Annotated in this window: 49 protein-coding genes and 2 pseudogenes (1 of these 51 running past the window's edge); 22 read left to right on the top strand and 29 right to left on the bottom strand. The window is 40.4% G+C overall.

The genetic code is table 11. The annotated features are described in order from the left end of the window. From relA to recO, 3 genes are all read right to left on the bottom strand, one after another. On the bottom strand, window positions 1–694 hold the beginning of the coding sequence (gene relA, locus A3EO_RS0105740; protein WP_018346370.1) for a GTP diphosphokinase. The gene continues 1,532 nt to the left of window position 1, outside the view; 694 of the gene's 2,226 nt are visible here — the first part of the coding sequence; its start codon is at window positions 692–694; the stop codon falls past the left edge of the window. A 161-nt stretch (window positions 695–855) separates the two neighbouring features. Next, on the bottom strand, window positions 856–2,163 hold the full coding sequence (rlmD, locus tag A3EO_RS0105735) for a 23S rRNA (uracil(1939)-C(5))-methyltransferase RlmD (protein WP_018346369.1): 1,308 nt from the start codon (window positions 2,161–2,163) through the stop codon (window positions 856–858). Between the two features lie 3 nt (window positions 2,164–2,166). Continuing rightward, window positions 2,167–2,898, bottom strand: coding sequence for a DNA repair protein RecO (gene recO, locus A3EO_RS0105730; RefSeq protein WP_018346368.1), 732 nt, complete (start codon window positions 2,896–2,898; stop codon window positions 2,167–2,169). Window positions 2,899–3,075: 177 nt separating this feature from the next. On the opposite strand from recO, the gene A3EO_RS0105725 reads away from it, so the two are divergent. Together A3EO_RS0105725 and A3EO_RS0105720 are read left to right on the top strand one after the other, a co-directional pair. Further along, window positions 3,076–4,119 (top strand): YeeE/YedE family protein, encoded by a 1,044-nt coding sequence (locus A3EO_RS0105725; RefSeq protein ID WP_018346367.1) that lies wholly within the window; start codon window positions 3,076–3,078, stop codon window positions 4,117–4,119. A gap of 38 nt (window positions 4,120–4,157) precedes the next feature. Next, on the top strand, window positions 4,158–4,379 hold the full coding sequence (locus A3EO_RS0105720; protein ID WP_018346366.1) for a sulfurtransferase TusA family protein: 222 nt from the start codon (window positions 4,158–4,160) through the stop codon (window positions 4,377–4,379). 63 nt (window positions 4,380–4,442) lie between these two features. Here the strand turns inward: A3EO_RS0105720 and A3EO_RS0105715 are convergent, their stop codons facing one another. After that, window positions 4,443–5,510 carry a Gfo/Idh/MocA family protein gene (locus tag A3EO_RS0105715; RefSeq protein ID WP_018346365.1) on the bottom strand — a complete coding sequence of 356 codons (1,068 nt, stop codon included), beginning with the start codon at window positions 5,508–5,510 and terminating at the stop codon, window positions 4,443–4,445. Further along, entirely contained in the window at window positions 5,497–6,213 is a 717-nt protein-coding gene (locus tag A3EO_RS0105710) for a FadR/GntR family transcriptional regulator (RefSeq protein WP_018346364.1), read from the bottom strand. Before A3EO_RS0105710 ends, A3EO_RS0105715 begins: the two co-directional genes overlap by 14 nt. A 156-nt stretch (window positions 6,214–6,369) precedes the next feature. Between A3EO_RS0105710 and A3EO_RS13900 the strand changes: the two are divergent. The 5 genes and pseudogenes from A3EO_RS13900 to A3EO_RS0105685 all read left to right on the top strand — a co-directional run bounded on the left by A3EO_RS13900 (window position 6,370) and on the right by A3EO_RS0105685 (window position 11,771). Next, window positions 6,370–7,470, top strand: a pseudogene (locus A3EO_RS13900) (ABC transporter ATP-binding protein). Between the two features lie 27 nt (window positions 7,471–7,497). Then, window positions 7,498–8,847 (top strand): ABC transporter substrate-binding protein, encoded by a 1,350-nt coding sequence (locus A3EO_RS0105700; protein ID WP_018346363.1) that lies wholly within the window; start codon window positions 7,498–7,500, stop codon window positions 8,845–8,847. Between the two features lie 73 nt (window positions 8,848–8,920). After that, window positions 8,921–9,799 (top strand): carbohydrate ABC transporter permease, encoded by an 879-nt coding sequence (locus A3EO_RS0105695; protein ID WP_018346362.1) that lies wholly within the window; start codon window positions 8,921–8,923, stop codon window positions 9,797–9,799. A 1-nt stretch (window position 9,800) separates the two neighbouring features. After that, window positions 9,801–10,634 carry a carbohydrate ABC transporter permease gene (locus A3EO_RS0105690; RefSeq protein WP_018346361.1) on the top strand — a complete coding sequence of 278 codons (834 nt, stop codon included), beginning with the start codon at window positions 9,801–9,803 and terminating at the stop codon, window positions 10,632–10,634. Between the two features lie 30 nt (window positions 10,635–10,664). Continuing rightward, window positions 10,665–11,771: a Gfo/Idh/MocA family protein gene (locus A3EO_RS0105685; RefSeq protein WP_018346360.1), complete on the top strand. Its 1,107-nt coding sequence runs from the start codon at window positions 10,665–10,667 to the stop codon at window positions 11,769–11,771. Window positions 11,772–11,850: 79 nt separating this feature from the next. On the opposite strand, the gene dctA is transcribed toward A3EO_RS0105685, so the two are convergent. The 5 genes from dctA to A3EO_RS0105660 all read right to left on the bottom strand — a co-directional run bounded on the left by dctA (window position 11,851) and on the right by A3EO_RS0105660 (window position 16,981). After that, entirely contained in the window at window positions 11,851–13,113 is a 1,263-nt protein-coding gene (gene dctA / locus A3EO_RS0105680; RefSeq protein WP_018346359.1) for a C4-dicarboxylate transporter DctA, read from the bottom strand. A gap of 107 nt (window positions 13,114–13,220) precedes the next feature. Beyond that, complete coding sequence (locus A3EO_RS0105675; protein WP_018346358.1) at window positions 13,221–14,135, bottom strand: amidohydrolase family protein; 915 nt, start codon at window positions 14,133–14,135, stop codon at window positions 13,221–13,223. A 10-nt stretch (window positions 14,136–14,145) separates the two neighbouring features. Continuing rightward, window positions 14,146–14,841: a 4-carboxy-4-hydroxy-2-oxoadipate aldolase/oxaloacetate decarboxylase gene (gene ligK, locus A3EO_RS0105670; RefSeq protein ID WP_018346357.1), complete on the bottom strand. Its 696-nt coding sequence runs from the start codon at window positions 14,839–14,841 to the stop codon at window positions 14,146–14,148. 3 nt (window positions 14,842–14,844) lie between these two features. Beyond that, window positions 14,845–15,876, bottom strand: coding sequence for an amidohydrolase family protein (locus tag A3EO_RS0105665; protein ID WP_018346356.1), 1,032 nt, complete (start codon window positions 15,874–15,876; stop codon window positions 14,845–14,847). 1 nt (window position 15,877) lies between these two features. After that, window positions 15,878–16,981: a 4-oxalomesaconate tautomerase gene (locus A3EO_RS0105660; RefSeq protein ID WP_018346355.1), complete on the bottom strand. Its 1,104-nt coding sequence runs from the start codon at window positions 16,979–16,981 to the stop codon at window positions 15,878–15,880. A 116-nt stretch (window positions 16,982–17,097) separates the two neighbouring features. Here A3EO_RS0105660 and A3EO_RS0105655 point away from each other — a divergent pair, with 116 nt between their 5' ends. After that, window positions 17,098–18,009, top strand: coding sequence for a LysR family transcriptional regulator (locus tag A3EO_RS0105655; RefSeq protein WP_018346354.1), 912 nt, complete (start codon window positions 17,098–17,100; stop codon window positions 18,007–18,009). Here the strand turns inward: A3EO_RS0105655 and A3EO_RS0105650 are convergent. The 11 genes and pseudogenes from A3EO_RS0105650 to rhlB form a co-directional block, all read right to left on the bottom strand. Further along, the gene (locus tag A3EO_RS0105650; RefSeq protein ID WP_018346353.1) at window positions 18,006–19,535 is read right to left on the bottom strand and encodes a YifB family Mg chelatase-like AAA ATPase; all 1,530 of its coding nucleotides are present in this window, start codon (window positions 19,533–19,535) and stop codon (window positions 18,006–18,008) included. The genes A3EO_RS0105655 and A3EO_RS0105650 overlap by 4 nt on opposite strands. Before the next feature lie 144 nt (window positions 19,536–19,679). Then, on the bottom strand, window positions 19,680–20,642 hold the full coding sequence (gene lipA, locus A3EO_RS0105640) for a lipoyl synthase (RefSeq protein WP_013746141.1): 963 nt from the start codon (window positions 20,640–20,642) through the stop codon (window positions 19,680–19,682). 9 nt (window positions 20,643–20,651) lie between these two features. Next, window positions 20,652–21,362 (bottom strand): lipoyl(octanoyl) transferase LipB, encoded by a 711-nt coding sequence (gene lipB / locus A3EO_RS0105635; RefSeq protein WP_018346351.1) that lies wholly within the window; start codon window positions 21,360–21,362, stop codon window positions 20,652–20,654. Between the two features lie 13 nt (window positions 21,363–21,375). Beyond that, window positions 21,376–21,651, bottom strand: a complete 276-nt coding sequence (gene ybeD / locus A3EO_RS0105630) for a DUF493 family protein YbeD (protein ID WP_026211015.1) — start codon at window positions 21,649–21,651, stop codon at window positions 21,376–21,378. Between the two features lie 216 nt (window positions 21,652–21,867). Continuing rightward, the gene (locus A3EO_RS0105625) at window positions 21,868–23,052 is read right to left on the bottom strand and encodes a serine hydrolase (RefSeq protein WP_018346350.1); all 1,185 of its coding nucleotides are present in this window, start codon (window positions 23,050–23,052) and stop codon (window positions 21,868–21,870) included. Window positions 23,053–23,074: 22 nt separating this feature from the next. Further along, a complete protein-coding gene (locus A3EO_RS0105620; RefSeq protein WP_018346349.1) occupies window positions 23,075–23,911 on the bottom strand; it encodes a septal ring lytic transglycosylase RlpA family protein in 837 nt (278 codons plus the stop codon). A 43-nt stretch (window positions 23,912–23,954) separates the two neighbouring features. Then, entirely contained in the window at window positions 23,955–25,067 is a 1,113-nt protein-coding gene (gene rodA, locus A3EO_RS0105615; protein ID WP_013746146.1) for a rod shape-determining protein RodA, read from the bottom strand. Further along, entirely contained in the window at window positions 25,064–26,974 is a 1,911-nt protein-coding gene (mrdA, locus tag A3EO_RS0105610; protein WP_018346348.1) for a penicillin-binding protein 2, read from the bottom strand. The genes rodA and mrdA overlap by 4 nt, the downstream gene beginning before the upstream one ends. A gap of 5 nt (window positions 26,975–26,979) precedes the next feature. Then, window positions 26,980–27,450 carry a 23S rRNA (pseudouridine(1915)-N(3))-methyltransferase RlmH gene (gene rlmH, locus A3EO_RS0105605; protein ID WP_018346347.1) on the bottom strand — a complete coding sequence of 157 codons (471 nt, stop codon included), beginning with the start codon at window positions 27,448–27,450 and terminating at the stop codon, window positions 26,980–26,982. A 2-nt stretch (window positions 27,451–27,452) separates the two neighbouring features. Next, a complete protein-coding gene (gene rsfS, locus A3EO_RS0105600) occupies window positions 27,453–27,755 on the bottom strand; it encodes a ribosome silencing factor (RefSeq protein ID WP_018346346.1) in 303 nt (100 codons plus the stop codon). A gap of 90 nt (window positions 27,756–27,845) precedes the next feature. Then, window positions 27,846–29,015, bottom strand: a pseudogene (gene rhlB, locus A3EO_RS0105595) (ATP-dependent RNA helicase RhlB); the annotation flags it as partial. A 165-nt stretch (window positions 29,016–29,180) separates the two neighbouring features. Between rhlB and rho the strand changes: the two are divergent. Then, a complete protein-coding gene (rho, locus tag A3EO_RS0105590; protein WP_013746151.1) occupies window positions 29,181–30,443 on the top strand; it encodes a transcription termination factor Rho in 1,263 nt (420 codons plus the stop codon). A 121-nt stretch (window positions 30,444–30,564) separates the two neighbouring features. After that, window positions 30,565–32,220 carry an LTA synthase family protein gene (locus tag A3EO_RS0105585; protein WP_026211012.1) on the top strand — a complete coding sequence of 552 codons (1,656 nt, stop codon included), beginning with the start codon at window positions 30,565–30,567 and terminating at the stop codon, window positions 32,218–32,220. 10 nt (window positions 32,221–32,230) lie between these two features. Here the strand turns inward: A3EO_RS0105585 and hcr are convergent, their stop codons facing one another. The 5 genes from hcr to A3EO_RS0105560 all read right to left on the bottom strand — a co-directional run bounded on the left by hcr (window position 32,231) and on the right by A3EO_RS0105560 (window position 38,934). After that, on the bottom strand, window positions 32,231–33,250 hold the full coding sequence (gene hcr / locus A3EO_RS0105580) for an NADH oxidoreductase (protein ID WP_018346343.1): 1,020 nt from the start codon (window positions 33,248–33,250) through the stop codon (window positions 32,231–32,233). Window positions 33,251–33,315: 65 nt separating this feature from the next. Then, window positions 33,316–34,968, bottom strand: a complete 1,653-nt coding sequence (hcp, locus tag A3EO_RS0105575; protein ID WP_018346342.1) for a hydroxylamine reductase — start codon at window positions 34,966–34,968, stop codon at window positions 33,316–33,318. Between the two features lie 300 nt (window positions 34,969–35,268). Continuing rightward, a complete protein-coding gene (proA, locus tag A3EO_RS0105570) occupies window positions 35,269–36,528 on the bottom strand; it encodes a glutamate-5-semialdehyde dehydrogenase (protein WP_018346341.1) in 1,260 nt (419 codons plus the stop codon). A gap of 9 nt (window positions 36,529–36,537) precedes the next feature. After that, window positions 36,538–37,632 carry a glutamate 5-kinase gene (gene proB, locus A3EO_RS0105565; RefSeq protein WP_018346340.1) on the bottom strand — a complete coding sequence of 365 codons (1,095 nt, stop codon included), beginning with the start codon at window positions 37,630–37,632 and terminating at the stop codon, window positions 36,538–36,540. 105 nt (window positions 37,633–37,737) lie between these two features. Beyond that, window positions 37,738–38,934 carry a sugar transporter gene (locus A3EO_RS0105560; RefSeq protein WP_018346339.1) on the bottom strand — a complete coding sequence of 399 codons (1,197 nt, stop codon included), beginning with the start codon at window positions 38,932–38,934 and terminating at the stop codon, window positions 37,738–37,740. A gap of 201 nt (window positions 38,935–39,135) precedes the next feature. Here A3EO_RS0105560 and A3EO_RS0105555 point away from each other — a divergent pair, with 201 nt between their 5' ends. From A3EO_RS0105555 to A3EO_RS0105505, 11 genes are all read left to right on the top strand, one after another. Next, on the top strand, window positions 39,136–39,912 hold the full coding sequence (locus A3EO_RS0105555; RefSeq protein WP_018346338.1) for a threonine/serine exporter family protein: 777 nt from the start codon (window positions 39,136–39,138) through the stop codon (window positions 39,910–39,912). A gap of 2 nt (window positions 39,913–39,914) precedes the next feature. Next, entirely contained in the window at window positions 39,915–40,382 is a 468-nt protein-coding gene (locus A3EO_RS0105550; protein WP_013746159.1) for a threonine/serine exporter family protein, read from the top strand. 142 nt (window positions 40,383–40,524) lie between these two features. Continuing rightward, complete coding sequence (gene secE, locus A3EO_RS0105545; RefSeq protein WP_013746160.1) at window positions 40,525–40,944, top strand: preprotein translocase subunit SecE; 420 nt, start codon at window positions 40,525–40,527, stop codon at window positions 40,942–40,944. A gap of 2 nt (window positions 40,945–40,946) precedes the next feature. Continuing rightward, a complete protein-coding gene (gene nusG / locus A3EO_RS0105540; RefSeq protein WP_013746161.1) occupies window positions 40,947–41,498 on the top strand; it encodes a transcription termination/antitermination protein NusG in 552 nt (183 codons plus the stop codon). Window positions 41,499–41,608: 110 nt separating this feature from the next. Next, on the top strand, window positions 41,609–42,037 hold the full coding sequence (rplK, locus tag A3EO_RS0105535) for a 50S ribosomal protein L11 (RefSeq protein WP_018346337.1): 429 nt from the start codon (window positions 41,609–41,611) through the stop codon (window positions 42,035–42,037). A gap of 3 nt (window positions 42,038–42,040) precedes the next feature. Further along, on the top strand, window positions 42,041–42,730 hold the full coding sequence (rplA, locus tag A3EO_RS0105530) for a 50S ribosomal protein L1 (RefSeq protein WP_018346336.1): 690 nt from the start codon (window positions 42,041–42,043) through the stop codon (window positions 42,728–42,730). 258 nt (window positions 42,731–42,988) lie between these two features. Continuing rightward, on the top strand, window positions 42,989–43,486 hold the full coding sequence (gene rplJ / locus A3EO_RS0105525) for a 50S ribosomal protein L10 (protein WP_013746164.1): 498 nt from the start codon (window positions 42,989–42,991) through the stop codon (window positions 43,484–43,486). 52 nt (window positions 43,487–43,538) lie between these two features. Continuing rightward, entirely contained in the window at window positions 43,539–43,910 is a 372-nt protein-coding gene (gene rplL / locus A3EO_RS0105520; protein WP_013746165.1) for a 50S ribosomal protein L7/L12, read from the top strand. Between the two features lie 249 nt (window positions 43,911–44,159). After that, the gene (rpoB, locus tag A3EO_RS0105515; RefSeq protein ID WP_013746166.1) at window positions 44,160–48,197 is read left to right on the top strand and encodes a DNA-directed RNA polymerase subunit beta; all 4,038 of its coding nucleotides are present in this window, start codon (window positions 44,160–44,162) and stop codon (window positions 48,195–48,197) included. A gap of 73 nt (window positions 48,198–48,270) precedes the next feature. Further along, the gene (gene rpoC / locus A3EO_RS0105510; RefSeq protein ID WP_018346335.1) at window positions 48,271–52,497 is read left to right on the top strand and encodes a DNA-directed RNA polymerase subunit beta'; all 4,227 of its coding nucleotides are present in this window, start codon (window positions 48,271–48,273) and stop codon (window positions 52,495–52,497) included. Between the two features lie 197 nt (window positions 52,498–52,694). After that, the gene (locus tag A3EO_RS0105505; RefSeq protein WP_018346334.1) at window positions 52,695–53,528 is read left to right on the top strand and encodes a PIN domain-containing protein; all 834 of its coding nucleotides are present in this window, start codon (window positions 52,695–52,697) and stop codon (window positions 53,526–53,528) included. A 32-nt stretch (window positions 53,529–53,560) separates the two neighbouring features. On the opposite strand, the gene glpX is transcribed toward A3EO_RS0105505, so the two are convergent. Beyond that, window positions 53,561–54,577, bottom strand: coding sequence for a class II fructose-bisphosphatase (gene glpX, locus A3EO_RS0105500; RefSeq protein ID WP_018346333.1), 1,017 nt, complete (start codon window positions 54,575–54,577; stop codon window positions 53,561–53,563). Window positions 54,578–54,808: 231 nt separating this feature from the next. Here glpX and zapB point away from each other — a divergent pair, with 231 nt between their 5' ends. Further along, window positions 54,809–55,048: a cell division protein ZapB gene (gene zapB, locus A3EO_RS0105495; protein ID WP_013746170.1), complete on the top strand. Its 240-nt coding sequence runs from the start codon at window positions 54,809–54,811 to the stop codon at window positions 55,046–55,048. Window positions 55,049–55,227: 179 nt separating this feature from the next. Here zapB and A3EO_RS0105490 read toward each other — a convergent pair whose 3' ends face one another. Both A3EO_RS0105490 and A3EO_RS13125 read right to left on the bottom strand, forming a co-directional pair. Continuing rightward, window positions 55,228–57,489: an autotransporter domain-containing protein gene (locus A3EO_RS0105490; protein WP_154647142.1), complete on the bottom strand. Its 2,262-nt coding sequence runs from the start codon at window positions 57,487–57,489 to the stop codon at window positions 55,228–55,230. After that, a partial coding sequence (locus A3EO_RS13125; RefSeq protein WP_018345855.1) for an IS1595 family transposase occupies window positions 57,419–57,671 on the bottom strand: 253 nt, incomplete at its 5' end. The genes A3EO_RS13125 and A3EO_RS0105490, both read right to left, overlap by 71 nt.

Raw genomic sequence — 57,671 nt, 5'->3', positions numbered from 1 at the left:
GTACGAAATCTTGAATATATTGCTCACGATCTAAACGGCGTTCATGTAGTTGATTAGCAATATGGCGATATTGATCCGGATGCAAATAACGGAAGCAGTAATCTTCCAATTCCCATTTCAACTGCCCGATACCCAAACGATTCGCCAATGGCGCATAAATATTGGCGCACTCTTTCGCCGCCAACACTTTATCTTCTTCACTGACGCGGCTGTCAGCGGTGCGCAAAAAGGTAATGCGTTCGGCAAGTTTAATCACGACACAGCGGAAATCTTCCACCATCGCTAACAGCATTCGCCGAATATTATCGATTTGCACGCTATCTGAACCACGATTAGTATTGAGTTGACGAATATTGTCCATTTCAAAAACACCGTGAACTAATTTCTTGATGGTTATGCCGAAATGTTCTTGTAAATCATCGAGGGAAAGAATTTTGTTCTCAAGAAACGGGAAGAACAGTGCTGCCAACAAGGAGTTGTCATCCATATTCAATTCCGAAAGGATAGATACCATTTCGACACTGTTGGAAAGAATGTCCTGCGCGTGGTCATTATCCGCAATTTTAGGATGAAGATATTGCCACGCTTGCATCAATAAACCTCTGGTACGATCCGCTAAAGTAAGCGAATTTAACCAATCTTCAAAAACAAAATGACGTAAATTTGTTAAATGTGTTTCTCTTACTGCGACCATCTTCTTCTTCCTGTTTTATTGAAAACACTATTGCATTAATCATACCGCCCCAATGATGTGAATATCAAACTGATCGGACAAACTTTTCGCCCTCAAGCAGACACTTTTATTATCAAATGGAGTAGTTCTATTTGAGTCTATTTTGCGAGAAAAGTTTAAATTTATTTTGAAAACAGCGTGATAGATTCTAAATGTCCGGTTTGAGGAAACATATCAATCATTGCGCTTTTCTCTAAATGGTAACCGTTTTCCACCAATATTTTTGCATCACGCACCAAAGTTGCCGGATTGCAGGAAACATAAAGTATTTTCTCTGCCTGCAGTTCAATAAGGTGATTTAACACGAAAGCCGCACCGCTACGAGGCGGATCAAGCAAGATTTTATTAAATTTTTCTTGTGCCCAAATTTGATTGGCAAAGGGTACGCTTAAATCAGCTTGGTGAAATAACGCATTGGTAATCCCATTCTGTTGTGCGTTGTAACGCGCTTTTTCCACCATCTGTGCCACGCCCTCAATACCGACAACGCGTTTACTCTGTTGTGCCAACGGCAAAGTGAAATTTCCCATACCACAAAAGAGATCCAATATCTGATCATCTGCTTGCGGATCAAGCCAATGCAACGCAGTTTGTACCATTCTTTCATTAATTTGTTGATTCACCTGAATAAAATCACGAATATCAAAAAAGAGTTTTAATGCGCCGATATGGTAATAAGGTCGTGCTTCTGTCCACGCTGAAACCTGTTGTTCTTGCTCACTCACGAACAGCATTAGCTGATATTGTTGCCCAAATAATTGTAGCTTTTCGGCATCTACAGCGTTTAATGCACCTAAATGACGTAAAAACAGTGCAATGCCATTGTCGGCGGCAACCAATTCGATATGCCCCAATTTTCTCGGTTGTTGCCATTGTTGCAGCAGTTGTGTAAGCGCTGGCAACAGTGCCGATAATGCCGACACCAGCACCGGACATTGGTTGATTTCAACCAGCTGATTACTCTGTTTTTGCCGAAAGCCGAGCTTAATTTGCTTGGTAGTCGCGACATATTGCACGCTCAATCTGGCGCGGCGGCGATAATGCCACTGTTCACCGCTTATCATTGCTTCAATTTTTACTTCAGGAGCAATTTTTTGTAACTGTCGCATTAATGCCTGTTCTTTGGCTCGGCGTTGCATTTCAATCGGAATATGCTGCATTTGACAACCGCCGCACTGCTGATAATACGGGCAGCGAGGCTCAAGGCGTTGTGCCGATGTTGTCAGACGCTTGGTCGCCTTGCCGACACCATATTGGCGCTTTTCTTCTTGTATCGTGAACTGCACTTTTTCGCCCGGCAGCGCATCTGCAATAAACCAAGTTTTGCCCTCAATTTTGGCAATGCCCAACCCTTGATAATCCAAAGATTCAATTAACGCCGTTTTGTTTTTTGCAGATGTTTTTGTTGTAGCTTGATAAAAGAGAACCATAATTTATTCGTTAGGGTATAAAATATTTAAATGTTGTTGAAATAATTCCCGACTTTTCAAAGGTTTACCGCCTAAAAACGGTTTTAATGCAATGCGAGTAAAGCGTTTAGCCGCTTGTAAGGTCTCTTTTTCGTTAAAACTTAAATTAGCAAACGCCTGCAGATCTCGTCCGTAAAAAGTGAAATTATTTTTGATTAATGAAGCGATAAAGCCTTTTTCTTCCCGATATTGATAAGTCATTTCAGCGGCAACCGGCTCACCGCTGCCGGCACAATGTTCAAAATCTATGCCGTAGCCAAGTGCTTTTAACAACATAAATTCAAACCGGCGTAATGTTGCTTCCACTTGATCACCATTTGCCACCAATCCGGTCAGACAACGCAAATATTCGTGGAACAGCTCCGGATAAGCGGTTTCCTGTTCCAGAGTTCTCACCAGCAATTCATTGACATAAAAACCGCTGTATAACGCGACTGTCTGCATCGGTAAGGTAACGGAAATTGCTTCCGCTTTGGTCAATATTTTTAACGTTCCTCGACCGCTCCAACGCAACAGCAACGGCGTAAACGGTTGTAATAAGCTCTTTAACGGAGAACGTTTTGCACGTGCGCCTTTTGCTAAGAGCGTGATACAACCATAATGTTCAGTAAACAGATCCACCAGCAAACTGGTTTCGCTATATGCCCGGCGATGTAATACAAAGCCACGTTGCCAATTATCGATGATACACCTCATAGAGAAGAAAAAACGATATTTATTTTAACAGAAAACATTGTGTATTAAGTTGAGAAAGAACTTTTTTATAACAAATTTCTATATAAATGATTAATTTGTTATTAGACGTCCGGCAATCTATATGGATAAATATAACGCACAACAAATCATCTTCAGTGTTAGTAATAAGGAAAAAATATGTTAAGTGGATTAATTATCGGAGTTTTGCTCGGCTTTGTGCTGCAACGAGGTCGATTTTGTGTAACAGGCGCATTTCGGGATTTATATGTGAGTAAAAATAGTCGTATGTTTACTGCATTTTTAATTGCTATTGCGATTCAGTCTATCGGCTTATATACCTTGCAGGCATTTGGAATGTTCACTGTACCACAAGGTTCGTTAGCGTTAAATGCTGTCATTATCGGTGGTTTTCTTTTCGGTGTCGGGATTGTTTATGCCGGCGGATGTGCGACCGGAACGTGGTATCGTGCCGGTGAAGGCTTATTTGGCAGTTGGGTGGCGTTATTGACCTATGCTTTATCAGCGGCAGCAACAAAATATGGTTTATTGAAAGGTGTTAATCAGGAGCTAAAACAGAATCCATTTCCTGATCACACCATTGACCAAACTTTAGGCATTTCAGCGTGGTGGTTGGTGTTGGTTTTGGTGGCAGTAACGGTGTGGTTGACTTATAAACAGTTGCGTAAGCCGAAAGTGAAAGTGGCGACTTTGCCGGCAAAACGTTCCGGTCTTGCCCATCTATTATTTGAAAAACGTTGGCATCCTTTCTTTACTGCGGTTTTAGTTGGTGTGATTGCGTTATTGGCGTGGCCGCTCAGTACTGCGACCGGTCGCCATCACGGTTTGGGCATTACCTCACCGACAGCCGGCTTAGTGCAATTTCTCACCACCGGCGATAGCCAGTACATTAATTGGGCAACTTTTTTAGTGCTTGGTATTTTGCTCGGCTCTTTTATTGCGGCAAAAGGTGCCAATGAATTTAAATTCCGTATTCCGGATCAAACCACGATTATTCGCAGTGCTTTTGGAGGAGTGTTAATGGGATTTGGAGCCAGTTTAGCAGGAGGTTGCTCAATTGGAAACGGTTTAGTCGAAACGGCAATTTTTTCTTGGCAGGGCTGGATTTCATTAATTGCAATGATATTAGGTACTTGGTTTGCTGCTTATTTCACCATTATTCGTCCAAGAAAAAATAAGGTATTAAAACCACAATTAGCTTAATTACAACTTAATGACAAATAGAAAAGAGGAAATTTATTATGCGTGTTGAATTGGAAACTTCAGGTTTAGTTTGCCCATTCCCATTGGAAGAAGCAAAAGAGGCGATTGCCAAATTAAATAAAGATGATGAATTGGTTATCACCTTTGATTGCACTCAAGCGACCGAATCGATCCCACAATGGGCTGCCGAATCAGGTTATCAGGTTATAGAATTTGAGCAACTCGGTGAAGCTTCTTGGCGAATCGTAGTGCAGAAATAAAAATATATGAAAACCAGCACACCCATTAAGGATGTTTTCTTAATGGGTGTTTTAGTAATAAATTCAATATCTTACATTAATTAATTTTTTATCTTGCATAGATTGGGTTGCAGCTGAAGCAATGCAAATTGCTCTTGCCGGGAGTTCACAAAGAATGCTGTTTTTATGCTGTTGTAAATGTTCAAAAATACTTTGGGCTTCTAATTCTACAGCACGAGTCAGCCAATAAGGACAATGTTCGTTAGGTTGGCCATATTTTTGGATGCCTTTGCTGCTTTCTCTTAAAGAAAGATCCGCTTCGAATTCATTATACATATTAAACTGTTGGCGTTTGCCGTTAGCAAAAGTGAGGGTCACGGTAGAAGTGAAGAAATTAATCATCATTGAACCGAGTTCGCCGTGAATCGCAATATCCCATTTAGGCAAGCGATACGCTGTTCCCATTTCTAAAGATCCGAAAACGCCATTTTTAAATTGTAGCAATAATTGAATAATATCGTGATGGTCAGGCGTTTCTAAATGTGCTCGATTAGTAGATTGTGCAAAAACAGCTTCAACTTCACCAATTAACCAAGCAAGTAAATCTAATTCATGTATTTCATGAAAGAGTTTTCCTCCAGTTAGTTGAATATCATTTTTCCACCAATCTTTTTGAAAAATAGGATTTATCCAGCGTTGGCGATTTGCTCGTACTACCGTTATTTTTCCCAATGTTTGTTGTGTTAATAATTGTTTTGCTTGTTGTAAGCCTGGTAATACACGCAAACAGTGTCCAACAAAAAGCGGTACATTATTTTCTTTTGCCATTTGTATCAGTTGATGGGCATCTTGTTCATTAATCGTGAAAGGTGTTTCAATAAATACGGCACAACCTTTTTGAATGGCAATTTCTGCAAGTTGGCGATGGCTATAATTGTAGGTGGCGATAAGCACGAGGTTGACTTTCTGTTGAGTAAGTAATGTATTTAAATCGGCATAGGCTTGTGTTTTGTATTGTTCGGCGATGTTTTGTGCTAGGTTTATCTGTAAATCGGTTACACCAACCAATTTTGCGGGTAATTTATTAAATACAGAAGCAAGTTGTTGACCGAAGAAGCCACAACCAACAAGAGCAACATTAATATTGTCCATTTTCTTTTTCCTTTTGTTGTAAGCGTTGACGTAGAGTACGAAAATAAAGTAGTACGGCGTGTTGGAAACGATTAATATCGCGTGCCTCTACAGCATCTACCCATTCACGATAGTGCAACGCTACCTCTTGAGCTGAGAGAGTTATAGTTGGCAAGTTTTCCTCTTGTAAATTGAATATTTGCCAGAAAGCGTCTAGATATTGTGACAAAAGTGGATTATTTATTGCTTGATAGGTCTGTAGTTGAATTTTATATTCTAGTTCGCTAGAGAATAGGTTTTGTCTGGCCAATTGTTGTAATTCTAAGCTTAACTGTTGCAGTTGATCGACTTCGGTGTCACTAATATTGGCAATAGCAAGCGGAGCAAAACCATATTGCAGGATTTCTCGAATATCTAAGATATCTAATAAATATTTAATATTATTTTGCAGTTGTAATTGTGTATGAAAAGCAAGGCTTTGAATCATTGGTGTGAGTGAAGATTCGCTGATAAAAGTCCCTACACCGTGCCGAATATCTAAAATATGTAAGGCTTCTAAGGATTTAACAGCTTCTCTTAAACTGGAGCGACTGACGTTTAAATATTCCATTAACTCATTTTCAGTAGGCATTAGATCGCCTGCTTTTAAGCCTTTATTAAGAATTAATTGTTTAATATCTTCTTGTAATGCCAGATTTTTTACTTTTTTTTCTGATTTTTTCATTTTTGTGATCTTTATCGCAGAAAATTTATGCAATTTAAGACATCATATCTCTAAATATTAGAGATATGATGTCTTATCTCTATATTGTTTAAATAGTAGCTTATTTTTAACTTTTTGTCAGTTAAATATTAAGTTAAAAACGAAGAAGGATACGTTATGGCAACACTTTCTTTATCACATATTTATAAACGTTATCGTAATGGCTTTGAAGCAGTGAAAGATTTTAATCTGGAAGTGGCGGATAAAGAGTTCATTGCGTTAGTTGGACCTTCAGGTTGTGGTAAATCAACAACATTAAGAATGATTGCCGGGTTGGAGGATATTTCCGAAGGTGATTTTTCTATTGACGATCGTCGTGTGAATGATGTTGAGCCGAAAGATCGCGACATCGCAATGGTGTTTCAATCTTATGCACTTTATCCGCATATGACGGTTTACGAAAATATGGCGTTTGCTTTGAAATTACGTAACGTTGATAAAGCGGAAATTGACCGCAAAGTGCGTGAGGCGGCAAAAATTTTAGGCTTGGAGGAATTACTCGATCGTAAACCGAAAGCCTTATCCGGCGGGCAGCGGCAACGTGTTGCTTTGGGCAGAACGATCGTGCGTTCACCGAAGGTCTTTTTGATGGACGAACCCCTTTAAAATTTAGATGCCAAGTTGCGCAGTAATATGCGTGCAGAAATTATCCGTATCCATAAAAAACTGAATGCGACCACGATTTATGTGACTCACGATCAAACCGAAGCAATGACAATGGCAGATCGTATCGTCGTGATGAGCGCAGGAATTGTACAGCAAATCGGTACACCAAAAGAGATTTATGATAATCCTGCAAATTTGTTTGTTGCCGGATTTATCGGCGCACCGACAATGAACTTTTTAAAAGGTCGGTTGGAGAATCATTCTTTCGTTACTTCGGATCATTATCAGCTAGCTATTCCTGATGAAATCTGGCAACAACTCGTGGCATTAGGTCAAGAGGGGAAAGAGGTCGTTTTAGGTATTCGTCCGGAGAATGTTTCTAATGAGCCGTTATTACTCGGCTCTTATCAGAATGCGAGAGTTTCAGCACCGGTATATGTCGCAGAATTGTTAGGTGCAGAATATATCGTACATACCAGTTTGGGCAATCAACCGATAAAAGCGATTGTTCATTCGCGGCAAAAAATTGAAATGGAGCAGCAAATCACACTTGCGTTTGATATGAAGCGAGCACATTTCTTTGATCCAACCACAGAGCAAGCCTTGTTGTAATCGCTCTTAACATATATGAGGTGAGTTATGAAATTAAAAAAATTATTAACTGTTGCAGCATCTGTGGTGTTCGCCACATTAGTGCTTAATGGCTGTAAAGATGAAAAATCACAAACTGCCAATACAAACGTGAGTACAGAGCCATCGGAATTAGCCGGTGATATTACGATGTGGCACTCTTTTACACAAGGACCGCGCTTAGAAATTATCCAGCAAGCTGCGAATGAATTTATGCAAAAAAATCCAAAGGTCAAAATTAAAATTGAAACCTTTTCCTGGAACGACTTTTATACCAAGTGGACAACCGGATTGGCTTCAGGCAATGTGCCGGATTTGAGTACCGCATTACCGAATCAAGTGGTTGAGATGATTAATGTTGAGGCATTATCTCCAATTAATGATTTGATTGATGATTTAGGTAGAGATAGATTTTCCGCAGCTGCAATCAATGAAGGGACTGTAGGAGAGAATAATTACTCGCTTCCTTTGTATTCTCACGCACAAGTGATGTGGATTAGGAAAGATTTATTAGAGAAAAACGGATTGTCTGTGCCAAAAACGTGGGATGAGTTGTATCAGGCAGCTAAGGCATTAACAAAAGATGGAGTATATGGTCTATCTGTACCAATGGGTACCAATGATTTTATCGCAACTCGCTTTTTGAATTTATACGTGAAAAGCCGTGGCAGTAGTTTGCTTACTAAAGATCTAAAAGTGGATCTCACCAGTGAAATTCCACAAGATGGTATTAAATACTGGGTGAAAATGTATAAAGAAACTTCACCGAAAGATTCTATTAATTACAATGTATTACAACAAGCCACTCTGTATTACCAAGGAAAAACCGCATTTGACTTTAATTCCGGTTTCCAGATTGGCGGTGTTCAAGCGAATACACCACAGTTATTAGATTTTGTTGATGCTTACCCAGTACCAAAAATGAATGTGAATGATCCTGATTATGGTTTGGAAACAGCGAATATTCCTTTAGTGGTTTGGAAACATTCAAAACATCCTGAAATTAGTAAAGCCTTTATTAAAACACTTTATGATAAAGATCGTTATATCAAATTCCTTGCTTCAGTTCCGGTAGGAATGTTGCCGGCGCTTAAAGATATTGCGAATGAACCGGCTTATAAAGATAACCCAATGGTGAAGAAATTTGCTCACGCAGAAAAAGTGATTTCCGATGCAGTACAAACCGGCACCGCAATTGGATATGAATATGGACCAACCGTACAAGGCGGTTTATTGACAAATCAGCACATTATTGAAGCAATGTTCCAAGATATTGTGGTTAATGGTACAGATCCGATGGTAGCCGCTAAAAAAGCAGAAGATCAGCTAAATACTTTATTTGAAACGGTTGCTCAATAAATTCTAGGGTGGTTATCGCCGCCCATTATCCTCAAAGTAGATACAGATTCTCAATAATTGGGAAGGGGGCTTTATGTATCAAAAAAACTATACAAGGTGGATTTTTGTCCTGCCTGCGATGATAGTGGTATCGGTATTATTCATCTATCCATTCTTATCAAGCATTTTTTACAGCTTTACCAATAAGAATTTGATTATGCCGAACTGGAAATTTGTCGGGTTTGATAATTATGTGGCGGTCATTAACGATCCGAGTTTTTGGTTGGCATTTTCTAATTCGATCTTATGGACAATATTTTCTTTGGTTGGGCAAGTATTAGTGGGATTTGCGTTAGCAATGGCATTACATCGTATTCGTCATTTGCAATGGTTATACAAAATCTTATTAATTATTCCGTGGGCATTCCCAACTATTGTGATTGCTTTTTCGTGGCAATGGATTTTAAACGGCGTATATGGCTATTTGCCGAATATGATTGTGAAACTCGGCTTAATGGATATTGCGCCGCACTTCCTTTCTGATAGTACTTGGGCATTTATTAGCCTTGTGTTTATTAATGTTTGGTTCGGTGCGCCATTAATTATGGTTAATGTGCTTTCTGCCTTACAGACTGTGCCACAAGAACAATATGAGGCAGCCAAAATTGATGGCGCAAATGCGTGGCAAGTGTTCCGTCACATTACTTTACCGCATATTAAAGTGGTGATTGGATTGCTGGTAGTTTTACGCACGGTTTGGGTATTTAACAATTTCGATATTATCTACCTCATCACAGGGGGCGGTCCAGCAAACTCAACAATGACTTTACCTATCTTTGCCTACAATATGGGCTGGGGAACCAAAATGCTCGGTCGTTCTTCAGCGGTAACAGTGCTGCTATTTATCTTCCTATTACTTGTTTGCTTTATCTATTTCAAAGTGATTAGCCGTTGGGAAAAAGAGGGGGAATGAAATGAAAACGAAAAAATCGATTTTAGGTGATATTGTTGCACATCTGTTTTTATTAATCGCAACAGTGGTTGCAGTGTTTCCTCTAGTCTGGATTATCATTTCTTCTATCAAAGGTAAAGGCGAATTAACCAGTGAACCCACCCGTTTTTGGCCAAAAGTGTTTACCTTGGACTATTTTGAACACGTGATTAACGACTTACATTTTATCGTTAATATTCAAAATAGTTTGGTTATTGCTTTGATTACAACATTAATTGCTATCATCATTTCAGCAATGGCGGCTTATGGCATTGTTCGATTTTTCCCGAAATTGGGGGCAATAATGTCAAAATTATTGGTTACCACCTATATTTTCCCACCAATTCTGTTAGCCATTCCTTATTCCATCGCCATGGCGAAAGTGGGGCTGACCAACACAATGACGGGGCTTATCGTGGTGTATCTCTCATTTAGTGTGCCTTATGCCGTTTGGTTGTTGGTTGGATTTTTCCGAACCGTTCCTATCGAAATTGAAGAAGCTGCGCGGATTGATGGTGCAAATAAATTTACCGTGTTTTTCAAAATTGTATTGCCATTAGTTGCGCCCGGCATTGTAGCAACGGCAATTTATACCTTTATTAATGCGTGGAATGAGTTCTTATATGCTCTTATTTTAGTAAACGATACGAGCAAAATGACAGTAGCGGTAGCATTACGTTCATTAAATGGTGCAGAGATTTTAGATTGGGGCGATATGATGGCGGCTTCTGTCTTGGTTGTGTTGCCGTCCGTGCTGTTCTTCACCTTTATCCAGAACAAAATTGCAGGTGGGCTTTCTGAAGGCTCAGTGAAATAAACTTATATCTATTCTTTTAGGAGAAATAAAATGACAAATTATGCTGTGATTGGTGTCGGCTATTTTGGTGCAGATTTAGCCAGAATTATGAATGAAAATGATGATGCAAAAGTGGTGGTTGTTTATGATCCAGAAAATGGTAAAGCAGTCGCTAAAGAATTAGGTTGTGAAGCAGCCGATTCGTTAGAGGATGCAGTATCTCGTGCGGATGTGGATTGTGTGATTGTGGCAACACCGAATTACTTACATAAAGAACCCGTATTACTTGCAGCAAAATATAAAAAACACGTTTTTTGTGAAAAGCCTATTGCACTAAGTTATCAAGACTGCGATGAAATGGTCAGAGCCTGCGAGGAGAACGGCGTAGTCTTTATGGCAGGGCATATTATGAATTTCTTTAATGGCGTGCATCACGCTAAAGAGTTGATTAACCAAGGTGTGATCGGGAAAGTACTTTATTGCCATACTGCACGTAATGGTTGGGAGGATGTTCAGCCTTCTATTTCTTGGAAAAAAATGAGAGAAAAATCAGGCGGACATTTATATCACCATATTCACGAATTGGATTGTGTTCAATTTTTAATGGGGGGAATGCCGAAAACGGTTACGATGACAGCAGGAAATGTCGCTCATCAAGGAGAACAATTTGGTGATGAAGATGATATGTTATTCCTCAATCTTGAGTTTGATGATGGCAGATTTGCTGTATTGGAATGGGGATCAGCTTTCCGCTGGGGAGAACATTATGTGCTGATTCAAGGGGAAAAAGGTGCGATTAAATTGGATATGTTCCATTGTGGTGGCACCTTACGCGTGGACGGCAAAGATAGCCATTTTTTGATTCACGAAAGCCAAGAAGAAGATGATGATCGTACCAGAATTTATACCAGTACAGAAATGGACGGTGCAATTCAATATGGGCATCCCGGCAAACGTACACCGCTTTGGCTTAATTCCGTAATGCGTAAAGAAATGAAATACTTAAATGACATTATGCACGGTATGAAGCCAAGTAAAGAATTTGAAAAATTGCTTACTGGAGAGGCAGCAAGAGCGGCGATTGCCACTGCAGACGCTTGTACTAGATCCAGATATGAAAATCGAAAAGTGGAATTAAGTGAAATTCTTAACGGATAACAAATAAAGTTTCATTGCGTTAATTTAATAGCCAACAATACCTCTGAGTTGTTGGCTATTTTTTTATGATTTTATTCTATTATTGATTAGTTTCGGATAAGGTTTTATTCATCAATGCTCGATTAAATTGTTTATTCCAAACAGATACAACAATGGCAGCCATACCATTACCGATCAGATTGACAATAGCTAATCCCGTACCTACAAATCTATGAATACCGAGTATTAGTACCATTCCGGCAACCGGTACTATTGGCAATACAATTAATGTACTGGTTAGCATTACAAAAGCTGCACCGGTAACACCAGCAGCTCCTTTGGATGTCAACATAGCGACAATAAGAAGAATGATTTGATTGGTGAAACTGAGTTCTGTATTTGTCGCCTGTGCAATGAAGATAATTGCCATAGTCATATAAAGATTTGTTCCATTTAAATTAAAGGAATAACCTGAAGGTACAACAAGTGCAATAACAGATTTAGGGCAACCTAACTGTTCTAATTTTTCCATAAGGTGAGGGAGGACGACCGATGAAGAACCTGTACCTAAAATAATGAGCAGTTCTTCTTTAATAAATTTGAGGTAAGAGAATAGACTGATACCACAGAATTTAGCAATGATGCCATATACAATGATAACAAATAGAATGAGTAAAAGATAAAAACCTAAAATGAATTTGGCTAATGGAATTAGGGATGATAAACCGTAAGCCCCAATTGTATAGGTAATCGCACCAAAAGCCCCTATAGATGATAATTTTGAAATCAAATGAACATTGTGGAAAAATACTTTTGAAATACTATCTATAAGGTTAAATACCGGTTTACCCTTTTCACCAATAACAGATAAAGAACAACCAAATAAAATAGAGACAAGTAAAATAGCCAAAACATTACCGGAAGAAAAAGCGCCGACAAAAGTTTGTGGAATAATATTCATTGCAAAATCAGTAAGATTTACATTTTTCGCACTATCAGTATATTTGGTTAGGCTAGAAGTATTTAAACTTGCAGGATCTACATTGAATCCTATTCCTGGCTGAATAATATGCCCCCAGATTAGACCAATGATTAATGCAATAAAAGACATTACAAAGAAATAAATTAGTGCTTTACCACCAACTTGCCCTAATTCCCTCATATCTTTCATCCCAGCAATACCAACGACAATAGTACAGAAAATGATTGGTCCGATAATCATTGCAATCAGTTTTATAAAGGCATCACCTAAAGGTTTAAGTTTTACAGCAAAATCAGGTGCAAAATAGCCTAAAGCAATTCCAGCTAAGATACCAACAAGTACTTGGAAATAAAGTTCTTTATAAAATGGTTTCTTGTTCATAGTAACAATTCCTTAAATTAAGGTAATAGGAATTCATCGTGACAAATAGAATTATTTGTCACTGATTTATTGTCATTAACTTAGTGGTTTTTCTTGTAGAGAAAAGCCTACTTTTCTTCCGGCCAATACAAACGCATTGGATTATCTACCAACAATTGTTGGCGTTCTTGTTCTGTAGGTGCAATCTGTGCCACATAGTCAACGAGTAAACCATCATCCGGCATATGATCTTTTAAGTTAGGATGAGGCCAATCTGTACCGAAAAGAACACGATCCGGGAACTCCTCTATTAAGCGACGGACAAACGGAACAACATCACGATATGGATGATGTTCACCATTGAGTGCTTTAGGTCCGGATTTACTCAATCTTTCGGGGCAGGATACTTTGCTCCAGAAATTTTTATGCTCACGCATCAGTTTGACAAAAAGTTCGAAATCCTCTCCGTCAACAGGTTTGGTTACATCAGGGCGACCCATATGATCAACCACTACCGTTGTCGGTAGACTGGTGAAAAAGTCCCAATATTCTTTTAAATCTGCTGCTTCAAAATAGATCACAATATGCCAACCGAGAGGTGCAATCTTTTCTGCAATCTCCATTAAGGTATCCTTTGGTGGAGCGTCAACGAGGCGTTTTACAAAATTAAATCTGACACCTCTTACGCCGGCTTGATGAAGCTCATTGAGTTGTTCTTTGGTCACATCTCGTTTCACTGTTGCTACACCACGTGCTTTTCCGTTAGCACTTTTTAGGGCATCAACCAATGCTCGATTGTCAGCACCGTGACAGGTCGCTTGAACGATAACATTGCGCTCAAAACCTAATAGATCGCGCAAAGCAAATAGCTTCTCTTTCGGTGCATCGCAAGGCGTATATTTTCGTTCCGGAGCATAAGGGAAAATCTCTCCCGGACCAAAAACGTGACAATGTGCATCTACCGCACCTTTAGGGAGTTTTAATGTTGGTTTTGATGGATTAGGGTGGAATGGTAACCAACCTGGGGTGACTTCAAATTTCATTCTGTACTCCTTAATCAATATATTTCAAACCGGCTTTTTCGAGTTTTTCACGCATATTGTAGAGATCCAACCCTAATACGCCTGACTGGAATTTAGGGCGTTTCAACGCCTCGTTGTCTTCACGTTTTTGTGCTGCTTCTGTCACTTCTGCCGCTTTTGCCGCCGGGATGACAACAACGCCGTCGTGATCCGCCACCACAACATCCCCCGGATAGACAACCGCACCGGCACAGATAACAGGCACATTCACTGAACCCAATGTTGCTTTAATGGTTCCTTTTGAATGAATGGCTTTGCTAAACACCGGGAAATCCATCTCTTCAAGTTCTTTAGTATCACGAACGCCACCGTCAATAATTAAGCCCTTACAACCTTGTGCTCTAAAAGAGGTGGCAAGCAGCTCACCAAAAAAACCGTCTGTTGAATCGGAAGTGCAGCCTGCCACGACAATATCACCCTCTTGGATTTGCTCGGCAGCAACGTGAAGCATCCAGTTATCTCCCGGTTGTAATAATACCGTTACCGCTGTGCCACAAATTTTGGCGTGAGGATAAATCGGACGCATATAAGGTTTCATTAATCCGACTCTTCCCATTGCTTCGTGAAGCGTAGCAACACCGAATTTAGACAATTTTTCTACAACGGATTTATCCGCACGTTGAATATGACGTTTAACAATACCTAGTTGATTTACTTGAATTTCCATTGTTTATTGCCCTCTTGATTTGAGTAATGCATCCAATCTTGGGAAAACACGGCGAGCGTTGCCTTCGTAAATTTGATGTTTTTGTTCATCAGTCAAATGACTCGCCTCAATATAACGTTTGGTGTCGTCAAAATAGTGTCCGGTTAATGGATCAATATCACGAACTGCGCCAATCATCTCTGAAGCAAACAATACATTTTTATGAGGAATAACATCTAACAGCAGATCAATTCCCGGCTGGTGGTAAACGCAGGTATCAAAGAAAATATTGTTTAATAAATGCTCTTCTAGCACCGGTTTTTTCAACATCATTGCCAATCCGCGGAATCGTCCCCAATGATAAGGAGCAGCGCCGCCACCGTGCGGTACGATAAAACGTAAATTAGGGAATTCTTTAAACAGATCGCCCTGTAAGCACTGCATAAAACTTGTTGTGTCCGCATTCAGATAATGAGCCCCGGTGGTATGGAAACAGTGATTACAACTGGTGCTGACGTGAATCATTGCTGGAATATCATATTCGATCATTTTTTCATAAATCGGATACCAATACGGATCAGTTAATGGCGGTGAAGTCCAATGACCACCGGAAGGATCAGGATTTAAATTAATACCAACATTGCCATACTCTTTCACACAGCGATCAATTTCTGCTAAACAAGTTTCTGTCTGCACCCCCGGAGATTGCGGCAACATGGCAACCGGCACGAAGTGATCCGGAAATAGTTGGGATACGCGATAACAAAGTTCATTACAAATTGCTGCCCACGTGGCTGAGATATTGTAATCTCCGATATGGTGCGCCATAAAACTGGCTCGAGGCGAAAAAATCGTAATGTCTGAACCACGTTCTTTCATAAATTTAAGCTGATTCAATTCAATACTTTCTCGAATTTCATCATCACTAATTTTTAGATCCGATACTTTCGGCATTTCTGATGGATTGGTAATGCCGGCGATTTGTTTATTTCGCCACACTTCTAATGCTTTCGGTGCAGTGGTGTAATGGCCGTGACAGTCAATTATTAAGCTCATTTTATGCTCCTTTTTGCCAGATTTTGCTTGGGATCATTGCTTCACCTTTCATCAGTAAACGAGCAGTACGTAATAATGCAGCACTGGTTACATTACCGTTTTGATCGAGAGAGAGTGAAACAGTAAATTCTCCACTAGGGTGTTCGACAGAGAAATTTGGATTGATAGATAAATTAATATTTGAAAAACCGTAAGCAACACTGTTAGGCGTTACACACGCAGTAGCAATGGTTACTGCAGCAAGAACACCAATTGCTTCGTGGCAAACGTGAGGAATAAAACAGCGAGTATGAATATGTCCATTATGAATTGGAGCGTTAATTAGACACATCTTAGGGTAATTTTTTTCAGTAACATCACCTAAGCCCATCTTTTCCCCAGCTTGTAAGCGTAGATTTTCTAAGATATTTTTCAATTCAGTATCTTGATTGAGATCTGTTACTTTTTCATATGCGCTTCGATTAACATCTTTTGCCCGAATCAATACCATTGGCATACCGTTATCGATACAAGTTGCCTCTAAATCACCGAACCCAGCAATTTGAAATGTATCTTTAGTATTAGCGGTAGGAAATAAAGCACCACAAACAGATCCTTCAGTATCTAGAAATCGAATTTGAATCGGTGCAGCAGTATTCGGTACACCATCAATGTGAGTATCTCCATCGTAATTTACATTGCCGTCCGGAGTTTGAACCGTAATATCGGCAAACATTCCGGTATTTAATGTGAGTACGCGTGCAGTTGTTGTATCTCCTTGTATTGGAATTAACCCTTTTTCTAAAGCAAACGGCACAACTGCCGCCAGCATATTGCCACAATTTGGTTTTGTATCGACGGTGTCTTTTTCAGGTTGTAATTGGGCAAATAAGAATTCAATATCGACATTAGGCTGTTGGCTTTTTCTAATCATTGCCACTTTTGTTGTGAGAGAGTGAGCGCCGCCTAATCCATCAATTTGTCGTTTATCAGGAGAACCCATTACAGCGAGCAAAACTTTATCTCTGGTGGCTATATCAGTTGGTAAATCATTAAATAAAAAGAAAGCCCCTTTTGAAGTCCCACCTCGCATTAACATACAAGGAATGGAAGTCTGTTTTGTCATTTTTAATCCACCTCTCTATCTATGTTATCTGGAATGAGTTCATTTTATGGACTCGAATAACTATTAAAAAGTTGATAAACTGTCTTCCTGTTATAACTAATTTGATAGGTATTCAGGTGGAATTAAAGCAATTACTCTATTTTGCTAAAGTAGCGGAATTAAACAGTTACACTAGGGCAGCTGATGAGCTTGATGTTGCTCAACCTTTATTGAGCCGTTATGTACGCCAACTGGAGGTTGAATTGGGCAGAAGTTTATTAATAAGAAATGGACGCGGAGTGAAGACAACTGAAGCAGGACAGATTTTACTCAAGCATTGCTACCAAATTAGTCATCAGATAGAAATGTTGAAAGAAGATCTAAGTCCAACAAAGGGGAAAATTAGAGGATCTATTGCTTTAGGCATTCCACCTACACTTTCTAAGTTATTGGCAAGAGATATTATTCGTCTATTTTATCAGAGGCTACCTGAAGCTAATTTAGTTGTTAATGAAGGTTTGACTAGAGATTTATTGGAGCGTTTGACTATAGATCGTTTAAGCGTTGCTTTATTACATAATCCGACTTTTTTAAAAAATATTGATTATGAATTATTGATTAAAGTGCAATTAATGTTAATTGCGAGAAAAGATAATCCTGCTTTAATCGGCAAAACTTTTATTACAACTGAGGATTTGGAAACAATACCTTTAGTACTTCCAAGCCAGAATAATACGTTTAGACAACTCTTCGATACAGAAATGGCAAAACTGCATAAGAAGAGCAATATTATTATGGAGGTGGATAGCAAGGAATTAATCTTGGATTTAGTGAATGATGGAATCGGCAACGCGATTTTATTACCAATGACACTTTCATTTAAAAATCAGTATGAAGATTTATGTGCTATTCCAATAAAAAAACCAGAATTACCTTGTGATCTTTATATGGCTGTCAGTAGTAAAACTATCCCGAGCCGATTACAAATAGAACTTATGAAAATTATTCGAGAGGTACTGGATTACCATTTCCCGAATAAAAATATTTAAATCATCCCTGCCGTTAAACGTTGTAATAACCTGTCCATAGCACGATAACCCAAAGCTTCGGCGAGGTGAGCGCGTTGGATTTCAGTTTCTTCGGCGAGATCGGCGATGGTGCGGGAAACACGCAAAATACGATGATAAGCTCTGACGGAAAGTCCAAGTTTATTCAGGGCGTTTTCAAGAAAAATCGCATCATCTTGGTTTAATTTGCAATATTTTTCGATCTCTTTGCCGGATAAGTGCGCATTGATTTTTCCACTGCGAGAGAGTTGTTTCTCCCTTACTCGGATGACGATCTGTTTTAATTTTTCACTGCTGTTTTCGTCTTTAGGTAATTGTTGCAAAGTACCTTGTGGCAGTAACGGCACTTCAATTGACAGATCAAAGCGGTCAAGAAATGGACCGGATAACCGATTAAGGTAGCGCATAATCTGTTGCGGCGAGGTGCGGTTATGTGTGCCTTGGTAATGCCCTGTCGGGCTTGGGTTCATTGCGGCAATGAGTTGAAATTTTGCCGGGAAAGTGACTTTTGCCGCTGTACGTGAGATCACGATTTCGCCACTTTCCAGCGGTTCCCGTAAGGCATCAAGTACTTTGCGATCAAACTCAGGCAATTCGTCCAAAAAAAGCACGCCATTATGGGCAAGGGAAATTTCTCCCGGTTTAGGAATAGTGCCGCCACCAACTAATGCTGCCATTGACGCACTGTGATGGGGTGAGCGAAAAGGGCGTTGTTTCCAATAATGATAATCCAAACGATGTTGAACCAGACTGTTAATTGCAGCGGTTTCAATTGCTTCCTGTTCCGTCATTTCCGGTAACAAAGTGGTTAAACGACTCGCCAGCATTGTTTTGCCGGTGCCGGGCGGCCCTAAAAACAGTAGATTATGCTGTCCGGCGGCGGCAATGAGCAATGCCCGTTTAGCGTGTTGTTGCCCGATGATATCCGTCATATCTAATAAATGTGTGTTTTCAGAATGGGATAGTGGCGGTAATTGTTGTGCAATCGGTAATTTTTGTTGTTGATTCAGAAAGGCGACAACGTCCAATAATGAGGTGGCAAAGTAAGTTTGAGCATTGGCAACTAATGTTGCTTCTTGTGCGTTCTGTTTAGCAATAATTAATTCACGTTTTGCGTTATTCGCCGCCAAAATAGCCGGAATAACGCCTTGTACGCCACGTAAATTTCCGGTAAGTGCCAGTTCACCGACAAATTCGAAAGATTGTAACCGCTTAGCATCGATTTGCCCGGAAGCTGCCAAAATGCCTAAGGCGATGGGAAGATCAAAGCGCCCGCCCTCTTTCGGCAGATCCGCCGGTGCCAGATTGATGGTAATGCGTTGTGTCGGATAGACAAAATTAGCATTGATTAATGCACTGCGGACACGATCTCTTGCTTCTTTTACGGTGGTTTCCGGTAAGCCGACCAAGGTTAATCCCGGCGCGCCGTTACTCATATGAACTTCGATCGTGATTAATGGTGCCTGCACTCCGATAGAGGCGCGGCTGTAAACAACTGCTAATGACATAACATTCCTCAATGCAAAATAAGAGCAAGCATAGAGAAAAAATGCAAATACAGAAAAATGTTGTGAGCAATTTTGTGAGGCGGATCGAAAAAAGGAAATTTTGTCATAATGATGGACAGCTTGTTCTGCCCATCATTAATGAAATTATTTAACTTCTACGCCTTTTGCCTGTAAGTCAGCGTGATAGGATGAACGAACGAAAGGCCCGCAAGCAGCGTGTTCAAAGCCCATCGCTTTTGCTTTGCTTCTGAATTCGTCAAATTCACTTGGTGGCACATAACGTGCGACCGGCAGGTGGTGGCGACTTGGTTGTAAATATTGACCTAATGTCAACATAGTGACGCCGTTATCGCGTAAATCTTGCATTACTTGCAAAATTTCTTCGTTGGTTTCTCCTAAGCCAACCATTAATCCGGATTTGGTCGGAATATTTGGGAACATCTGTTTAAATTCGCGTAATAGGCGTAAAGACCATTGATAATCGGCACCGGGACGAACTTCTTTATATAGGCGAGGAATATTTTCTAGGTTGTGGTTGAAAACATCAGGTGGATTTTGCGCTAATTTTTCCAGTGCAACCTCGATACGCCCACGGAAATCCGGCACTAAAATTTCAATTTTAATGTTTGGATTTAAGGCGCGGATTTCTTTCACGCATTCGGCAAAATGACCGGCTCCACCGTCACGAAGATCATCACGATCGACAGACGTGATAACCACATAGCGTAACCCCATATCGTGAATAGTTTGTGCCAATTTTTTTGGTTCTTCCGGATCAGGTGGTAACGGTTTGCCGTGTGCTACATCACAGAACGGGCAGCGACGAGTACAGATTGCGCCTAAAATCATAAAAGTTGCAGTGCCGTGATGGAAGCATTCAGCCAGGTTCGGGCAAGAAGCCTCTTCGCATACAGAGTTCAAGCCGTTTTTACGCATTGCTTTTTTGATATTTAAGATTTTTTCGGTATTCGCCGGCAGTTTAATTTTCATCCATTCCGGCTTGGGTAACAGCTCTTGGTTCGGATCAATATTTTTTACCGGAATAATTGAAGTCTTAGCGGCATCACGATATTTAACGCCACGTTCCATTTTAAACGGAGTGCCCATATTTTTTCCTTATTGTGTGTTGTCCAGACCATCGACAAAAGTGAATTGTTGATAGCCGATTAAACGGGTGAAATGTTCGATTAATTTAGGTGCAACGTCGGCACAGGTAATAGGTTCTTTAACAAAATCTTGTAGTTGACACATTTCCAAGCCGGCATAGCCGCAAGGATTAATGTTATGAAACGGCGAAAGATCCATATGAATATTAAAGGCTAATCCGTGGAATGAGCAACCTTTGCGGATACGTAAGCCGAGAGAACAGATTTTCTTGCCGTTGATATAAACACCCGGTGCATCCGGTTTTGGATAGCCTTCAATGCCGTAATCAGCCAGCGTGTTCACTACGCATTGTTCCAGATCGGTAACTAAATCTCTTACTGAAAGCGGCGATTCTTTACCGGATAATTTATCAATCGCTTTGCGGCGTTTAATATCAACCAGAATGTACATCACTTGTTGTCCCGGTCCGTGGTAGGTAACTTGCCCGCCACGGTCGGATTGAACGATAGGAATGTTGGTTTTGGTTAGAATATGTTCCGGTTTACCTGCCTGACCTTGGGTAAACACCGGTGGATGTTGCACTAACCAAATTTCATCAATCGTATCGGCAGTACGCTGATCAGTGAATTGTTGCATACGGTGCCAAATCGTATCGTAAGGTTGTACGCCAAGCTGACGAATAATCACTTTTTGTTCAATCTGTTCTATTGTACTTCCCATAATGCGACCTTGGTTATAACACCATTTTGACCAATTCAATTTCAGCCAATTCTTTATATAAACGTTCCACCTGTTCAATATTTTGTGCGTTGATGGTGATCGAAACCGAGTGATATTTACCATTACGGCTTGGCTTTACAGACGGACTGTAATCGCCCGGTGCGTGCTGTTGTACGACGGCAAGGACACGATCGGTAAGTTCCGGATGTGCAAGCCCAACAACTTTATATGGGAAATCACACGGGAATTCGAGTAAATCTTTAAGTTTTGGTTGTTCTTGTTGTTGCATAATTTCCTCTCTTAACATTGATTTTATCTTTGGATGCCGATTAACCTTGCCATTCACGACAGCAAAAGGTCATTTTTAAAAATAGCTGTACAACGCTCTGAGCGTTATTCTGCAAATTAAAACATCCAACAGATAATGGTATTTAACCCACCCTAAATAAGGTGGGTTAGCAAAATTTCAAGTCGTGGTGTTAAAAAAGTGTTAAGGAAGACTTATCTAACTAAACATACTTTTTACTGTAAGCACCAGCCAGTCCCACGCTTTGCCAAAGAAACCGGCTTCTTCAACATTGTTCATTACTTGAAGATCGGCTTTTTGAATATCTTTACCATCAAGTTGATAAACGATAGAACCGACAACTTGTCCCTGTTTTAAAGGTGCTTCAAGGAATTTTTGATTAAGCTGATAACGTGCTTTAACCGCTTGGCTTTTGCCTTTTGGAATAACTAAATAAACATCGGAAAGTGTACCGAGCTTGATTTTGCCCTCTTTACCGTAATAAACCGGCTGTTCGGAAACAACTTGATTAGCAGCGAGCGGTTTCACATTCTCAAAATTGGCGAAGCCCCATTGCAATAGTTTTTTGCTTTCAATTTCACGGCCTTTAAACGAGTTGACACCCATAACCACCGAGATTAAACGCATATTATTGTTAACTGCGGAAGCGACTAAATTATAACCTGCTTCATCGGTATGTCCGGTTTTTAAGCCATCAACGGTGAGATTTTTGTCCCATAATAAGCCGTTACGGTTAGGTTGTTTAATGTTGTTGAAGGTGAACTCTTTTTCGGCATAAATATGATACTCTTCCGGCAAATCACGAATAATTTGTGCACCGATAAGTGCCATATCACGTGAGGTGGAGTATTGGTTTTCGTGATCAAGACCGTGTACGGTTTCAAAGTGTGTATTCTTTAAGCCGAATTGGTCAACATATTGGTTCATCATATTGATGAAGTTTGCTTGCGATCCTGCCAAATATTTTGCCATTGCCACGCAGGCATCATTTCCGGAGGCAATAATAATGCCACGATTTAAGTCGGCAACGGAAACTTGTTGATTGACATTCAAAAACATTTTGGATGATCCCGGGAAATTTTTCCCCCAAGATTCTTCGTCAATCGTTACCATATCGGTATTATGGATTCTTCCCTCTTTCAAGGCTTGACCGATAACATAACTTGTCATCATTTTGGTTAATGATGCCGGATAATGTTTCTGATCTGGGTTGAGTGCCGCCAACACGGCACCGCTATTGTAATCCATCAAGATATAGGTTTGTGCGTTAATTTGCGGTGGAGCAATATCATAAAGACCTTCCGCAAAAGCAACAGAGATACTGGAAAAACCGAGTAAACCGGCAAAGGCGAGTTTTTTCAGTTTTTTAGAATACAACGACATTTTTTCATCCTTACAACGTTAATTAGTAGCGATAAGTATAGAGTTGACTATCCTCCGTCTGTAAACGAGAAAAAGCGAGTTTGATGCTGTTTACTTTATCTTGGTCACGAACAGGCCCAAAGTGAATATTATATTTATCCCCCTCTTGGGTAATTTCTGTTTTGACATCATCAATGGCTAATGCAGAAATTAGCTGTTCAGCTTTCTCTTTGCTTACGATGTTATTGGCAGTCAATCTAAATTGTTTGCTTACCCTTTGGTTATTAACAATAACGCTGTTCTCTCCTTGTGTATTAAGACGGGAAGCAATAAGTGTTTTCCCACCTTTGCCGGAGAGATTACCGTTACGGTCAATAATTACCATATCAAGTTTTACATTAGCAACGCCGTGACCGGTCATTCCCAATTCTTTGGCAGCTGCTTTTGATAGATCAATAATCCGGTTTGAATGAAACGGACCTCGATCATTAATTCTGACAACCACTTTTTTGTGATTGCGTAAATTTGTTACCAACACATAACTGTTTAAAGGCAATGTTTTATGTGCGGCAGTAAACAGTTTCTCATTATAAACTTCACCGCTGGAGGTTCTTTGTCCCACAAATTTAGGATGATAAAAACTGGCTTTACCTTGCTTGGCATAGGTTTTCGCCTCTTTTGTGGTCACTGTGCGATAACGTACTCCTTTGACGGTGTAAGTTTTACTTTTTGTTTTTTTAGGATGATATTGCAGTTTCGGACCGGCAATACCATAAATTTTTTTCGTTTCGTTATGAATTCCTGTTTTGGCTATTGCAAAAGAACTTTGAAAAAGAAAAAGCAAAATAGCCAACATAGCAAAATGTTTCTTTAGTTTCATATTAAATATGTTCCCTAACTTTCTTTGATTGCTCAAATGGAAATTAGCTTCCATGAGAAAGCATTCGTCGATGTGTATGAATTGACATAATTAAGCCGAAACTAGCCATTAATGTCACAAACGATGTTCCACCGTAGCTGACTAGCGGTAATGGAACACCAACAACAGGCAAAATACCACTCACCATACCAATATTAACAAAGACATAAACAAAGAATATCAATGTTAAAGCGCCGGTCAAAATTCGACCGAAGGCGTCTTGTGCTTTCGCACCAATGATTAATCCTCTCCCAATAATAAATAAGTAAATGATTAATAAAACGATAATCCCAATTAATCCGTACTCTTCACTTAATACTGCAAAAATAAAGTCAGTATGAGGTTCAGGCAGAAATTCTAACTGAGATTGTGTTCCCATCATCCAACCTTTACCGAACAAACCTCCTGAACCGATAGCGATTTTTGATTGAATAATGTGATACCCTGCACCTAAAGGATCTTTTTCAGGATCAAGCAGGGTTAATACCCGTGTTTTTTGGTAATCGTGCATTAAGTAAAACCATAACACGGGAATAAAACCAGCAACGCCAATAACAGCTGTCGCTATTAACTTCCAACTCATTCCAGCAAGAAACACCACAAAAATGCCAGATGCAGCAACAAGAATAGAGGTTCCCAAATCGGGTTGTATTGCTACCAATAAAGTAGGTGCAATAATTAAGGCTAAGGCAATGATAGTATTGCCGAAGCTGGGCGGTAATTGCCGTTTACCTAAAAAAGTCGCCACCATTAACGGCACTGACAATTTTATCAGTTCCGACGGCTGAAAGCGAAACAGCCCTAAATCCAACCAGCGTTGTGCGCCTTTACTGGTTGTACCGATTAAATCTACCAAAATCAACAAGATAATACCGACTAAATATAAGTACGGTGCTAATTTTTGATAGAAGCGGGGCGGCAGTTGTGCAAAAACAAATAGCACGGTAAACCCCATTGCTACCTGCATTATTCGATTATCGAACATTTTTTCACTGCCACCTGAAGCACTGTAAAGCACAATTAAACCATAAATTACCACGATTATTAAGCCTAAAAGTAGCTTTAAATCAATGTGCAATCTCTGCCACAAAGTCGTTATTGTATGCTTTTCTGTCATTGTGTCGATACTCCGCTTGGATTAACTGGGGATGTTTGTGGTTGATGCGCAAAATAATAATCAAAAATTTGTCTGACGATAGGTGCGGCATTTCCTGAGCCTCCGCCAGCGTTTTCCATAATAATGGTTACAATTACCTCTGGATCATTAAATGGTGCATAAGCATTAAACCAAGCGTGATCGTGCAGGTGTTTAGACAAGTTTTTTGAGTTATAAGTTTCATTCTCTTTTAGACTGAATACTTGCGCTGTTCCCGATTTACCAGCCACTTTGTAAGGGGTACCGGCAAAAGCTTTACGAGCTGTGCCATTTGGGCTGTTGACTACGCCGTACATTCCCTGTTTTGCAATATTCCAATAAGCCTCATTCGGTTCGGTAATATCGGGATATTGATGTTTATCTTGATAATGTTCGACCTGATTACCGATAATTTCCTGCATTAAATGCGGAGTATTAACTTTGCCGTTATTAATCAGAATAGATAATGCTTTTGCTAACTGTAACGGTGTTGCCGTCCAGTAGCCCTGTCCGATGCCAACCGGGATAGTATCTCCTTGAAACCACGGTTTTTTATAGCGTTTCTGTTTCCACGTTCTGGTTGGCATTACACCGTTGGTTTCTTCTAAAATATCAACGCCGGTAGATTGTCCGAAACCAAATTTGGTCATCCAGTCTGATAGGCGATCAATGCCCATTTGATAAGCTACGTTATAGAAAAAAGTATCGGAAGATTCGGTAATCCCTTTGATAACGTTGGTGGCACCGTGTCCGGTTTTTAACCAATCGCGGAAACGTTTACTGGTATTGGGAATCATAAAATAGCCGGGATCATAAAAAGTCGTGTTTGGGGTAATAACACCCTCTGTCAATGCGGAAACGGCAATGAAAGGTTTGACGGTTGATGCTGGTGGATAAGCCCCTTGCAAGGCGCGGCTGTATAATGGACGTTCCGGATCATTCAATAATCGTTGATAATCTTGATAGGAAATGCCGTCTACAAATAGATTATTGTCATAACTTGGTGTGGAAACCATCGCCAAAATACTGCTGTCTTTGGGGTTCATCACCACAACTGCCGCTTTTTGATCACCAAGCAGATTGAAAATATAACGTTGTAAATCAACATCTAAGGTTAAGCGAATATTTTTGCCGGCAACAGCAGGTTGTTCACGTAATTTACGAATCACTTTACCTTGACTGTTCACTTCTACCTCTTCAAAACCGACTTGACCGTGTAGCTCATCTTCATAATAACGTTCAATACCGAGTTTGCCGATGTCGTGTGTGCCAGAATAATTGGCTTCTTTTTCTTCTTGTTTCAAGCGTTCAACATCACGGTCATTAATTCGTGCAACATAACCGAGAATATGTGTGAGTGGCTCGCCATATAGATAATGTCTTTTAAAATAAGGCCTTACTTCTAAACTTGGAAATGCATATTGGTTTACGGAAAAGCGCGCAATTTGATCTTCGCTTAAATCCGCTTTTAGTAAAATCGGCGTATAACGTTGTGAACGGCGACGTTCTTTTTTAAAGGCATCAATATCGTCATCAGTTAAGCCGACAATTTGCCGTAATTGATTGAAGGTTTCTTCCAGATTATCCACCTTTTCCGGCACGATATATAAACCGAAGAAAGTGAGGTTTTCTGCTAAGATCTTGTTATTTCTGTCGTAAATAATGCCACGAGTTGGGGCAATAGGTAGCAGTTTAATACGGTTACCGTTGGAACGTGTTTGGTAGGCATCATAATTCACGACCTGCAAATGATATAGGTTGGTTAAAAGTACACCGGTGAGAATCAGTACACCAATAAATGAAATTAATGCACGGCGCGCAAACAGATTGCTTTCTGCTTGATTGTCGCGGATGGTCTCTTTTTCCTGCAAAAATTTCATTAATTTCATCTGGATTACTCTCGATGATAAGGATGATTTGTGGTTAAACTCCAGGCGCGGTATAAACTTTCTGCAACTACAATGCGTACTAAAGGGTGTGGCATAGTGAGTGCAGAAAGTGACCAGCTGCGTTCAGCAGCCTGTTTGCATTCGGGGGATAATCCTTCAGGTCCGCCGATCAATAAACAGACATCACGACCGTCCTGTTTCCAGCTTTCAAGTTGTTGCGCCAGTTGTGGTGTTGTCCAAGGTTTACCTGGAATATCGAGTGTGACAATCAGGCTGTTTTTCCCGCAAGCAGCCAACATTGCTTCTCCCTCTTTCTCTAAGATACGTTTAATATCTGCGTTTTTGCCACGTTTACCGGCAGGAATTTCGATCAACTCCAAAGGTAAATCTTTCGGGAAACGGCGTTGATATTCGGTGAATCCTTCAGTGACCCAAGCTGGCATTTTGGTACCGACGGCAATTAACTGTAATTTCATTGTTATGCCCACAGTTTTTCTAATTGGTAAAGCGTGCGCGCCTCTTCTTGCATAATGTGCACCATCACTTGCCCAAAATCGACCACAATCCAGTCGCTGGTGTTAAAGCCCTCTGCACCGAAACTTTCAATCTGATGCTGTTTGCAATAAGCGATCAAATTTTCAGCCAGAGAGGCAACGTGGCGACTTGAATTGCCGGTACAGATCACAAGATCATCGGTAATCGGAGATTTTCCTTTTACATCAAGCACTAAAATATCTTTTGCTTTCAGATTGTCTAATTGTTCGACAATAGTTTCTAACACGTAAAAACCCTTTTCTGGTTAAAAAATAGTCCTAATTAAAATTTTAAGGCGCGAATTGTATCACGATCTTGCTTTGCGTGGAAATCTCCGTTTCGGCAGCGGCAACAGTGCAGAAGGATCGTAATGGCTGACCGGAATGGAATGTCCGATATATTGTTCAATCGCCGGCAGATTAACGGCGTAGTCTTCGCAGGCAAAACTGATGGAAATACCGTTTTCTCCGGCACGTCCGGTGCGCCCGATACGATGCACATAATCTTCATAATCATCCGGCAGATCATAATTGAAAACGTGTGTGACTTGTGGAATATGTAATCCTCTTGCCGCAACATCGGTCGCAACCAGAATATCCAATTGCCCATTCGAAAATTGTTCCAATAAAGCGAAGCGTTTTTTCTGTGGCACATCACCGGTGAGTAAGCCCGCCCTTAATTGATCGGCTAGCAAATATTGCCAAATTTTTTCACATTGATGTTTGGTATTGGCAAAAATGATACAACGTTCCGGCCATTCCTCTTCCAAAAGGGTCAACAGTAATCTCATTTTGTCCTGATTAGAGGGATAAAACAGCTCTTCTTTGACCGTATCTGCAGTTTTATAGGCGGATTCAATTTCAATGTAATGCGGATCATTCATATCTTCGAAAGCCAATTCGCGCACTTTAAAGGAGAGAGTGGCAGAGAATAACATTGTTAGGCGTTCACTCGGAGGCGGACAATGGCGCAAAATATAGCGAATATCGCGAATAAAGCCGAGATCAAACATTCTATCCGCTTCATCAAGCACCACAACTTGAACGTGATCGAGCGAAATAATGCGCTGTTTCATATAGTCAATCACACGACCTGTGGTGCCGATAAGAATATTCACGCCTTGTTGCAAAGCTTGAAGCTGTTTGTCATAGCCATCGCCGCCGTACGCTAAACCCAGTTTTAATCCGGTAGTTTGCGCAAAGTGTTGGGCATCGTGATAAATTTGTACGGCAAGTTCACGTGTCGGTGCGAGAATAATGGCAGCCAATGTGTGATGCGATGCCGGCTCTTGAATGAGTTTCTGAAAAAGTGCTGTTAAAAAAGCAACGGTTTTCCCTGTGCCTGTTTGTGCTTGTCCGGCGATATCTTTGCCTGCCAATGAGTAAGGCAAGGAATCTGCTTGAATCGGTGTGCAATACGTCATTCCCATTTTTTGCAAAGCCGAGAGAATGTTCGGATGAAGATTAAAATCACTAAATTTGGTTGAAGTTAAATATTGATGTTCCATAATAAATTAAAAAAATCTCTGCTGAATAGGCTGAATTCAGCGAGAAATTCTACTCTAAAACTGGACATTAGTCTTATTTAATGGTAACTTTGCGCCATTAAATTTTTTCTCATATCCAACTTTACAATTCGTTTTTTAATCTAATCTAACAACATTTCAGTCATTATGAATTTAACAGAATTAAAAAATATGCCCGTTTCTGAGCTGGTTAAATTAGGCGAAGAACAAATGGGGCTAGAAAATTTAGCACGTCTAAGAAAACAGGACATCATTTTTGCCATTTTAAAACAGCATTCAAAGAGTGGAGAAGATATCTTCGGAGATGGCGTTTTAGAAATTTTGCCGGATGGTTTCGGTTTTTTACGTTCCGCAGACAGCTCTTATTTGGCTGGTCCGGATGATATTTATGTTTCGCCGAGTCAGATTCGCCGTTTTAATTTGCGCACCGGTGATATGATTGAGGGGAAAATCAGACCGCCGAAAGAGGGTGAACGCTATTTTGCCTTATTAAAAGTGAATCAAGTCAATGACGACCGTCCTGAAATTTCCCGCAATAAAATCCTATTTGAAAATCTAACGCCGCTTCACGCTAATTATCGTTTACGAATGGAACGTGGTAACGGTTCAACCGAAGATTTAACCGCGCGTATTCTTGATTTGGCTGCACCGATTGGTAAAGGACAACGTGCATTAATTGTTGCGCCACCGAAAGCGGGGAAAACAATGTTTTTGCAAAACATTGCACAAAGCATCACTTATAACTATCCAGAATGTATTTTAATGGTTCTGCTGATTGATGAACGTCCGGAAGAAGTGACAGAAATGCAGCGTTTGGTGAAAGGTGAAGTAGTGGCTTCCACTTTCGATGAACCGGCGGCACGCCACGTTCAAGTAGCTGAAATGGTGATTGAGAAAGCAAAACGTTTGGTTGAGCATAAAAAAGATGTGGTCATTTTGTTAGATTCCATTACACGTTTAGCGCGCGCTTACAACACAGTCACTCCGGCTTCGGGCAAAGTGTTGTCCGGCGGGGTAGATGCAAATGCCTTGCATCGTCCGAAACGTTTCTTTGGTGCTGCGCGTAATGTTGAAGAGGGCGGCAGCTTAACTATTATCGCTACTGCATTGGTTGATACCGGCTCTAAAATGGATGAAGTGATTTACGAGGAGTTCAAAGGAACCGGTAATATGGAGCTTCACCTTTCTCGTAAGATTGCGGAAAAACGCGTCTTCCCAGCGATTGATTTCAATAGCTCAGGTACACGTAAAGAAGAGTTGCTTACTACTCCAGATGAATTACAAAAAATGTGGATTTTACGCAAAATTGTGCATCCTATGGGTGAAATTGAAGCGATGGAATTCTTAATTGATAAATTGTCGATGACGAAAACCAATGAAGAATTTTTTGAAGCGATGAAACGCTCTTAATCTTAGAAATAGATTGAAGAACCGCCTTGTTTAATCAATAAGGCGGTTTTTTTATTTGTATTTTGGGGAGAGATAGACTAATCTTCAGTTAAAATAACGACTTAATAAGTTGAATAAATTTATGGAATATCTCTTTCTTTGTCTGTTTAGTCTGGTAGCATTAATTTTTATCTATAATTCTCACTATCGCTGGACTTATCTCTTTGCCGTTTCACTATTTTTTTGTTTTTTTGGTTTAATGTTGATGTTTACCGCTCAATGGCAACGGGCATTGAATTTTTCATCCATTCTATTTGTGATCCTGATGCTGTTTCACCGTTTGAAAATTCATTATTATAAACAGCCATTATTGATTGCAGATTTTATCTTGGCATTTGATCCTCGAAATTGGGATACGCTTTTACATTATAAAAGTGCGATTTTCGCTATCGCCGGTTTATTGGCTTTGCTGGTTTATGCGGTTTTTGGTTTTTCCTCTGTTGATTCATTAGGTGTTGCCGGTCATTGCATCGGTGCGGTGTTGTTCCTTCTTTCCGGTGGAATTATGGCGCATTTTAATAAGCACCCTGATGCGATTAAAGTTTGGTTAGACTCCCTTCCGGATGATGGGCGTGATGTCTTTTTTAATTTACCGATGTCTATACGTGGTGTTTCTTTCCATATTCCACAGTTTGCAGGCAACGGTGAAAACTTTGTGCAAGAAATGGCAACTGTAGCTGATTATCCGCTTAAAAAGGAAAAACCGGATATTGTGGTTTGGTTACACGAATCTACGTTTGAGCCACAACAGTTTTCTTTTACTTCGGAACAATTGCCGTTATTAGTAATGTATCAACATCAGCAAGATACAAAGTTACATAGTTTATTGCGTGTTCATACCTTTGGTGGGGCAACGTGGAAATCGGAATTTGCGTTTCTTTGTGGTTTGCCGTCAACAGATTTTGGTGTAATGGCAAGTTCTGTGTTTTATTCTGTTGCGCCGCATACTCAATATAGTTTAATTAAAAATTTGAAGTCAGAAGGTTATTTTTGTGTAGCGTTAAGTCCTTTTACGAAAGGAAATTATAATGCACAGGCGGCCTATGATCATTTTGGTTTTGATCTGTTTTTACAGCCACAGGATTTAGGTTATCCGGCACCTTTATCGAAAAATCTGTGGCATATTGAAAGCAGTGAAATGGCGAAATATGCACAGATGATTTTAGAAAAACAGCATCCTTTGTTGGAACCTATTGATCAGCCGATGTTCGTTTACGTATTAACAATGAGAGAACACGGCCCATATTGTGCGGGTACAGAAAATAGTTATCAGATTGATGCTCCTTCACTATCAAAACACCATATCGGTTTGGTAAATGATTATGTACAACGGTTGGTTAGATTGGATCAATGTATGGAGGCGTTTAACCGATATCTGCAACAACGTGGTAAGCCTTATTTGTTAGGATATTTCGGTGATCATCAACCGAATTTCGAACAAAAGAAATTGACTTATCAAGCGTCGGTAGCGGATTTCCCATATCCGGATTACATTACGCAATTCACATTAAGAGCAAATTTTGATACCAATCCGATCCAACTGCCGAAATTATTAGATTTGGCTCAAGTTGGGGGAGTATTAATCGAAGCGGCTGGATTAAAAGCGGATAATTTTTTCCGCGCCAATATAACAATGCGAAAATTAAATGGTGCGTTGCAAGAAAGCGATAGTGATAACTTGCAACGCCTTGCCGATTATCGTCACTACTTGTATCAACAATTGAAAGTGGTGCAGTAGAGCATAATAATTACGGCATTAAATCGACACTGACATTCCCTTTTAAGTGGCAGCTGCAAGCGAGGACATAGCCTTGCTCGATTTCTGCGGCTGTCAATGGGCCTGTGGTGCTGGTTTCAAAATCACCGCTGATAACTTTGGTTTTGCAGGAGCCACAAATGCCACTGCGACAGGCGGCAATAATCGGCATTTTGTTCTCTTCCAATGCATTCAGCAAGGTCATTCCGACCGGTACAGAAAATGTTTGTGGCACCGGATTGGTAATCGTCAATGTGAGCTGTTTGCTGTTATCAAGCAGGCAATTTTCTGATGAGGAGTGGAATTGCTCCAAGAAAAAACGTTCCGGCGGCACACCAAGTGTTTCGGTCATTGCCTGTAAATCTTTCATATAGCTTTCCGGTCCGCAAGTTAAAACGGTATAGTCAGCAATATTTGGTACAATTTCGGATAGCATCTCAGGACTGATACGACCGGCAAGAAAGCCTTCTTCAATATCAGTTGTGGCATTCATAAATAGATTGAGTTGTGGATATTGTTGTTTCAGCAATTCCCATTCACGTTTAAAAATTACATCTTTTGGTGAATGTACGCTGTAAAGCACTTTAATATTGACTTCTGGACGATGCGCCAATAACCAACGCGTCATTGACATAATCGGAGTGACGCCACAGCCTCCGGCGACTAATAAATAATTATCTGCTTTAATTTTTGAACAGGTAAATTCACCCATAGGATCGGAAAGCCATAAGCTGTCACCAACTTTAACTTCAGAAGTGAGCCAATTAGAACCGACACCGTTGTTGATGCGGCGAACGGTAAGTGTAACGAAGCGGCTAAGTCCCGGCGTGGATGACAGTGTATAAGCTCTAGCAATATCCGGTGTATTTTTAATACTGACTAAAGCATATTGTCCCGCTTCATAAGGGTAAAAATCTTGTGTGATTAATGATAAGGTGTAAACATCATCGGTTTCTTGAACAATGGAATGCACAAACATTTCATTGGTACAAAGTGGATTTTGGTTAGACATAAATAATTCCTATAAAAAATGCGGTAGTTGATGTGAAGACATCAAGCCACCGCACTTTAATGAGATTAGTGAGCTAAAGCTTCTGCCATATCTTGTTCCGGTGTAGATAAACCGCGTAAACCGAATTTTTCATTTAATAATGACATTACATTATCGGTTAAGAATGCTGGTGCACTTGGGCCGGTGTAAATATTTTGTACGCCGAGAGCAAGCAGTGTGAGCAAAATCACGATCGCTTTCTGTTCAAACCAAGAAAGCACTAAAGTTAATGGTAATTCATTAACACCTACACCGAGTTTTTGTGACAAGTTTACGGCCAGCATAATTGCTGAATAGGCATCGTTACATTGACCGACATCCAATAAACGTGGCAAGCCTTCAATTGTGCCGAAATCTAATTTGTTGAAGCGATACTTACCGCAACCTAAAGTCAAGATAGCGCAATCTTCCGGCACTTTACGGGCGAAGTCGGTATAATAACTGCGTTCATCTTTGCTACCGTCACAGCCGCCTACGAGGAAAACGTGGCGTAATTTTTTCTCTGCAACAAGATTAATAACTGCATCGGATGCATCTAATAAAGTTTGACGACCGAAACCAACAGTGATTTGATGTTCCAATTCGCTATATGGGAAGCCGTCCATTTCTTGAGCTTTGGTAATAACTTGGCTGAAATCACGATCTTCAAGGTGAGTAACACCCGGCCAACCTACAATACTGCGAGTGAAAATACGATCGGCGTAATTGCCGACGTTTGGATCGATGATACAGTTAGAGGTCATTACGATAGGACCGGGGAATTTAGCAAATTCTTTTTGTTGATTTTGCCAACCACTACCGAAGTTTCCAACCAAATGTTTATATTTTTTCAATTCAGGATAACCGTGGGCAGGCAACATTTCACCGTGAGTATAAACATTAATGCCAGTGCCTTCGGTCTGTTCAAGCAAGGCTTTTAAGTCTTTAAGATCGTGTCCTGAAATAAGGATACATTTACCGGCAACCGGTTTAACATTAACGGTTGAAGGAACAGGATTACCGAAAGCTTCAGTTTCACCGCGATCCAACAATGACATTACTTGGAAATTCATATTACCAATGCCGAGCGCATTTTGTAATAATTCATCGAGATCTTTCGGTTGTGTGCCTAACCACGCCATATATTGGTGGAATTGGTGATAAACTTCATTGTCATATTGACCTAAAACGTGAGCGTGTTCCATATATGCCGCCGCACCTTTAAGACCATATAGGCAGAGCATACGTACACCGTGTAAATCTTCACCAATTTCTGCACGATCGATATTCAATGCGAACTCTTTTGCTTGTTGTGCCAATGCATCTACGGAGTTGCCTTGTAAGGTTAAATGAGCAAGTGGATGATCTAATTCAACAGCAGGATCAATTTCTTTACAGCCTTGAATTAAGCTGTCGCGATATTGCAATGCTTGTTGTGCATATTCAACGATGCGTTGAGAATCGAAGTTTACGTTAGTTAATGTAGAGAAAAAGGCTTTTGCCACAAATGAATCAACTTCGTGATCGATAATGCCTAATTCACGTGCTTTTAATGCCCAAGCAGAAAGGCTTTGCAAAGTTGCGACAAGTAAATCCTGTAAGTCTGAGGTCTCTGCCGTTTTTCCGCACATCCCTTGTGCATAGCTACAGCCGTTACCGACAGGGGTACGCATTGTTTGTTCGCATTGAATACAGTACATAAATCACTCCTAAATTTAGTCAAGTAAAAAATAAAAAATTCCGAACAATCGTCCGGATACAACGTTTTTGATATTAAAGTTTTTGACTTGGAACACAATAAAAGATTTAAATTAATTAAATCTTTTTTGATCTAGATACAAAAAACTACTCCTAAAAAAGTAGAATTGACATTTGTATAGAAGAGAAAAAGTTTTAGAAAACAGAAAAAACAGATATTTTCAGAAAAATAGTGAAAATATCTGTTAAATATGGAAAAGTGAGAATTTAATCAGGGTTAATAACCCAAAATTTGCCAGATTTTATGATCTGGTAGCATAATCGCCTTGGCAAATCCATTTGTAGGTTGTGAGTGCCTCCAATCCCATCGGACCGCGAGCGTGCAATTTTTGTGTGCTGACCGCCACTTCCGCGCCTAAGCCGAATTCACCGCCGTCAGTAAAGCGTGTACTTGCATTAAGGTAAACCGCAGCAGAGTCAACTTGTTGCGCGAATTGCATTAAGCATTGCGGATTTTGACTTAAAATACCGTCAGAATGTTGACTTCCATAGTGGTGGATATGGGCGATTGCTTGTTCAATATCTTTCACAATCACCACATTCAAATCATAAGACAGCCACTCTTCAGAGAGTGATTTTTCATCTAATGCATAAACGCGTTCACAGTGCTGTTGTAATATTGCTTTGGCAGTCGCATCTGCGTGGAAGGTGATTTGTGGCGCTTGGTTATAAGCCGCAAGTCGAGGCAAGAATGTTTCGGCAATACTTTCCTGCACTAATAATGTTTCCAGCGTATTACAAGTGCTTGGGCGTTGAGTTTTTGCGTTGTGGATCACTTTTAATGATTTTTCAATATCAGCACTTTCTTCTACAAAAAGATGACAAATGCCAATACCGCCAACAATCACCGGAATAGTGGATTGCTCTTTACACAGTTTGTGCAAGCCGGCACCACCGCGCGGGATAATCATATCGACATAACGATCCAGTTTTAATAGTTGTGTGATTAAGTTTCGATCCGGATCGATAATGGCTTGTACTGCGGTTGCAGGCAGTTGCGATTGGATCAAGGCTTGTTGGATGATCTTAACTAAAATCCGGTTGCTGTGGGTGGTTTCTTTACCGCCACGCAAAATAACCGCATTGCCGGTTTTTAAACATAAGCAGGCAACATCTACGGTCACGTTCGGTCTGGCTTCATAAATCACACCGATAACACCTAGCGGCACGCGTTTACGCTGGATACGGATGCCACTGTCCAACTCAGCGCCATCAATAATATTACCAACCGGGTCGGCAAGCGAAATAATATGTTTTACTTCGTGAATAATATTGTCCAAGCGACTTTCTGTAAGCAGCAGCCGATCGATTAATGCGTCGCTAAGCCCTTGTTGGCGAGCATTTTCAATATCTTTAGCATTGGCGGCAAGAATATCACTCTGACGATCTTTTAATTGTTCGGCAATTTTTGCCAATGCACTGTTTTTTTGTTGATGAGAGAGTGTCGCAAGCTGATAAGAAGCCTGTTTTGCCTGTTGTCCCATTTGTTGTAAATCTACCATTTCCACTCCTTATAATAAGACCAGATCGTCGCAATGCACCGCTACTGCACCGTATTCATAGCCGAGAATATCATTAATTTTGCTTGATTGTTCTCCTTTAATGCGTTGCAACGCATCGCTGTTATAACGCACCATTGCTCTGGCTAAAGGTTTGCCTTGTTGGTTTTGTAACAGCACCACTTCGCCACGAGAGAAAGTGCCTTCGACCAGACGAATGCCTGCCGGCAGTAATGATTTATGTTGTATCGTTAATGCTTGCTCCGCACCGTCATCAACTGTGATATGACCAGTAATCGGGGCAGCAAATAACCACTGTTTACGGCTTTCAATAGCGTGTGACGGTACGGTGAATTTTGTACCGATAGCTAAATTATTGGCTAAATCAAGAATCACATTTTTGCGGCCGCCGGGTGCGATAATGGTTTCGATACCGGAGCGAGTAGCAATATCGGCAGCGGTAATTTTGGTATACATTCCTCCGGTACCTAAGCCGGACACACTGCCGCCGGCGATGGCTTTGGTTTCTTCCGTGATTTTATCCACAATAGGAATCAGTTTTGCATTTGGATTACTGCGTGGGTCGCAATTGAATAAACCTTGTTGGTCGGTTAATAAATAGAGCTGATCAGCGTGTGCTAAAATTGCAGTTAATGCTGAGAGATTGTCATTATCACCGACTTTAATTTCTGCTGTTGCCACGGCATCATTTTCATTGATTACAGGGATAATCTGATTTTCTAACATTGCCATTAAGGTGTCGCGTGCATTAAGAAAACGCTCACGATCTTCAAAGTCAGCACGAGTTAACAGAATTTGCCCGATTTTAATATCATAAATTTGAAACAGTTGTTCCCAAGTTTGGATGAGTTGGCTTTGACCTACAGCTGCTAATAACTGTTTAGAGGCGATTGTTGCTGGTAATTGAGGATTATTAAGATAATAACGACCGGCGGCAACTGCACCGGAAGTGACAATAATGATACGATAGCCTTGCTGATGTAGCGTGGCACATTGACGCACGATTTCAAGCATATGTGGTCGATTCAGTTTTGATGAACCTTGAGTCAGTACGCTGGTGCCGAATTTTAAAACGATAGTTTTCATAGTAATGCGTGATTGATTTGAAAGCGATTAAGTTAGCATTAAACGCTTCAAAAAGCGAATAAAAGTCAATGTGTTTATGCTATAGACGACACACTCCCCAATGGGCTAAATTTTGTGCGATGTTTTTACTAGCGTATGTGCAAATTTGAGTTGTATAAAAATAAACCAAATTACCGCAACAATGGCAAGGAGTGCGCCGATTGAGCCGATATAACTCAATCCTAAATAATGCATTACTTGATTTCCGATCAATGCGCCTGCACCAATGCCGACATTATAGATTCCGGAAAAAATAGAGGTCGCGACATCAGTGGCATCGGGTGCCAGTTGTAAAACGCGCATTTGCATACCCAAGCCGAGCGCGGAAATACCGATTCCCCAGATAAATACCAGTAAAAATATTGCGGTTGAATGCTGTCCAAGTTGGTTCAATAGTGCGAGCGAGAACAGTAATATCAACATTGAGCTAAGTAAAAATTTAGTCGGATTAAGATGATAAAACAGGTTAAATAATAGGCTGGCGACTAAACCGGATAAACCGAAAATTAACAATACTGCTGTCGCCACACTGTCGGAAATATGGCTGATTTGTATCATAAAGGGTTCAATGTAGCTGTAGGCGGTGAAATGAGCAGCGATCACAATGGCAGTGAGTAGATAAATGCCCATTAACATTGGACGGCGAGCCAAGATCGGCAAACTTTCGATTGAACCGGCATTTTTACTTGGCAGATGAGGAAGCAATTTTGCAATAATGATCATAATGATTGCTGCAGCGATAGCGATAATGGCGAAAGTAGTACGCCAGCTTAACCATTGTCCTATCACTCTGCCTAGCGGCAAACCAAGAACCATTGCCAAGGCGGTACCCATTTCCAACAAACCTAATGCCTGAGTGCGTTTGTCACGCGGAGCAACGCGCATTACTAATGAAGCTGTGATTGACCAGAATATTGAATGGGTTAAGGCGATGCCGGCTCGGGAAAGCAACAAAATCCAATAGTTCCAAGCGCAGGCGGATAAAATATGGCAAGCAACAAAAACAATAAAGAGTTTGACGAGCAAACTGCGGCGCTCCAATGCTGAAGTCATCAACATACAAGGCAATGACATCAATGCCACAATCCAAGCATATACCGTAATCATCAAGCCAACTTCAGAAACCGGCATATGAAAACTGTCGGCAATATCACTCAAGAGTGCGACAGGAATATATTCTGTGGTATTGAATACAAAAGCGGCAAATGCCATGACTATGACACGAGTATATTCAATACGGCGAACAACATTTTTGGCTAACATCTAATTTAACTGTTCCTATTTTTTATTTATTGTCTTTCTTAGCGTCGGGCTAATAGTAGTACTTAATGAAAACTTCGTATACTGATTTTTCATTTATTCAGCGTGGAAAAGTGTAGCTTTAAAAAAGGTTTGATCTGGGTTAAGTGTTGTCAAGGAAAGTTTCTTTTATAATAGCGGCTCAAAATTTATAGGATAGAAAATATGGCTCAATTATCACAAGAAGATCAGCAAGAAGTAACGCGGCTTTGCGCTAAAGCAGCGTTGTTGATGTTGCAGTATGGTGCGGAAAGCATTTTAGTCGATCAAGCTGCGACCAGATTAGGCATTGCGTTGGGAATGGACAGTGTTGAATGTGCCTTAACGCCGAATGCGATTATTGTAACGACACGTTATCAAGATCACTGTATTACCACGACCAGAAGAAATTATGATAGCGGCATTAATATGGCGGTGGTGACACAGGTGCAGCGTATAGTCATTGCTGCGGAACATAAAATTTATGGTATATATCAAGTACATAAGAAATTAGAACAAGTAAAACCACTGAAATATAATCGTTGGTTTGTGGTGTTAATGGTGGGTTTGTCTTGTGCCAGTTTTGCCCGATTGGCAGGTGGTGATGTAATGATCTCCTTTATTACTTTTTGGGCTTCAGCAGTGGCAATGTTTGTTAGACAGGAGATTGGTAAACGGCACTATAATCCACTGATTAACTTTTCGGTAACCGCCTTTGTGGCTTCCTGTATTTCCGGTCAGGCACTGTTGCATAATTTGGGCAATGCACCAGAAATCGCTTTAGCGTCGAGTGTATTATTGTTGGTGCCCGGATTCCCACTAATTAATTCGCTTTCAGATGTATTGAAAGGCTATATCAGTATGGGCATCAGCCGATGGACGATTGCCACAGTGCTGACATTCGGTGCTTGTATCGGTATCGTGTTCGCATTAGCGTTGCTACATATCAATGCGTGGGGGTAATAATGGATATTTTATTAACATTGCTGGATGATCTTTTCTTTGCTGCCATTCCGGCGGTCGGTTTTGCCTTAATTTTTAATGTACCGCCTAAGGCTTTAAAATATTGTGCCACTTTAGGTGCGTTAGGGCATTGTTTTAGAACCGTATTAGTGAATTATTGTGATGTTCCGGTGGTTTTCGCTACATTTTTTGCGGCGGCATTAATCGGTTTTATCGGTGTCTATCTTTCACAACGTTTTTTAGCGCATCCGAAAGTGTTTACGGTTGCAGCGATTATTCCAATGATTCCCGGTGTTTATGCCTATAAAGCAATGATCGCGATTGTACAGATTAACCATTACAGCTATAGCGAAGCGTTATTGGCACAGGCATTGGAATATTTCATTAAAACCGGCTTTATCCTTGCTGCATTGGTATTTGGTCTGGCACTGCCGGGGCAACTTTTCTATCGTAGAAAACCGGTCGTTTAAGGATAAAATCTGCTTTTATGCCGTGATCAAGCAAAAATGAAAACAACAAATAATTTTTGTATGAAAACTAGCAATAAAGTGCTAGAATTGCGGGCTTAAAAATCTCCCTATAAGTTAGTTATTAGGTTTTAGTGGGTTTAGAATGAGTGTAGAAATCGAGAAAAAGAAAGCATCTGCATCTTCTTCTGTAGAGGATGGACTTAAAAGCAAAGGGCTTAATAGCACATTATGGATTATCTGTGTGATATTGGTTCTTATCGCCGCAGTCGGTAATATCTATTTTGGTGATCAATTCTCTTCTGTCGTGCGTGTTCCTGCAATGGTGGTGTTATTGTTGTTGGCACTGTTTGTAGCGGCAATCACTAATCAGGGAACTGTAGCAAGAACATTTTTAAAAGAATCTCGCATTGAGTTAAGAAAAATTATTTGGCCTACTCGCCAAGAAGCAACACAAACTACGTTAGTCGTAATGGGAGTAACGGTAGTTGTGTCTTTAATTTTATGGGGATTAGATTCTATCATTGTTTCTTTAATTAACTTTATCACCAACTTGAGGTTCTAATTATGAGTGAAAATACAACACAAAAACGTTGGTATGTGTTGCAAGCGTTTTCAGGTTTTGAATCACGTGTTGCGACCGTATTGCGTGAATATATTAAGTTGCACAATATGGAAGAGCTGTTCGGTGAAGTGTTAGTCCCAACTGAAGAAGTGGTTGAAAACGTTGGTGGGAAACGCAGAAAAAGTGAAAGAAAATTCTTCCCGGGCTATGTATTGGTTCAAATGGTAATGAATGATGACACTTGGCATTTGGTACGCAGTGTGCCAAGAGTGATGGGATTTATCGGCGGAACACCGGATCATCCTGCACCAATTTCCAACCGTGAAGCGGAAATGATCTTAAATCGTTTAGAACAGAGCAGCGATAAACCAAGACCGAAAACAATGTTCCAACCTGGCGAAGAGGTGCGTGTTAAAGAAGGACCATTTGCCGACTTTAATGGCACAGTGGAAGAAGTGGATTATGAAAAGAGCCGCTTAAAAGTGTCGGTGTCCATTTTCGGTCGCGCAACACCTGTCGAATTAGATTTTAGTCAAGTTGAAAAATTGAGCTGATTTTTTAACTGATTTACTTGAAAAACGCTATTTCTTTATTTAGAATGGCGTGCTTTTAAAACAACGGGGAGCCGAAAGGCGATATCACCCATAACGAGGAAATAAAAACTATGGCAAAGAAAGTTCAGGCCTACGTTAAGTTGCAAGTTGCAGCTGGTATGGCAAACCCTTCTCCACCGGTTGGTCCTGCATTAGGTCAACAAGGTGTGAATATTATGGAATTCTGTAAAGCATTCAACGCGCGTACTGAAAGCATTGAAAAAGGTTTACCGATTCCGGTTGTAATCACTGTATATGCAGACCGTTCTTTTACTTTTATCACTAAAACTCCTCCGGCAGCAGTATTATTGAAAAAAGCAGCTGGTATTAAATCTGGTTCAGGTAAACCGAACAAAGATAAAGTGGGTAAAGTAACTCGTCAACAAGTCCGTGAAATTGCAGAACTTAAAGCGGCTGATATGACTGGTGCAACAATTGAAACTAAGATGAAATCTATTGAAGGTACTGCACGTTCAATGGGCTTGGTAGTGGAGGACTAATCAATGGCAAAACTAACCAAACGCATGAAAGCAATCAAAGCAGCAGTAGATTCAACTAAAGCATACGAAATCAACGAAGCAGTTGCTTTATTAAAACAATTAGCAACAGCGAAATTCGTTGAAAGCGTTGATGTGGCTGTAAACTTAGGTATTGATGCACGTAAATCAGACCAAAACGTTCGTGGTGCTACTGTATTACCACACGGAACAGGTCGTTCTGTACGCGTTGCAGTATTTACACAAGGTGCAAATGCTGAAGCGGCTAAAGAAGCTGGTGCTGATTTAGTAGGTATGGAAGATTTAGCAGATCAAGTGAAAAAAGGCGAAATGAACTTCGACGTAGTTATCGCTTCTCCGGATGCGATGCGTGTTGTCGGTCAATTAGGTCAAATCCTTGGTCCACGTGGTTTAATGCCAAACCCTAAAGTGGGTACTGTAACTCCAAATGTTGCAGAAGCTGTTAAGAATGCAAAATCCGGTCAGGTTCGTTACCGTAATGATAAAAACGGTATCATCCACACTACTATCGGTAAAGCAAACTTTGAAGCTGATCAAATCAAAGAAAACTTACAAGCATTGTTGGCTGCATTAAACAAAGCAAAACCAAGCACAGCGAAAGGTGTTTACATCAAGAAAGTAAGCCTTTCAACAACTATGGGTGCTGGTGTTGAAATCGATCAAAGCAGCTTATAATCTGCTTTACTTTGTCGTAGGTTATCTCTATAATCTACGACCTTAACTTTTTAGTAAGATTCTGGTTGGTGCTTGACCTATTCAAGCCTCATCCAAGACCGTAGGGGAAAGCAATTTCTTAATTATCCTACGTAGATGGTGTACAGATAAGAATTTTTCTGCTTCTGGCACCGAAATTCGTCCCTTTCTGTTAAGTTGTCAGATAGGGTTTTTTATGTCTAGGAAACTAGATTGATGTATTTCAGGAGCTAAAAGCCAATGGCATTAAATCTTCAAGATAAACAAGCAGTTGTTGCTGAAGTAAGCGAAGTTGCCAAGGGTGCGTTATCTGCTGTTGTTGCCGATTCTCGCGGTGTAACAGTAGACAAAATGACTGAATTACGTAAATCAGCTCGTGAAGCTGGCGTGTATATGCGTGTTGTACGTAATACTTTATTACGTCGTGCCGTAGAAGGTAGCGCATTTGAATGCATGAAAGATACGTTTAAAGGTCCGACTCTTATCGCATTCTCTAACGAACATCCAGGTGCTGCAGCACGTTTGTTCAAAGAATTTGCTAAAGCAAACGATAAGTTCGAAATTAAAGGCGCAGCCTTTGAAGGTGAGTTCATCGAAGCAAAAGCTATCGATCGTCTAGCAACTCTACCAACATACGAAGAAGCAATTGCACGTTTAATGGGTACAATGAAAGAAGCTGCGGCTGGAAAACTTGTACGTACTATTGCGGCGATTCGCGATCAAAAAGAAGCTGCTTAATATTAGCGGTTTATTGGTTTAAAACTTTTACTTATTTTAGGAAACGATTGTTATGTCATTAACTAACGAACAAATCATTGAAGCAATTGCTGAAAAATCAGTAATGGAAATTGTAGAACTTATCTCTGCAATGGAAGAAAAATTCGGTGTTTCTGCAGCGGCAGCAGCAGTAGCAGTAGCAGCAGGCGGTGACGCAGCGGCAGCAGAAGAAAAAACTGAATTTGATGTTGTATTAGCAGAAGCTGGTGCAAACAAAGTTGCAGTAATTAAAGCAGTTCGTAGCGCAACTGGTTTAGGATTAAAAGAAGCTAAAGACTTAGTTGAATCTGCACCTGCAACCTTGAAAGAAGGTCTTGCTAAAGCAGAAGCTGAAGCTCTTAAGAAAGATCTAGAAGAAGCTGGTGCGAAAGTTGAAATTAAATAATTGATATTATTTGATTTTTAGCAAAAATGGCTGGTGATTTTATCATCAGCCATTTTGTGCCTTTCAGAAACTATGAGAAATTACCGTTTAACGCTCATAGTTGTAGTGAAAATGAAGTCAGTGATGACGGAATTTAAGTTATTGTTTTTTATATAAAACAATCCTAACGGTATCAATTTTACACTGCCACCTTGTATAATACAGCGAGAGTGTGTGGATTGTGGGTCTGAACAGCAAGCAGAGGAACCTATGGTTTACTCCTATACCGAGAAAAAACGTATTCGTAAAGACTTCGGCAAACGTCCGCAAGTTCTAAATATCCCTTATTTATTAACTATCCAAATAGACTCTTTCGAGAAGTTTATCCAGAAAGATCCTGAAGGTCAGCAAGGTTTAGAGGCTGCATTCCGTTCAGTATTTCCAATTGTGAGCAACAATGGTAATACTGAGTTGCAATATGTAGATTATAAGTTAGGTGAGCCTGTATTTGATGTTAGAGAATGCCAAATTCGAGGCACAACTTATGCAGCGCCATTACGTGTGAAACTACGCCTTGTTAGCTATGACAAAGATGCTGCACCCGGCACAGTAAAAGACATAAAAGAACAAGATGTGTATATGGGTGAAATTCCATTGATGACCGATAATGGTACATTTGTGATCAATGGAACAGAGCGTGTTATTGTTTCTCAGTTACACCGTAGTCCGGGCGTATTCTTTGATAGCGACAAAGGTAAAACACATTCTTCAGGAAAAATTTTATATAACGCACGAATTATTCCTTATCGTGGTTCGTGGTTAGATTTTGAATTTGATCCGAAAGATAATCTCTTTGCGCGTATTGACCGCCGCCGTAAATTGCCGGCAACAATCATTTTGCGTGCATTAGGTTATACAACCGAAGAAATTTTAAATTTATTCTTCGAAAAAATTGTATTTGAAATTAAAGATAATCAATTATTAATGACCTTAGTTCCGGACAGATTGCGTGGTGAAACCGCAACATTTGATATCGAAGCTAATGGTAAAGTGTATGTCGAACGTGGTCGCCGTATTACTGCGCGTCATATTCGTCAATTAGAGAAAGATGGTGTTACTCAGGTTGTTGTTCCACCGGAATACATTGTTGGCAAAGTTGCCGCTAAAGATTATGTAGATTTAACCACTGGCGATATTATTTGTCCGGCAAATGCGGAATTAAGTTTAGAATTATTGGCGAATTTAAGCCAAGCCGGTTATAACACGATCGAAACCCTATTCACCAATGATCTTGATTATGGTCCATATATTTCAGAAACATTAAGAGTAGATCCATCTTACGATCGTCTTAGTGCTTTAGTTGAAATTTATCGTATGATGCGTCCGGGTGAGCCGCCTACAAAAGAAGCGGCGGAAGGATTATTTGATAATCTCTTCTTCTCATCAGATCGTTACGATCTTTCTGCGGTCGGACGTATGAAATTTAACCGTTCTTTAGATATCCCTGAAGGCGAAGGCACAGGTATCCTAAGTAAAGAAGATATTATCCTTGTAATGAAGAAATTAATCGACATTCGTAACGGTCGAGGTGAAGTGGATGATATTGACCATTTAGGAAATCGTCGTATCCGTTCAGTGGGCGAAATGGCAGAAAACCAATTCCGTATCGGTTTGGTACGTGTTGAACGTGCGGTTAAAGAACGTCTTTCATTAGGCGATCTTGATTCTGTTACTCCGCAGGATTTAATCAATGCGAAACCAATTTCAGCAGCGGTTAAAGAATTCTTTGGTTCATCACAGCTTTCTCAGTTTATGGATCAAAACAACCCGCTTTCAGAAGTTACTCATAAACGCCGTATTTCTGCATTAGGTCCGGGTGGTTTAACCCGTGAACGTGCCGGCTTTGAAGTGCGTGACGTTCACGCAACTCACTATGGTCGTGTTTGTCCGATCGAAACCCCTGAAGGTCCGAATATCGGTTTGATTAACTCATTATCCGTTTATGCGCGTACCAATGATTACGGTTTCTTAGAAACACCATATCGTAAAGTAGTTAACGGTCAGGTAACTGAAGAAATTGAATATTTGTCTGCAATTGAAGAAGGTAATTATGTTATTGCGCAGGCAAACTCTAATTTGGATGAAAATTTCCGCTTTACCGATACTTTCGTTACTGCACGTGGTGAGCACGGTGAGTCCGGGTTATATCGTCCGGAAGAGATCCAATATATGGATATTTCAACCCAACAGATCGTATCTGTTGCGGCAGCGTTGATTCCGTTCCTAGAGCACGATGATGCGAACCGTGCTTTGATGGGAGCGAACATGCAACGTCAAGCAGTGCCTACATTAAGATCCGATAAACCGTTAGTCGGTACCGGTATTGAAAAAGCGGTTGCGGTGGATTCCGGGGTAACAGTGGTTGCTAAACGTGGTGGTTATATTCAATACATTGATGCTTCTCGTATCGTGGTTAAAGTAAATGAAGATGAAACCATTCCGGGTGAAGCTGGTATTGATATTTATAATTTAACTAAATACACCCGTTCAAACCAAAATACCTGTATTAACCAAGTGCCTTGTGTTTCTTTAGGTGAACCTATCGGACGCGGCGAAGTGTTGGCAGACGGTCCGTCAACTGACTTAGGTGAATTGGCATTAGGTCAGAATATGCGTGTGGCGTTTATGCCTTGGAACGGTTATAACTTCGAAGACTCAATGTTAGTTTCCGAACGTGTGGTTCAGGAAGATCGTTTCACCACTATTCATATTCAGGAACTTTCCTGTATTGCTCGTGATACGAAATTAGGTGCGGAAGAAATCACTGCGGATATTCCGAATGTCGGCGAAGCAGCATTAAGCAAACTGGATGAATCCGGTATCGTTTATATCGGTGCAGAAGTAAAAGGCGGCGATATTCTTGTAGGTAAAGTGACACCAAAAGGTGAAACACAACTTACGCCTGAAGAAAAATTATTACGTGCTATCTTCGGTGAAAAAGCGTCTGATGTAAAAGATTCTTCATTACGTGTACCGAACAGCACCACAGGTACTGTTATCGATGTCCAAGTGTTTACACGCGACGGTGTAGAAAAAGATAAACGTGCGTTAGAAATCGAAGAAATGCAGTTAAAACAAGCGAAGAAAGATTTAACTGCGGAATTGGATATTCTTGAAGCCGGTTTATTTACTCGCGTGCGTAATTTATTGTTGGCGAACGGATTTAGCGCCGATAAGCTTGAACAGATGGATCGTATGAAATGGCTTGAACAATCTCTTGCAGATGAAGAGAAACAAGCTCAGTTGGAACAGCTTTCCGAACAGTTGGATGAGTTACGCAAAGAATTTGATCATAAATTAGAGGTTAAACGTAATAAGATTATCCAAGGTGATGATCTTGCACCGGGCGTGTTGAAAGTCGTCAAAGTATATCTTGCGGTGAAACGTCAAATTCAGCCGGGAGATAAAATGGCAGGTCGCCACGGTAACAAAGGGGTTATCTCTAAGATTAATCCGATTGAAGATATGCCATATGATGAAAACGGACAACCGGTGGATATCGTGTTGAACCCATTAGGGGTACCATCTCGTATGAATATCGGTCAGATCTTGGAAACCCACTTAGGCTTTGCGGCAAAAGGTATCGGTGATCAAATTAACCGTATGATCAAAGAGAAACAGGAAGTTGCCAAATTACGTGAATATATCCAAAAAGCGTATGACTTAGGTGATGCTTGTCAAAAAGTGGATCTCAGCACCTTTACTGATGAAGAAGTGATGCGTTTGGCGCAAAACTTGCGTAAAGGCTTGCCTCTTGCAACGCCGGTGTTTGATGGTGCGGAAGAGAAAGAGATTAAAGGCTTGTTGGAATTAGCAGGTTTACCAACTTCCGGACAGATTACACTTTATGACGGTCGTACCGGTGAGAAATTTGAGCGTCCGGTAACTGTAGGTTATATGTATATGCTCAAATTGAACCACTTAGTTGACGATAAAATGCACGCTCGTTCAACCGGTTCTTATAGTCTTGTTACACAACAACCTCTTGGTGGTAAAGCACAATTCGGTGGCCAACGTTTCGGTGAAATGGAAGTTTGGGCATTGGAAGCATACGGTGCTGCCTATACCTTACAAGAGATGTTGACGGTTAAATCGGATGACGTGAACGGTCGTACCAAGATGTATAAAAATATCGTTGACGGTACTCACCAAATGGATCCGAGTATGCCTGAATCATTTAATGTATTGCTTAAAGAAATTCGTTCTTTGGCAATTAATATTGATTTGGACGACGAACAAGCTGAATAATCAAGTTCAAAATTAGCCCAAGTGCGGTATAAGCCGCACTTGAATTAAGTTTAACTCCGATGGGAGCAAATCTGTGAAAGACTTAGTTAAGTTTTTAAAAACACAATCTAAATCAAGAGAAGATTTTGATGTGATCAAAATCGGTTTGGCTTCACCAGATATGATTCGTTCGTGGTCATATGGGGAAGTAAAAAAACCGGAAACAATCAATTACCGTACTTTTAAACCGGAACGTGACGGTCTATTCTGTGCGCGTATTTTCGGGCCGGTCAAAGACTACGAATGTTTATGTGGAAAATATAAACGTTTAAAACATCGTGGTGTGATTTGTGAAAAATGTGGTGTTGAAGTTACTCAAGCTAAAGTTCGTCGTGAACGTATGGGACATATTGAACTGGCTTCACCTGTCGCACATATTTGGTTCTTAAAATCGTTGCCATCCCGTATCGGTTTATTATTGGATATGCCGTTGCGTGATATTGAACGCGTGCTTTATTTTGAATCTTATATTGTTATTGAAGCAGGAATGACCGATTTAGAAAAAGGTCAGTTGCTTACAGAAGAACAATTCTTAGAAGCGGAAGAGCGTTGGGGCGATGAATTTGAAGCGAAGATGGGTGCGGAAGCTATTCAAGCCTTACTTCGTGATATGGATCTTGAACATCAATGTGAAACATTGCGCGAAGAGTTACAAGAAACTAATTCAGAAACCAAACGTAAAAAAATTACTAAACGCTTGAAATTATTGGAAGCATTTATTCAATCCGGCAACAAACCGGAATGGATGGTGTTGACCGTATTGCCGGTATTGCCACCGGATTTACGTCCATTAGTTCCGCTTGACGGTGGTCGTTTTGCGACATCTGATTTGAACGATTTATATCGTCGCGTGATCAACCGTAACAATCGTTTAAAACGTTTATTAGATCTTATTGCGCCGGACATCATCGTGCGTAATGAAAAACGTATGTTGCAAGAATCTGTTGATGCATTGTTGGATAACGGTCGTCGCGGTCGTGCAATCACAGGTTCAAATAAACGCCCATTAAAATCATTAGCGGATATGATCAAAGGTAAACAAGGTCGTTTCCGTCAGAACTTGTTGGGTAAACGTGTTGACTATTCCGGTCGTTCTGTAATTACAGTAGGGCCATACTTACACTTGCATCAATGCGGTTTACCGAAAAAAATGGCATTGGAATTATTCCGTCCATTTATCTATGCAAAATTAGAAAGCCGTGGTTTGGCATCAACCATTAAAGCAGCGAAGAAAATGGTTGAACGTGAAGATGCGATTGTTTGGGATATTTTGGCAGAAGTTATTCGCGAACATCCAATCCTTCTTAACCGTGCACCGACTTTGCACCGTTTAGGTATTCAGGCATTTGAGCCGATTTTGATTGAAGGTAAAGCGATTCAATTACACCCGTTAGTTTGTGCGGCGTTCAACGCGGACTTCGATGGTGACCAAATGGCGGTTCACGTACCATTAACGTTGGAAGCACAGTTGGAAGCGCGTGCGTTAATGATGTCTACCAATAACATTTTATCTCCGGCAAACGGTGATCCGATTATCGTTCCGTCACAAGACGTGGTATTGGGGCTTTACTATATGACCCGTGAAAAAGTGAACGGTAAAGGCGAAGGAATGTTGTTGCAAGATCCACGCGAAGCTGAAAAAGCGTATCGTACTGGGCGTGCGGAACTTCACTCTCGTGTCAAAGTGCGTATTACCGAATATGAGAAGAATGAAAACGGTGAATTTGAAGCAAAAACCACATTGACAGATACCACAGTCGGTCGAGCTATTTTATGGATGATTGCTCCGAAAGGTATGCCATTTAGCTTATTTAATCAAACATTAGGTAAGAAACAGATTTCTAAATTGATCAACGAAAGTTATCGCCGTTTGGGAATGAAAGACAGTGTGATCTTTGCTGACCAAATTATGTATACTGGTTTTGCTTATGCAGCACGATCAGGTTCATCAGTTGGTATTGACGATATGGTTATTCCGGAGAAGAAATATGAAATTATCTCTTCTGCCGAAGAAGAAGTTGCTGAAATTCAAGAACAATTTAACTCAGGTTTGGTAACTGCCGGTGAACGTTACAACAAAGTGATTGATATTTGGGCGGCAGCTAACGAACGTGTTGCCAAAGCGATGATGGAAAACCTTTCAACAGAAGAAGTAGTCAATCGTCAAGGAGAGTTAGAAAAACAAGCATCATTTAACAGCATCTTTATGATGGCTGATTCCGGTGCGCGTGGTTCTGCGGCGCAGATTCGTCAGCTTGCCGGTATGCGTGGTTTGATGGCTCGTCCGGATGGTTCGATCATTGAAACCCCGATTACAGCAAACTTCCGTGAAGGTTTGAACGTATTGCAGTACTTTATTTCAACCCACGGTGCGCGTAAAGGTTTGGCGGATACCGCATTAAAAACGGCAAACTCAGGTTACTTGACTCGTCGTTTGGTTGATGTGGCACAAGATTTAGTCGTTGTTGAAGATGACTGTGGTACTCACGAAGGTATCGTGATGACCCCATTAATCGAAGGCGGTGATGAAAAAGTCAGCTTGAAAGAGTTGGTGTTGGGGCGTGTAACAGCAGAAGATGTGTTGCAACCGGGTACAGAACAAGTATTAATCCCTCGTAATACACTATTAGATGAAAAATGGTGTGAAGTGATTGATAAATACTCTGTAGACAGCATTAAAGTGCGTTCTGTTGTAACTTGTGATACTGATTTCGGTGTTTGTGCGAAATGTTACGGACGCGATCTTGCACGTGGTCACTTAATTAACCAAGGTGAAGCAATCGGTGTTATCGCAGCACAATCTATCGGTGAACCGGGTACACAGTTGACAATGCGTACTTTCCATATCGGTGGTGCGGCTTCTGCGGCAGCGAAAGAATCAAGCATTCAGGTTAAAAATACCGGTACTATCCGTTTAACCAATGCGAAATTCGTAACTAATCACGAAGGTAAATTGGTGATTACTTCACGTAATACCGAATTAACCGTGATCGATACTTTCGGACGTACTAAAGAGCATTATAAATTGCCATACGGTTCTGTGTTAAGCAAAGCGAACGGCGATGAAATTACCGCCGGTGAAACCGTAGCTAACTGGGATCCGCATACAATGCCGGTTGTTTCAGAAGCGCAAGGTTTCGTGAAATTTGTTGATATCGTTGATGGCCTAACCGTAACTCGTCAAACTGATGAATTGACCGGTTTGTCTTCTATTGTTGTTCAAGATGTCGGTGAACGTGCGACAGCAGGTAAAGATCTGCGTCCGGCATTGAAATTAGTAGATGCTCAAGGCAATGATGTCTTAATTCCGGGTACAGATGTTGCAGCGCAATACTTCCTACCGGGTAAAGCTATTGTGACATTAGATGACAATGCCGAAGTGAATATCGGGGACTCTTTAGCACGTATTCCACAAGAATCATCAGGTACTAAAGATATTACCGGTGGTCTTCCACGTGTTGCAGACTTGTTTGAAGCGCGTAAACCGAAAGAACCGGCAATCCTTGCAGAAATTTCTGGGGTAGTTTCATTCGGTAAAGAAACCAAAGGTAAACGCCGTTTGGTTATTACACCGAACGAAGGCGAAGCACACGAAGAGATGATTCCTAAATGGCGTCAACTTAACGTGTTTGAAGGTGAAATGGTTCAACGTGGGGATATTATTTCTGATGGTCCGGAATCACCACACGATATTTTACGCTTACGCGGTGTTCGTGCGGTTACTGAATATATCGTTAATGAAGTTCAAGACGTTTACCGCTTACAAGGGGTAAAAATTAACGATAAACATATCGAAGTTATCGTGCGCCAAATGTTGCGTAAGTGCATCATCACAAACCCATACGACTCTGAATTCCTTGAAGGAGAACAGGTTGAAGTGGCTCGTGTGAAAGTGGTGAACCGTAAACGTGCGGAAGAGGGTAAACCGTTAGTAGAATTCCAACGTGAATTGCTTGGTATCACTAAAGCGTCATTGGCAACAGAATCCTTTATCTCTGCGGCATCGTTCCAAGAAACAACACGTGTCCTTACTGAAGCAGCAGTTGCCGGTAAACGTGATGAGTTACGCGGCTTAAAAGAAAACGTGATTGTTGGACGCTTAATTCCTGCGGGAACAGGTTTTGCCTACCACCAAAGCAAAGCGAAAAAACGCGCTGCGGCGGCTAATAACGGCAATGAATTGGTAACGGAAGAACCAACCATTACTGCGGAAGAAGCGACAGCGAACTTGGCAGAAATGCTCAATATGGTAGAAGATTAATTTAACTCTGCTGCTAATTTCTAGTAAAAATACCGAATGGAGCAATCCGTTCGGTATTTTTTTATGCCGTTCAAATAATATTTAAATTTATAGAGCAGTATATAAAATGTTGCTTTATAATTTCTAATCTGTAAAAACTATGTTTTTTCCTATCACTAAATATATTAAGCACTGAGTAATCCGTTTGGGAGTTTTTGATGAAGTTAGTATTAATTGATTATGAAAATGTTCAGCCGGAAACGATAAATATTTTGTTACCGGAAGAGAGTTTTGTTGTGGTGTGTGTCGGGGTAAAACAGAAGATGTTACCGTTAGAGTTAGTAAAATCGCTAATTCATTTTGGACAGAATTGTCAAATTATTGAGAGTTATGGAGTAGGTAAAAATGCATTAGATTTTATTATTATCGACACAATGGCAAGGATTACAACAGAACGACACTTCGATGAGCTTTATATTGTATCCAAAGATAAAGGGTTTGATTCTATTATTTCTCATTATTTAACTTTAAAACGAGTTGCCTTTGCTAAACGTGTTGATGATATTGAAGAATTAAATTCGTTAAGAGTAGAGAATAATGTAATCTCAGATAGATTATCTCTTCCGTTATTAACTTCTCCTTGTGCTCTTATAGCACCGAACCCTACAAAGGTAAGTTCAGAGGAACGTTCATACCCTACCAGCATTGAACAAGCTATCCTTAAAGTCCAACAACAGCTTATAAAAATTAGTGTGAAATCTATTCATTCCATACCGAAAAAAGAAAAAAGTCGTCTAAATTGGATAAAAAACGTGTTAAAAGAGGAAGATTTATCGGATAAACAGATAAAATTTATTATGGAACAGGTAAATTTTCCAGAGAACACTTTAATATCATATATTAAACGTGCCGTAACTCATTTACAGACAATAGAGAAAAAACATTATCCAAAAACACTAGAAAAACGGATAAATTGGTTAAAGAATTTCTTTAAAAAAGAAACGTTGTCGGAACAGAATATTAAAGAAATTGCTTTAAAATTGTTCAAATAAAAAATCCCCTTGCTACACAAGGGGAATTTCAACTACTCATTAATCAAACGATAAATTTCAGGATCTTTGCGATCTAAATAGTGGAAGGATTGAATACGGCGGATGGTGCGTGAATGTCCGCGAATCAGCAAGGTTTCAGTGGTAGCAACATCACCTTTACGATGAACACCTTTTAACAAGTCGCCGTGCGTAATGCCGGTGGCGGAGAAAACCAAATTATCATCACGAACAAGCTGATCCAAGGTGAGGACTTTATTTACCTCTACTCCCATTTCCTGACAACGGCGGCGTTCGCTTTCGGCAAAAGCACGATTTTCCTCACTGTCGCCTTTCACCACCTCTCTGGTTAACAGGCGCGCTTGAATATCACCGCCCAATGCACGAATACCGGCGGCAGCGACCACACCTTCCGGCGCACCACCGATACAATACATCATATCCACACCGGTATCCGGCAAACAACATAAAAGCGCCGCAGCAACATCCCCATCCGGAATCGCCAATACTTTTACGCCGAGCTGTTGCATTTTATAAATCACGGTTTGATGACGAGGTTTATCCAGTGTTACCACAGTAAGTTGAGAAAGTAGTTTCCCCATTTTAGAGGCAACACGGCGTAAGTTTTGTTCCAATGGCAGATTGAGATCAATCATTCCTTTCACCTCAGGACCAACCACCAATTTTTCCATATACATATCCGGCGCGCGTAAGAAAGTTTTCTTACCACCGGCAGCCAACACCGCAATAGCATTTGCCTGCCCCATTGCCACCATACGAGTTCCCTCAATAGGATCGACCGCGATCGCAATATCTTCTTCATTACCGCCTTTGCCTAATTTCTCACCAATATAGAGCATAGGTGCTTCATCGATTTCACCCTCACCAATGACGATCTCACCGTTCATTTCGATCTGATTCAACATTGTGCGCATTGCTTTTACTGCGGCAGCATCAGCTGCATTTTTATCACCACGCCCTAACCAAGCAAAACCGGCAAGCGCAGCTGCTTCCGTAACACGAGAAAATTCGATAGCCAATGCTCTTTTCATATACTTTCCTTATTGAGTTAACCAAAAAATTGCCCCATTCTAGCACCTAGCAAACGTTTGCTTAAATGATTTATTAAAGTTTTTTAATTTCTTCACAGCACAACAGATAAAGCCTTGCGCAATAGCGGCGAGCTTTCAATCATTTAGAAGGTTTTTGATGAAATAAGGCGCTATCTAGGATAGAATGTTATCCATTCTGATGTATTGGACAACAAATGAGGAATAATAATTATGTCTTTAGAAATTTTAGATCAACTTGAAGCCAAAATTAAACAAGCGGTTGAAACCATTCAACTGCTTCAAATGGAAATTGAAGAATTGAAAGAGCAAAAGGCAAATGTCGAACAAGCGAATCAAGCGCTTCAATCTGAAAAAGATCAACTTAATGCTGAAAATGCGCAATTAAAAGAAGAACAACAACGTTGGCAAGAACGTTTACGTTCATTAATCGGTCAAATTGAAAACGTTTAATTTGTTTTATTCCACAGTTTGATGAAACCCCATAAACCTCGCGGATTATGGGGTTTTTTAGTACCAGTTACAAACTGACCGGCATTGGGTGACTATGTTTCGATAAAATATTCCATTAAAAAAGCTAAGACCTTTAAGATCTTAGCTTTTGTTATCGCGGAACTTCTTATTTAGCTCAATTAAAACTGAATATTCAAACCAGCCTGATAATTAAGCTGACGTTTTTCATCTCTATTTAAAGAGCGTAAATACTCAATATTCATAAAGAGCGAAATATTATTGGTAAAGTAATATCTAGCGTTGCCGGAGATAGCCGCACTATCTTTAGCAAATTTATCTAGAATTACCGTGTTATCCATTGTTAAACGATCAAAATCACGCAAGTTCTTCACTAATCTTAAATTAGATGAGAAAGCAAATTTTTCAATGCGATATTGTGTACCAATATTCATTAACGCATTAATGTTGTGTTCGCTAATCTTATCTACCGCGATTTGTGCCACTGACATCGCAGAATAGTGATGGTAACTTTCTTGTAATCCGAGATCAGCATAAACAGTCCAATTTGAATTCATTGGATAGCGATAACCTAATAACTGCTCAGCAGAAGCGATATAACCGTGTTGTTTATATTTTTCTTTATCCGCATTCTTGAATTTATGTGTTACTCGTCCAACACTCATCACGGCTTGAGCATACCAATTATCCCAGTTATAGAGATAATAGCCATTAACAGAAGCCATTTCAGAAGTGACTTTACCTGAATAACAACGCAAGCCTAATTGGCAATTAATATAGTTATCCACGGAGTTTTGTGTTTTAGAGTAAGTCGCAGATAAACCCGCTACCATATTTTTTGTCGTGATGACATCCTTACCGATAGATAAAATTTGGCTATTTTGTCTTAGGTTAAGGAAATGATCACCTTTCACACGATTGTGCGCATAAGCAACATTCACCCAATAATCTAAATGATTTTGACGATCCCATAATGGTGTGTTCGGATTACGGCGAGCGTAATCTAAATGCAATTCAGATAAATATTGGCTGATATAAGGCAGAGAAGCCAATAATGTTGCATTATTATTCAAAATACGTTGCAGTTGTGATGCCGGTACATCCGATGTTACTGAGGATGTTGCAACAGGGCTGTTATCTGCTGTTTCCTCAGCCACATTAGCAGCTGTTACAACGCTGTTAGTTTCAGCAACAGGTTGAGTTGCTACGACATTGTTAGTTTCTGTAGAAGCAGTATCTACAGAAGAATCTTCAATATAACCACCTGCATTTCTTCTATTACGAGGTTTTGCTGAATCTTTGTTGGTAGTGAGTTGTTCTTCAACCACAGGTTGAGTTGCTACTTCAGGTTGATCTTCAACAACAGGTTGGTTTGCGACCACCGGTTGAGTTTCAACAACAGGTTGGTTCGCAACCACAGGTTGAGTTTCAACAGCAGGTTGGTTCGTAACCACAGGTTGAGTTTCAACAACAGGTTGGTTTGTAACCACAGGTTGAGTTTCAACAACAGGTTGGTTTGTAACCACCGGTTGAGTTTCAACAACAGGTTGGTTTGTAACCACCGGTTGAGTTTCAACAACAGGTTGGTTTGCAACCACCGGTTGAGTTTCAACAGCAGGTTGGTTTGCAACCACCGGTTGAACTTCAGCAGCAGGTTGGTTTGCAACCACCGGTTGAACTTCAGCAGCAGGTTGGTTTGCTACTTCAGGTTGAGTTTCAGCAGCAGGTTGGTTTGCAACCACCGGTTGAGTTTCAGCAACAGGTTGGTTTGCGACCACAGGTTGAGTTTCAACAACAGGTTGAGTTTCAGCCACAGGTTGAGCTTCAACAGCAGGTTGGTTCGCAACCACAGGTTGATCTTCAACAGCAGGTTGGTTTGCAACCATATTGTGAGTTTCTGTAGGAGCAGTATCTACAGCAGAATCTTCAACTACAGGCTGATCTTCAGTAACAGGCTGAGATTCTGCAACAGATTGCGCTTCAACAGATAAATCAGTTGAAGCAACACTGCGATCTTTACCCATTGTTGGTGCAGGTTGTGTGGTTTCTGGTTCAGCGATCACCACAGGACTAACCTTGTCATCTTGTTTGATGTAAGAAGAGGTTAAATACCAGTCGGATTGATCATCCGCGCCGATTCCACCGTGCGTCAACATATACTGATATAAACCGGCAGTCACATCTTTTGCCAGATACAGCGAGCCACCATTTTCTTTATTTGGGTTCAGATCGATAATTTTAATGCCGGCTTTGGTTTCCGCACCGCGAGAAAGTGCGCGGTTTTCAATATAAAGTGCAGCATTTAATAAAGAATTACCGTGAATTTGAATTTGGGGCTGAAGTAGATTAGCGTTAAATCTGACACCATTTCCGCAGGATTTTGAGCTGTTGAGATGGTGTCCCATAGTTGAAACGAAACTCACATTCTTTCAAAAAAAGAGGGAAAGATTTTCGATCAATTCCATTATACTTTCTTAGCACACGCTTTGCTTGATTCCAAAAATTCTCTATCCCATTAATGTGATTTCGCCGCTCAGCAAAATGAGTACTGTGGTTAATTCTATAGTGCGTAAACTCACTAACATCTAGCACATCATAGCTATGA

Source organism: Gallibacterium anatis DSM 16844 = F 149, assembly GCF_000379785.1.
Lineage (GTDB): Bacteria > Pseudomonadota > Gammaproteobacteria > Enterobacterales > Pasteurellaceae > Gallibacterium > Gallibacterium anatis.
The sequence above is the reverse complement of the archived record's forward strand: the minus strand, read 5'-3'. Positions and strand labels throughout refer to the sequence as shown.

Coding starts and splice junctions, on each gene's coding strand:
- secE (WP_013746160.1), top strand. CDS start 40,525: ATGAGTGTAGAAATCGAGAAAAAGAAAGCATCTGCATCTTCTTCTGTA.
- glpX (WP_018346333.1), bottom strand. CDS start 54,577: ATGAAAAGAGCATTGGCTATCGAATTTTCTCGTGTTACGGAAGCAGCT.
- A3EO_RS0105675 (WP_018346358.1), bottom strand. CDS start 14,135: ATGAAATTTGAAGTCACCCCAGGTTGGTTACCATTCCACCCTAATCCA.
- lipB (WP_018346351.1), bottom strand. CDS start 21,362: ATGGGAAGTACAATAGAACAGATTGAACAAAAAGTGATTATTCGTCAG.
- A3EO_RS0105710 (WP_018346364.1), bottom strand. CDS start 6,213: ATGAAAAAATCAGAAAAAAAAGTAAAAAATCTGGCATTACAAGAAGAT.
- proB (WP_018346340.1), bottom strand. CDS start 37,632: ATGAAAACTATCGTTTTAAAATTCGGCACCAGCGTACTGACTCAAGGT.
- A3EO_RS0105700 (WP_018346363.1), top strand. CDS start 7,498: ATGAAATTAAAAAAATTATTAACTGTTGCAGCATCTGTGGTGTTCGCC.
- rlmH (WP_018346347.1), bottom strand. CDS start 27,450: ATGAAATTACAGTTAATTGCCGTCGGTACCAAAATGCCAGCTTGGGTC.
- A3EO_RS0105685 (WP_018346360.1), top strand. CDS start 10,665: ATGACAAATTATGCTGTGATTGGTGTCGGCTATTTTGGTGCAGATTTA.
- A3EO_RS0105550 (WP_013746159.1), top strand. CDS start 39,915: ATGGATATTTTATTAACATTGCTGGATGATCTTTTCTTTGCTGCCATT.
- dctA (WP_018346359.1), bottom strand. CDS start 13,113: ATGAACAAGAAACCATTTTATAAAGAACTTTATTTCCAAGTACTTGTT.
- A3EO_RS0105695 (WP_018346362.1), top strand. CDS start 8,921: ATGTATCAAAAAAACTATACAAGGTGGATTTTTGTCCTGCCTGCGATG.
- recO (WP_018346368.1), bottom strand. CDS start 2,898: ATGAGGTGTATCATCGATAATTGGCAACGTGGCTTTGTATTACATCGC.
- A3EO_RS0105505 (WP_018346334.1), top strand. CDS start 52,695: ATGAAGTTAGTATTAATTGATTATGAAAATGTTCAGCCGGAAACGATA.
- nusG (WP_013746161.1), top strand. CDS start 40,947: ATGAGTGAAAATACAACACAAAAACGTTGGTATGTGTTGCAAGCGTTT.
- mrdA (WP_018346348.1), bottom strand. CDS start 26,974: ATGAAATTAATGAAATTTTTGCAGGAAAAAGAGACCATCCGCGACAAT.
- rpoB (WP_013746166.1), top strand. CDS start 44,160: ATGGTTTACTCCTATACCGAGAAAAAACGTATTCGTAAAGACTTCGGC.
- zapB (WP_013746170.1), top strand. CDS start 54,809: ATGTCTTTAGAAATTTTAGATCAACTTGAAGCCAAAATTAAACAAGCG.
- rplL (WP_013746165.1), top strand. CDS start 43,539: ATGTCATTAACTAACGAACAAATCATTGAAGCAATTGCTGAAAAATCA.
- rplK (WP_018346337.1), top strand. CDS start 41,609: ATGGCAAAGAAAGTTCAGGCCTACGTTAAGTTGCAAGTTGCAGCTGGT.
- rplJ (WP_013746164.1), top strand. CDS start 42,989: ATGGCATTAAATCTTCAAGATAAACAAGCAGTTGTTGCTGAAGTAAGC.
- hcr (WP_018346343.1), bottom strand. CDS start 33,250: ATGTCTAACCAAAATCCACTTTGTACCAATGAAATGTTTGTGCATTCC.
- A3EO_RS0105660 (WP_018346355.1), bottom strand. CDS start 16,981: ATGACAAAACAGACTTCCATTCCTTGTATGTTAATGCGAGGTGGGACT.
- proA (WP_018346341.1), bottom strand. CDS start 36,528: ATGGTAGATTTACAACAAATGGGACAACAGGCAAAACAGGCTTCTTAT.
- ybeD (WP_026211015.1), bottom strand. CDS start 21,651: ATGCAACAACAAGAACAACCAAAACTTAAAGATTTACTCGAATTCCCG.
- rlmD (WP_018346369.1), bottom strand. CDS start 2,163: ATGGTTCTCTTTTATCAAGCTACAACAAAAACATCTGCAAAAAACAAA.
- hcp (WP_018346342.1), bottom strand. CDS start 34,968: ATGTACTGTATTCAATGCGAACAAACAATGCGTACCCCTGTCGGTAAC.
- rodA (WP_013746146.1), bottom strand. CDS start 25,067: ATGACAGAAAAGCATACAATAACGACTTTGTGGCAGAGATTGCACATT.
- A3EO_RS0105560 (WP_018346339.1), bottom strand. CDS start 38,934: ATGTTAGCCAAAAATGTTGTTCGCCGTATTGAATATACTCGTGTCATA.
- A3EO_RS0105555 (WP_018346338.1), top strand. CDS start 39,136: ATGGCTCAATTATCACAAGAAGATCAGCAAGAAGTAACGCGGCTTTGC.
- A3EO_RS0105690 (WP_018346361.1), top strand. CDS start 9,801: ATGAAAACGAAAAAATCGATTTTAGGTGATATTGTTGCACATCTGTTT.
- A3EO_RS0105650 (WP_018346353.1), bottom strand. CDS start 19,535: ATGTCATTAGCAGTTGTTTACAGCCGCGCCTCTATCGGAGTGCAGGCA.
- rho (WP_013746151.1), top strand. CDS start 29,181: ATGAATTTAACAGAATTAAAAAATATGCCCGTTTCTGAGCTGGTTAAA.
- A3EO_RS0105585 (WP_026211012.1), top strand. CDS start 30,565: ATGGAATATCTCTTTCTTTGTCTGTTTAGTCTGGTAGCATTAATTTTT.
- lipA (WP_013746141.1), bottom strand. CDS start 20,642: ATGGGCACTCCGTTTAAAATGGAACGTGGCGTTAAATATCGTGATGCC.
- ligK (WP_018346357.1), bottom strand. CDS start 14,841: ATGGAAATTCAAGTAAATCAACTAGGTATTGTTAAACGTCATATTCAA.
- A3EO_RS0105725 (WP_018346367.1), top strand. CDS start 3,076: ATGTTAAGTGGATTAATTATCGGAGTTTTGCTCGGCTTTGTGCTGCAA.
- A3EO_RS0105720 (WP_018346366.1), top strand. CDS start 4,158: ATGCGTGTTGAATTGGAAACTTCAGGTTTAGTTTGCCCATTCCCATTG.
- A3EO_RS0105665 (WP_018346356.1), bottom strand. CDS start 15,876: ATGAGCTTAATAATTGACTGTCACGGCCATTACACCACTGCACCGAAA.
- A3EO_RS0105620 (WP_018346349.1), bottom strand. CDS start 23,911: ATGAAACTAAAGAAACATTTTGCTATGTTGGCTATTTTGCTTTTTCTT.
- rplA (WP_018346336.1), top strand. CDS start 42,041: ATGGCAAAACTAACCAAACGCATGAAAGCAATCAAAGCAGCAGTAGAT.
- A3EO_RS0105625 (WP_018346350.1), bottom strand. CDS start 23,052: ATGTCGTTGTATTCTAAAAAACTGAAAAAACTCGCCTTTGCCGGTTTA.
- A3EO_RS0105715 (WP_018346365.1), bottom strand. CDS start 5,510: ATGGACAATATTAATGTTGCTCTTGTTGGTTGTGGCTTCTTCGGTCAA.